Below are 57,671 nucleotides of genomic sequence, written 5' to 3'. Positions count from 1 at the left end.
TTGCGCAGTCCGGGCACCGAACGCGGGGCACCGCGCGGCACGAGCAGCCGGGTACCCGGGGCCAGCCGCGCCAGCGAGGGAAGATGCAGATGGTCGGCGTGCAGATGGGAGACCAGCGCGACGTCGGCGACCGCGGCCGGGGGAGGGGGCGGCGCCCCGCGCCTGCGCCGCAGGTGCCCGAGCCGGCGCGCGAAGAGGGGATCGGTGAGCACGCGTGTCCCGGAGTCCTCCAGCGTGCAGGTGGCGTGCCCCCACCAGGTGATCTCCACCGGCACCTCTTTGCCTCCTTCGCACGACTCCCCCCGAGCCTACGGGCAGGAGTAGGGTCTGCGGCGAAACCATGAGGTGAGGGGGACACCATGGGAGACGCACGCGGTGCCTCCGGCACGCACGCCCTCAAACGCCCGCACGAGCGCGGCGGCCCCGTGCCGCGCTCCCCGTCGCTTCGCGTCACGGCGATCGCGAGCCTGACACCTCTGGAAGAGCTCGACGAGGACCCCTTTCTCGTCGACTCCCGCAGCCAGCACGCGATGTGCGCCCGCTGGGCCGCCGAGCACGGCTACGTCGTCACCCGGGAACTTCTCGTACGCGGGCTGCGCCCGGACCACCGCAGCCTGTGGGCGGACGTCGAGGCCGGTCTCGTGGACCTGTTCGTCGCGCCCAGCCGCCGGGTGCTGGAGCGGGCCCTCGCCTCGGTCGAGGAGTTCACCGCCGAGTGCGCGCGCCGCGGTGTCCGCGTCGAGACCGTGGGCACCGCCGAACCGTCGTACGACGCCCAGATGAAGGCCAGGGTCCACCGCCGTCTGTCGATGCCGACGGCGGGCTACGACGGCCGTTGATCCCTCCCCCGCGGTGAGTCCCGGCAAAGGGGCACCCGGGGAGGCCTGCTGAGGGACTGCGCGCGGCTTTTGGGGACTTCTGGGGATCTCCGGCCGTTGTGACAGGGTGGGAGCAGGCCGCGCGGACCGGGCGGGCCGGGACGTGAGGTGGACTGGGCGTGGACAAGGGACGTTGGCGGCGCCTCGCCAGCGCGGCGGGACGCAGCATCACGGTGTGGGCCGTGTCCACGCTCACGATGCTCGTCCTCGCCGGTGCGCTGCCCGACTTCCGGCTCCAGTCGGAGAGCGGGGACAGCGCGACACGGATCGCCGTCACCGCGGCGGCCGGCGCGGGCGTCTTCGGTCTCCTGTCGGCGCTGGTGTGGCCCCTGCTCGTGCGGGCCCTGCTGCTCGTCCCCGCCCTGGTGCTGGGCCTGCTCGTCTTCTTCCTGAACGGCTCGCTGCTGCTGATCGCCCTGCGGCTCAACCCCTCCGGGCACGGCGAGGCGGCCCCCGAGACCGCCGTGGTCGTGGCCGCCGTCATGTCGGCCGTCGCCTCGGCCACCGGTGCCGCCCTCGCCGTACGGGACGACGACGCGTACCGGCGCCGCCTCTACCGGCTCGCCGACCGGCGCCGCAGACGCGCCACCGGGCGCCCCGGCCCCTCGACTCCCGGCGTGGTCCTCCTCCAGCTCGACGGCGTCGGACACGACGTGCTGCGCGAGGCGATCGGCAAGGGTCTGATGCCCACCGCCGCCCGCTGGCTCGACGGGAAGCGCCCCACCCACCGGCTCACCCCCTGGAGAACCGACTGGTCCAGCCAGACCGGCGCCAGCCAGCTCGGCATCCTGCACGGCAGCAACCACGACGTACCCGCCTTCCGCTGGTACGAGAAGGACACCCAGGAGGTCATGGTCTGCAACCGGCCGACCAGCGCCGCCGAGCTCCAGCGGCGGGCCGTCGCGCACACCGGCGACGGCGGCCTGCTCACCGCCGGCGGCGCGAGCCGGGGCAACCTCTTCAGCGGCGGCGCCGACGAGCTCGCCCTCGTGCTGTCCGTCGCCGCGCGCAGGGGACGGGACAACCGCTCGCGGGCCGGCTACTTCGCCTACTTCTCCGACCCGGCCAACGCCGTCCGTACGGCGATGTCGTTCGTGGCCGAGGTCTTCAGGGAGACGGGCCAGTCCACCCGGGCCCGCCTCCAGCGGCGACGCCCCCGCGTCAGACGCGGCGGGCTGTACCCGTTCGTCCGCGCCTTCGCGACCGTCGTCGAGCGGGACGTCGTGGTCGCCGCGGTGATCGGCGACATGCTCGCCGGGCGCAACGCGGTCTACGCGGACCTGGTGGCCTACGACGAGGTGGCGCACCACTCCGGGCCGCGGAGCCGGGACGCCGAGAGGATCCTGGAGCGGCTCGACCGGTCGCTCGCGCTCATCGAGAAGGTCGCCGAGCACGCCCCGCGGCCGTACCGGATCGTCGTGCTCTCCGACCACGGCCAGAGCCCCGGCGAGACCTTCCTGACCAGGTACGGCCTCAGCCTCGGCAATCTGGTCCGGGCCGGCTGCGGGCTGCCCGTGCCCCGCAGGGCCCGCAGGACCCACAGCGGTGCCGAGGCCCGGACCGCCGTCCGCGCCGCGCTGCGCAGACCGGTCGAGGAGCGCGAGGAGCGGCGCGGACCGGCGGGGCGCCGCTCCGAGCCCCTGGTCCTGGCCTCGGGCAATCTCGGCCTCGTCTCCTTCCCCGACGTCGCGCACCGGATGAGCCGGGAGGAGATCGACCGGCGCCACCCCGCGCTGCTGTCCACGCTCGCCAACCACCCGGGCATCGGCTTCCTCCTGGTGCGCAGCGAGGAGCACGGCGGCCTCGTGCTCGGGGCGCACGGCGCCGAGGTGCCGGTGGGCCGGCTCGACGACGAACACCCGGGCCCACTCGCCGACTTCGGTCCCGGCGCCGCCGACGCGGTGCGGCGCACACACACGTTCCCGCACACCGCCGACATCATGGTCAACTCCTGGTACGACCCCGTCGAGGGCGAAGTCCTCGCCTTCGAGGAGCAGATCGGCTCGCACGGCGGGCTCGGCGGCGCCCAGGGGCACCCGTTCCTGCTCTCTCCGCTCACCCTGTCCGCACCGGCCGGCGCGGCCGCGGAACCCGCCGGCCCGGACGCCGGACTCGTCGGCGCGGAGCGGGTGCACGACGTGCTGCGGCGCTGGCTGCGCGAGTGCGACGGCTCCCGCGTACCGCTGCCGTCCCCTCCGGACGAGCGGGCCGCCTGAGCGCCGGCTCCGCCGCGGGCGGAGAACGGCCGGCCCGTTCACCGGCCGGTCCGGTCGCGGGCACCGGAAAAAATGGGAGGCGGCGGACATCGTGCCGCGCCCACACTGGGGGCGTCGCACGCCGCGCTTTCGCGCGCGTCCCTCACCCATCGCTCGTCTCCCACCCCTCTCTCACGCCTTCAAGGAGCTCGCCTGTGCAGGCAGCCGTCACCGTCACGCCCTCCCGTGTCCCGGAGCTGCTTCTCGGTCTCGCCACCGTGCGGCCGGTTTTTCTCTGGGGCGCACCCGGCATCGGAAAGTCCTCCCTGGTCAGGGAGTTCGCCGAATCGCTCGGGCTGGAGTGCGTGAGCCTGCTGGGTACGCAGCTCGCGCCCGAGGACCTGATCGGCGTGCCGCAGATCCGTGACGGGCGTTCCGTCTTCTGCCCTCCGCAGGCCATCGCCCGCGACGAGCCGTACTGCCTGTTCCTGGACGAGCTGAACGCGGCGACGCCCGATGTGCAGAAGGCCTTCTACTCGCTGATCCTGGACCGCCGCATCGGTGACTACGAGCTGCCGAAGGGCTCCATCGTGATCGGCGCGGGCAACCGGGCGACGGACAACGCGCTGGCCCGCCCGATCGCCTCGGCGCTGGTCAACCGGCTCACCCACGTCCATCTGGAGGCCTCTCCGAAGGACTGGCTCGTCTGGGCCGCCGCGAACGACATCCACCCCTGGGTGCTCGACCACCTCACCGACCGCCCCGACCACCTGTGGTCCAAGCCGCCGAAGACCGAGGAGCCCTTCTCCACCCCGCGCTCCTGGCACATGCTCTCCGACGCGCTGGGCTCCTTCGGCGACGCGCTCGACGAGGAGACCCTGAAGGTGATCGCCCACGGCACGCTGACGCCCGCGCACGCCGTAGCGTTCTGCGGTTACGTCAAGATCGTGCGCAGTCGCTTCGGCATCGAGGCCATCCTCAAGGGTGACGCCCGCTGGCCCTCCCGCACGGAGGACCGCGATCTCCTCTACTACCTCGCGGAGTCCTTCCGCGGCCGCCTCGTCAAGGAACTCCCGGCCGGCCGGGACCACATCTCGGCGAACGCCCGGCAGACCGCGTACCGGGCCAAGTCCCTGCTCATCCAGCTCGCCGAGATATCCGTCGAGGTCGCCCAGAGCGTCATCGCCTCGGACGCCGACGGCAATCCGGTCCTGCCCGCGTGGTTCCTGGTGGAGGCGGCCCGGGACATGCCGCGCCTGGTGGAGGCGCGCCGGTGAGCCGTTCCCGCAAGGCCGGGGCCAAGGCCAAGCCCGATCCCGCGGCCGAGGCGTTCGCCGAGGGACTGCGGCTGGTCCGGGCCAATCCGGCGCTGGGCGCCGTCGGCTTCCGCGTCTGCCGGGAGGACACGTGCGCCCGGGCTCCCCGGGACGGCCTGGCGGTCGTCGACTCCAACGGGACCGTGCACGTCAACCCGACCCGTCGCGCCGAACCCGTCGCCTGGGCCTGGGCCATGGCGCACGCCGTCATCCATCTGGGCTTCGGCCATGTCCGGGCCGCGGCCGGGACACGCGAGCAGCCGGACCGTTTCGACCTCGCAGCCCGCTGCGTGGTGGTGAACCGCTTCCTGCTCGGCTTCCCGGTGGGGCTGACGCCCGAGGACCTCCCGGACTCCTACCCCGACGGTGACGAGGAGCGGCTCGCCGCGGCCTGGCGCCGCGACGGCATCCCGCCCCGGTACGAACACTGCGGCACGGCGGGCGGCGGCCCGGACCAGGCCCTCGTGTCCTGGAACGCCTGGCTCGGCAGCACTCCGACCGACTGGCAGGTGGCCTTCGCGCACGCGCTGATCAGGACCATGTCCGCCGCGATGGACGTGGCGGGCGGCAGACGCGCCTCCATGAACGAAGGCCCCACCCCGCTCCGGCCCTGGGAGCGGGCGCTGAGCTGGTTCGTCTCCTCCTATCCGCTGCTCGGCGGCCTCGCGGCGGGCATCACCCTGATCGCCGACGCCGAACTCGCCCGCGCCCACGACATCTCGGTCGCCGCCGTGGACACCGACGCGGCCGAGATCTACGTCAACCCGCTGTGCGCGTTCAGCGACGAGGAATGGCGGTTCGTCCTCGCCCACGAGATGCTGCACGCCGCCCTGCGCCACGGCGACCGCTGCGGCACCCGGGACCCCTACCTCTTCAACGTCGCCGCCGACTACGTGATCAACGGCTGGCTGTGCGAGATGCAGGTCGGCACGATGCCCGAGGGGCTGCTGCACGACCCGGAGCTGAAGGACCTGTCGGCGGAGGAGGTGTACGACCGGATCGCCGGCGATCTGCGCCGGATGCGCCGCCTCGCCACGCTGCGCGGCAGGGGAACGGGCGACATCCTGGGCGGACCGCTCGGCTCGGCGCGCGACTACGTCGACCTCGACGAGTTCTACCGCCGCGGCCTGGCCCGGGGCCTCGATCTGCACCAGCGGCAGGAGCGCGGTTTCCTGCCCGGTGGTCTGGTCGAGGAGATCCGCGCGCTCAGCCATCCGCCGCTGCCCTGGGACGCCCGGCTCGCCCGCTGGTTCGACGAGTTCGTGCCCCGGCCCGAACCGCTGCGCTCGTACGCGCGTCCCTCCCGCCGGCAGGCGGCCACCCCGGGCATCCCCCGTGCGGGCCGCTGGTTCCCGCCCGAGGAGATCGCCCGCTGCACCTTCGGCGTCGTGCTCGACACCTCCGCCTCCATGGACCGCACCCTGCTCGGCAAGGCTCTGGGCGCCATCGCCTCGTACGCCGGGTCCCGCGACGTACCGGCCGCGCGCGTCGTGTTCTGCGACGCCGCCCCGCACGACGCGGGCTATCTGCCCGTCACGGAGATCGCCGGACGGGTACGGGTGCACGGGCGCGGCGGCACCGTGCTCCAGCCGGGCGTCGATCTGCTGCACCGCGCCGACGACTTCCCGCCGGGCGCGCCCGTCCTGGTGATCACGGACGGATACTGCGACGTGCTGCGGGTACGGCGCGAGCACGCCTATCTGATCCCGCACGCCGCACGGCTCCCCTTCACCGCGCGCGGGCCGGTCTTCCGGGTGACCTGAGCCCCCGCCGCGGTGTTCCGGCGGGCTCCGCGGCACCGTCCGACGAAATCCCGGACACGCACCGGCAGGTCGCCGCCCGAACCGCGGGGTGCGCCGGGCCCAGGTGTGATCGGATGGGAGACACGGACCCCGGCAACGGGACCACTCCCGAAAGGAATCACCGTGGCAACCACGCGCACCGCACACACCGTGTGGGAAGGCAACCTGCTCGAGGGCAACGGCGTCGTCACCTTCGACTCCTCCGGCATCGGCCAGCAGCCGGTGACGTGGGCGTCGCGGGCCCAGGACGCCAACGGGAAGACCAGCCCCGAGGAACTGATCGCGGCCGCCCACTCCAGCTGCTTCTCCATGGCGCTGTCGCACGCCCTCGCGGGTGCCGGGACACCGCCCACCAAGCTCCTCACCAACGCCGACGTCACTTTCCAGCCCGGCGAGGGCATCACCGGCATCCACCTCACGGTGGAGGGCACGGTGCCGGGCCTCGACAACGACGGCTTCGTCGCGGCGGCCGAGGACGCCAAGAAGAACTGCCCGGTCAGCCAGGCCCTGACCGGTACGACGATCACGCTGTCGGCGAAGCTCGCCTGACGCTCGTACGCCGATGCCGCGTCCTCCCCGCGGGGGCGCGGCATCGGCGTGTCCGCCCGCGTGCGCCGTCCGCGCCATTGACAAGCGAGAACACAGGTTTTGTGCTTGGGGGCGGGCAGAGCCGTGGCGGAAGGGGACGGACATGGCACGTGCGGTCGGGATCGATCTGGGGACGACGAACTCGGTGGTGGCCGTCCTGGAGGGCGGTGAGGCGACGGTCGTCGCCAATGCCGAGGGAGCACGCACCACACCCTCGGTGGTGGCCTTCGCCAAGAACGGCGAGGTGCTGGTCGGCGAGGTCGCCAAACGGCAGGCCGTGACGAACGTGGAGCGCACCGCGCGGTCCGTGAAGCGGTACATGGGCGATGTGAACTGGCGGTTTCCCGGGAAGGGCAGCATCGACGGCACCCGCTACCGGGCCCAGGAGCTGTCCGCGCGGGTGCTGCAGAAACTGAAGCGGGACGCCGAGGCCTATCTGGGCCAGGACGTCACGGACGCCGTCATCACCGTGCCCGCCTACTTCGACGACGCGCAGCGCCAGGCCACCAAGGAGGCGGGCGAGATCGCGGGCCTGAAGGTCTTACGGATCATCAACGAGCCGACCGCCGCGGCCCTGGCGTACGGGCTCGACCGCGGGGAGGAGCAGACCGTCCTCGTCTTCGACCTGGGCGGCGGCACCTTCGACGTCTCGCTCCTGGAGATCGGTGACGGGGTCATCGAGGTCAAGGCGACCAACGGTGACACCCGGCTGGGCGGTGACGACTGGGACCAGCGGATCGTCGAGCACCTCGCCCAGCGCTTCAAGGCCGCGCACGGCATCGATCTCGGACACGACAAGATGGCTCTGCAACGGCTGCGCGAGGGTGCCGAGAAGGCCAAGATCGAGCTGTCCTCGTCCACCGAGACCACCGTCAACCTGCCCTACATCACCGCCACCGCCCAAGGCCCCCTGCACCTCGACGAGAAACTGACGCGCGCCCAGTTCCAGGAGCTGACGGCCGACCTGCTCGACCGCTGCAAGACCCCCTTCCACCAGGCCGTCAAGGACGCCGGTGTGAAACTGTCCGCCGTCGACCACGTCATCCTGGTCGGCGGATCCACCCGGATGCCCGCCGTCACCGGCCTGGTGAAGGAACTCACCGGCAAGGACCCGCACAAGGGCGTCAACCCGGACGAGGTCGTGGCTCTCGGCGCCGGACTCCAGGCCGGTGTGATCCGCGGAGACGTGAAGGACGTCCTGCTCCTCGACGTCACCCCGCTGTCCCTCGGCATCGAGACCAAGGGCGGCATCATGACCACGCTCATCGAGCGCAACACCACGATTCCCACGCGGCGTTCGGAGATCTTCACGACGGCCGCCGACAACCAGCCCTCGGTCGGCATCCAGGTCTACCAGGGCGAGCGCGAGATCGCCGCCTACAACAAGAAGCTCGGCGTCTTCGACCTCACCGGCCTGCCGCCCGCGCCGCGCGGTGTCCCGCAGATCGAGGTGGCCTTCGACATCGACGCCAACGGGATCACCCACGTCTCCGCGAAGGACCTGGCCACCGGGCGCGAGCAGAAGATGACCGTGACCGGCGGCTCCGCGCTGCCCAAGGACGACATCGACCGCCTGGTGCGAGAGGCCGAGCGGTACGCCGAGGAGGACCGGCGGAACCGGGAGGCGGCCGAGACCCGCAACCACGGCGAGCAACTCGTGTACCAGACCGAGAAGTTCGTCCGCGAGAACGACGAACGCATCCCCGACGACACGAAGGAAGCGGTCGCCTCGACGGCCGCCGAACTGAAACAGCTTCTGGAGGACTCCTCCACCGACACCGCCGCTCTGCGCGGCGCCATCGAGAAACTGGCCACCGTCAGCCAGCAGATGGGCCAGGCCATGTATGCCCAGGCCCAGCAGAGGTCGGCCCCGCAGGACCAGCCGCCCACCGACCAGCCGCCCACCGAGCAGGCGCAGGACGACGAGGACGTGGTGGACGCGGAGATCGTGGACGAGGACCGCGCGAGGGAAGCGGGGGACGCGGGGGGCGGCCGGGACGGGTCCCCGGGGCAGGGGCCCGCTCAGTAGCGCTCGCGGAACTCCTGGAGGATCTCCTTGGTGCGTTCGGCGGAGGCGGAGTGGGCCGACATGTGGTCCAGCACCTCCAGATGCAGGGCCACCTCCTCGCGCGCGTCGAGGTAGAGAGCGCCGGTCACGTACTCGCTGTAGACGATGTCCGGCAGCTCTCGCTCGGCGAAGCGGAACAGCGCGAAGGACGTGTACGTCCCCGGGTGCGGCCCGGCCGCGAACTCCGCGACCTGAAGCGTGACGTGATCGAGCTCGACCCATTCGAGGAGCCGGTCCATCTGGTCGCGCATGACCTCACCCCGGATGCTCACCGGACGCAGCAACGCCGTCTCGTCCATGATCACCCAGAGGTGGGGAGGGTTCTCGCGGGTGAGCAGCGCCTGCCGTTTCATGCGCAGCGCCACATGCCGGTCGATGGCCTCGGTACCCGTCTGCCCGACGGTCCCGGCCTCCAGCACGGCCCGCGCGTACTCCTCGGTCTGCAACAGCCCCGGCACGAAATGCGGTTCGTAACTGCGGATCAGCCGGGCCGCGCCCTCCAGGCTGACGTGCATGCTGAACCAGTCCGGCAGCACGTCGTGGTACCGCTGCCACCAGCCCGGCTCGTTCGCCTCCTCGGCCAGTGCCACGAAGGTGTCCGTCTCGTCCTCGGAGACACCGTACGTCGTCAGCAGAACCTGCACGTAAGGGATCTTGAGGGCGACCTCGGCCATCTCCATCCGCCGCACGGTCGCCGGCGCGACCCGCAGGACACGCGCCGCTTCCTCCCGTTTCAGGCCCGCGGCCTCGCGCAGCTCCTGGAGCCGTCGCCCCAGAACCACCTGCCCCACCGTGGGTGCCGGCCGCCGCTCACTCACGCCACGCCTCCCCACGCGCCGAAGTATGCGTGCAGTGTGCCATGTCCGTGCGGAACCATCATCGATCGGCCTCAACATGCGGACAGCCAGCGCGATCTGACGCACCGTGGGCATCCTGTCGCCCATGCCGCACCACCGTCACCGGCACCTCTTCCGTTCTCGGTGACAGATCATCACGCGTGCAGCGCGTGAAGGTACTTGCCCGTCGCGGGGTCCGCCGGGAGGAACGTCTCGATGGCCAGCTCGGCGACCGTCACGTCCATCGGGGTGTTGAACGTCGAGATGGACGAGATGAACGACAGCACCCGCCCCTCGTGCTCGATCCGCATCGGGAGCGCGAAGCGGGGCGCGGGACCGAGCGGCTCGTCGTCGTCCACCTCCGCGTCCCGGTCCGGCACCGGATACGCCGCCACCTCCTCGTACAGCGCGCGCAGCGGCTCCGAACGGCGCAGCGCGATCTGCCGGTCCATCTGGGCGAGCAGATGATCCCGCCACGTGCGCAGATTGCGGATGCGCGGTGCCAGGCCCTCCGGATGCAGGACCAGCCGCATCGCGTTCAGCGGCGGCACGAGGAGCCGGTCCGTGACACCGTCCAGCAGCAGGGCGACCCCGCGGTTCGCGGCCAGAACGTCGTACCTCGCGTCGACCACCAGCGCCGGATACGGCTCGTAGCCCTGGATCAGCCGCTCCATGCCCTCGCGCAGCGCGTCCATCGACGGGTCGTCGATCGGGGTCTCCGCGTAGCGCGGCGCGTAACCCGCCGCGAGCAGCAGCGCGTTGCGCTCGCGGACCGGCACGTCGAGGTGCTCGGCCAGCCGCAGCACCATTTCCTCGCTGGGGCGGGAACGGCCCGTCTCGACGAAGCTGATGTGCCGGGCCGAGGACCCCGCCCGCAGGGCCAGCTCCAGCTGGCTCACCCGGCGCTGCTCCCGCCAGCCGCGCAGCAGCGGCCCGACGCCGCCGTCGGCCGGGGTGCGGGGGACGGCGGGGGAACCGGACGGGACAGGGCTCATGCGAGGACGGTAGCCGAGGAGCGGCACGTGGAGGATCGCCCGGGGCGGTGACCGGCCTGCACCCGTCCGGCCGTCGCGGCGAGCCGCCGCGGCCCGTGTGCCCTGCCGAGGGGTGACGGCTGTGGCACGCTGGGCGAAGGGCTCGGCTCCGCCGCTCTTCGGGGCCGGTCCGCCCCCTGCGCCACCCCGGACCCACCGCTCCGCACGCCCGACCCGCCGTACGAAGGGATCACGTCCATGGCCGTCGAACCGCTGGAGCCCAAGGAGATCGAGGAGCGGCTGGCGGCGTTGCCCGGCTGGTCGCTGGACGGTGACCGGCTCGCCCGTACCTACCGGCTCGGCACACACTTCGCGGCGACCGCGATGGTCGTGCACATCGCCCAGGTGCAGGAGGAGCTCGGCCACCACTCCGACCTCACCCTCGGCTACAACACGATCGCCCTCACCGTGAACACGCACAGCGTCGGCGGCGCCGTCACCGTGCTCGACTTCGATCTCGCCCGCAGGGTGGAGGAACTCGCGCCGGGACACGGGGCGAGCTGACCTCCGTGCTGGACTACGACAAGGAAGCCGACCGCTACGACGCGACGCGCGGCGGCGAACCACGGGCCGCCGCTGCCGCGGCCGCCGTGCTCGCCCTGGTCCCCGACGACGCCCGCAGCCTGCTCGACGTGGCCTGCGGCACCGGCATCGTGACGAGCGGGCTCGCCGCCGGGCGGCCGGGGCTCCGGGTGACGGGGACGGACGCGGCCCACGGCATGACGCGCCGGGCGGCGGAGCGCCTCCCCGGAGCCGTCGTCCGCGCCGACGGCCGTCGACTCCCCTTCCCGGAAGGCTCGTTCGACGCGGTGTGCGCCGTCTGGCTGCTCCATCTGCTGGACGACGCGGGCCCCGTCGTCGCCGAGGCCGCGCGCGTCCTGCGCCCCGGTGGTGTGTTCGTCACCACCGTCGACAAGGCGGCGGCCCACCACGTCGGCAGCGACATCGACGCGTTGACCGCGCCCTGTCCCACCGGGCACGCCGAGGACGGGACCGCACGCGTCACGGCGTACGCCGCCGAGCACGGCCTGGTGCCGAGCGGCACGGCCCTCTTCCGCGGCCACGGCCAGGGCCGGACCCCGCGGGATGTGGCCCGGTACATCCGCAGCGGCCGGCTCTACGCGGCCGGCGGACCTCGGCTGGCCGAGCGGGTCGAGACCCTGCCGGGGCCCGATGTCCCGCGCCGCGAACCCGACTTCACCCTGCGGGCCTTCCGAAGGAACTGAACTCGTGCGAACCGGCCCGGGCCCGGGGTCAGAGGGTCTTCCTCCGGGTGAAGTCCATGGTCCAGTTCGTCAGCCAGGTGTTCTCCCCGTCCACGGAGAAGGCCTGTTCCCAGCGAGCCGTCGTCTCCGAGATCCCCGACCACACGAACCGCACCCGCACGTCCTTCCCGTCATGGGTGTCGTCGCCGTGGAACTCGCCGCGTCCGTCCGGTCCGAACCGCCCGAGCACCGGCGGGAACAGCCGGCCGCTGCGGCTGGACGACCAGTTCAGCGACCACCGCCCGGTCTCCACGTCGAAGAGCCGCAGCGTCAGGCCCGTCCATCCCTGGCTCGGCACGTCGATCTCGTCGATGTTCGCGGCGCCGCGGAACAGGTTCCAGCAGCGGCTGACCGCGGAGAACTCCTCCCAGCCGCTCTCCGGGTCGAGGAAGTCCGTACGACGGCGGTTGACGACGTCCCAGTCGCCGTGGAGGAAGTCGAAGTCGTTCAGGGCCGACACGTTGTCCCGGACGTCGTTCATGCGCGGTCCCCTGTGGTTCCTTCAGGCAGGGAGTCGGTCAAGTAGGCGGCCAGGTCGGGTACTTCGGGGGCGAGCAGATGCCGCACCCAGGCGTCCCGCTCGTGCAGGACCGGCGGCAGCTCCCAGACGCAGCCGATCCACGGGAGGTCCGTGGTGACGAAGTGCGCCGGGTCGCGGTCGGGGCAGCCCAGCACCTGCTGGCCCGCGGCGGCGCCCCGGAAGTGCAGGACGTTGTCCCACACCCAGCTGTACGCGTTGAGATAGGCACTGTCGTCGGCGCCCCGGTGCAGGACGACGAACGTGGCCGGCGGGGTGCCGTCCGGCTCGGGAAGCAGCCGCGGCAGGATCGCGTAGGCCGCCCTTTCGACCTCCGGTTCGATACCGGCGGGGTCCGCGGTCACGTGGTACCGCTTGATCCGCCGTCCCGCCATCTCGACGGGCGGCGGCACGGTCAGGAACTTTTCCCTGAAGGCCGCACGGGCCGGGGACGCGTCCGAGGCCGCGGAAGCCCCGGAGCCGCCGGAAGCCCTGGAACCGCCGGAAGCCCCGGAAGGCACGGACGCATCGGATGCCCCGGAGGGCACTGAGGCCGACACCACCGCTGGAGCGGTGGACGGTGTGGAGGAAGCTGAAGCCATGGCAGGGACGCTAGGCCCGCTTCACTGACACCATGTGTCAGTGAAGTCCAGCCGTCTCATCTCGATCCTGCTGCTGCTCCAGACCCGGGGCAGACTCACCGCCGCCCAGCTCGCCGCGGAACTGGAGGTGTCGGTCCGGACGGTGTACCGGGACGTCGAGGCACTGAGCGCGGCGGGCGTCCCGCTCTACGGCGACGCGGGGCACGAAGGCGGCTACCGCCTCCTCGACGGCTACCGCACCCGCCTCACCGGCCTCACCACCGAGGAGGCCGAGGCGCTCTTCCTCGCCGGGGTCCCCGGGCCCGCCGCCGAACTCGGACTCGGCGCGGTGCTCGCCGCGGCCCAGCTCAAGGTGCGCGCCGCCCTCCCGCGTGAACTGCGCGAGCACGCGGACCGGGTGAGCGGCCGCTTCCACCTGGACGCGCCGGGCTGGTACGCGGACGCCGACGAGACCCCGTACCTCACCGCGGTCGCCGACGCCGTATGGAACGGCCGGGTCCTCGACGTCCGCTACCGCCGCTGGCGCGAACCCACCGACGTGGACCGCCGCCTGGAACCGTACGGTCTCGTCCTGAAGGCGGGTCGCTGGTACGTCGTCGCGGGCCCGGGACCCCGCACCTACCGGGTGGACCAGATTCTCGGACTGCGCACCTCGGAAGCGGAGTTCACCCGGCCCGAGGGATTCGATCTGGCGGAGTACTGGACCGCCTACCAACGGGACTTCCACGAGCGGCTGCACCAGGCGGAGGTGGTCGTCCGGATCGCGCCCGGAACCGGCCTGGGCGGTCTCGCCGGCCGGGCGATGGCGGTCGACGGGCGTACGGACGAGCAGGGTTGGACGCGTGCCACCGTCCCCGTCGAGTCCCTGGAGCAGGCCCACGACGACTTCCTGCGGCTCGGCACGGCCGTCGAGGTCCTGGAGCCGCCCGAGCTGCGCGCCCGCATCACCGAGACGGTCGCCGAGCTGGCCCGCAGATACGCGTAGAGAGCGCTTGCCGCGAGGCGGCAACCCCCCTGCGCGCAGCGGCGACTGGGAAGCGGAAGCAGTCTGTCCTCCCAGGAGGTAATCACCGTGCAGCACCCGCAACGGCAGCACCGCAGACGTGCGATCGGCTCGGCCCTGGCGGCCGCGGCCCTCATCACCGCCGGACTCGCCGGTCTCGGCGCCGCTCCGGCCCGGGCGGCCACGGCGCGACAGGTCGAAGCCCTCGACCGGGGCGTCGTCAGCGTCCACACCGACAGCGGCAACCTGGTCACCTGGCGCTGGCTCGGCACCGACCCGAACGACGTGTCGTTCAACGTCTACCGCGCCGGGACCCTGGTCAACTCCACCCCGGTCGGCGGATCCACGAACTACTTCCACCCGGGCGCGCCCGCGCAGGCCGACTACACGGTCCGCGCGATCGTGAACGGCGTGGAGCAGGCGGACTCCGTCCACGCCGTCCAGTTCCGGGCGGGCTACAAGGACGTTCCGATCACCCCGCCCGCGGGCGGCACCACCCCCGACGGTGTCGCGTACACCTACGAGGCCAACGACGTCTCCGTCGGCGACCTCGACGGCGACGGCGCGCTCGACTTCGTCCTCAAGTGGCAGCCGACGAACGCCAAGGACAACTCCCAGTCCGGCTACACCGGCAACACGATCGTCGACGGCGTCAAGCTCGACGGCACCCGCCTGTGGCGCGTGGACCTGGGCCGGAACATCCGCTCCGGCGCCCACTACACACAGTTCCAGGTGTACGACTACGACGGTGACGGCAGGGCCGAGGTGGCCATGAAGACCGCGGACGGCACGACGGACGGCCGGGGCGCGGTGATCGGCAGTTCCTCCGCCGACCACCGCAACTCCAGCGGATACGTCCTCTCCGGGCCCGAGTACCTGACCATGTTCAACGGCCTGACCGGGGCGGCCATGGGCACCGTCGACTATGTCCCGGCGCGCGGCACGGTCTCCTCCTGGGGCGACTCCTACGGCAACCGTGTCGACCGATTCCTGGCGGGCACCGCCTACTTGGACGGTTCCCGGCCCTCCCTGATCATGGCGCGCGGCTACTACACGCGTACGGTCGTCGCGGCCTGGGACTGGCGGGGCGGCGCGTTCACCCGGCGGTGGACCTTCGACACCAACTCCTCGACCAACAGCGGCAAGGGGTACGACGGGCAGGGCAACCACCAGCTGTCCGTGGCCGATGCCGACGGCGACGGCAAGGACGAGATCGTGTACGGCTCGATGGCCGTCGACGACAACGGCTCCGGGCTGTGGACCACGAAGAACGGCCACGGCGACGCGATGCACGTCGGCGATCTCGACCCGTCCCGCGCGGGCCTGGAGGAGTTCAAGGTCGACGAGGACTCCACCAAGCCGTCCTCGTGGATGGCGGACGCGAGGACCGGCGCGATCCTCTGGTCGACGGCCGCCAACGGCGACAACGGCCGGGGCGTGTCCGGGGACGTCTGGGCGGGCAGCGCGGGAGCCGAGTCCTGGTCCTCCAAGGCCGACGGCGTCCGCGACCCGAAGGGCACGGTGGTGGCCACCCGCAAGCCGGGCAGCATCAACTTCCTGTCCTGGTGGGACGGGGACACCGTCCGCGAACTCCTCGACGACACCCACATCGACAAGTACGGCACGTCCGCCGACACCCGCCTGCTGACCGGCTCGGGTGTCCGTTCCGGCAACGGCACCAAGGCGACACCGTCCCTGTCCGGCGACATTCTCGGCGACTGGCGCGAGGAAGCCGTCTGGCCCACGACGGACAACACGGCCCTGAGGATCTACTCCACCCCCTACGAGACCACCGCGAAGATCACCACCCTGCTCCACGACGCCCAGTACCGCACAGCCCTGGCCTGGCAGAACACCGCGTACAACCAGCCCCCGCACCCGAGCTTCTTCCTCGGCAACGGCATGGCGACGGCCCCGCGACCGTCGGTGTACACGCCGTGAGCCGCTGAATCGCTGGGGCCGAGCACAGGTCGCGGCGGCTCTCCGCACCCGTCGGAGGGCCGCCGCGACCTGTATCCGCCGGGGTCCGTGCCCGCCGGGTCCACGGCGGCCGGCGCGGGCCCGTCCTCGGCGGCGGCGCCTTGTAGGCTCGTATGTGCCGGAGCCCGGCCCGACTGTGACGCGGGCCGGTCTCCGGTATCGCGCACCACACCCCCGTACGCCGGCGCGCTCGGCCCGGTGTCCGGCTTCGCGACCAGGCTTGAGCCCTGCTTTCGACCCGCCCTGAGCCCTGCCTTCGGTCCGCCCCGAGCCGGGTCACGTGTCCGGTCGCCGCCGACGGCCCTCGTGCTCGCGGCGGGTCGGCAGCAACTTCCGGCCATGGTCTATCCGGGTGGCCGATTGTGGTGCATCGTTGGGCGTGCGGGTTCCACAGCTCCCGGGCGTCGGCCTCCGCACGGGTCCTGCCTGAACCGCGGTTCCGACCGGCCCGCCGCTCCTCCCGGCTCCCCACGGGAGGTTTCGCGGCTGCCCTCGACCCGCCCGGGCCGTCCGTCGCGCCGTCTCGCGCACGACGGAGCCGGCCCGGCGGCCGTCAGGGCGGGGCCCTGGTACCGGGTGCCTACTGATCGGCGAGGCGGTACGTGGCGCTGTCCGGGTCGGTCTTCACGAGGAGGCCGGCCGTGGCGAGGTCGCGGAGTGCCTGCCGGGCCCGCTTCTCCTGCTGGATCCGGTCCCCGTCGCCGACCCCGGCGTCCCGGAGCGCGGTGACCGCCCGCTGGGTGTCCCAGGTGCCGCCGAGTGCGCGAACGGACTGCGCGAGAACCTGCTGATGCGTCATGGGGTTCCGTGTCCTCTACTGCTCGGAGTGGTACTTGCGCTTGTGGTTGGCGATGCCGGTTGACCGACGGTACCTGGTGGGCGCCGGCGCTCGGGCGGCCCGACGGGCGTGCCGGGCTGTTGTCGGTGCCGCCGGTTACGCTGGTCGCACAGGCATCCGTTCCGAACAAGTCGGGGATGCTGCTGAGGCCCCGCCCGGAGTGATGCCCGGTGCGGGGCCGGCTGCTGTCCGGGCCGCCGCGCGCTGATCCGCCAGGGATCACGGGACAGCCCATAGGCTCGCGGCCATGGCGACCGACTACTTCGAGAACGACCCCCGTACCCACCTCGAACGCATGCGGGCGGGTGACCACTACATCGCCGACGACCCCGAGATCGCCCGCCGTCAGCAGCGGGCCGTACGCCTGGCCGACCGCTACCGGGCCGCTTACGTCGAGGACGCGGACACGGCGCGGCCCGTCCTCGCCGAACTCCTCGGCTCGGTGGGCGAAGAGGTCCACGTGAGGCCGCCGCTGCACGTCGACTTCGGCGTCAACATCACCATCGGGGCGCGCACCTTCGTCAACTACGACCTCACCGCCCTGGACGTCGCCGCCATCGCGATCGGCGAGGACTGCCAGATCGGCCCCGGCGTCCAACTGCTCACTCCGACCCACCCCTTGGAGCCGCAGCCCCGCCGCGACAAGCTGGAGGCGGCCGAGCCGATCACCATCGGCGACAACGTGTGGATCGGCGGAGGCGCCATCGTCCTGCCCGGGGTGACCATCGGGAACGACTCGGTCATCGGCGCGGGCGCCGTCGTCACCAAGGACGTACCGCCGGGTGTGGTCGCCGTCGGCAACCCCGCCCGCGTCGTCCGCAGCCTCTGAGCGCGCACCCGGCGGGTGCGCGCCCTCGGTGGCCGCCGCGTCGGGGTCAACCCGCCGCGCAGTTCCGATCCCCCAGCTTGAACGCCGCCGGTTTCGTGTTCGCCCCCGTCCAGCTCCCCGTGAAGCCGAAGGCGACCGTCGAACCCGGTGCCACGTTCGCGTTCCAGCCGACGTTCTTCGCCGTCACCGCCGCGCCCGACTGGGTGTGGTCGGCGTTCCAGAGCTGCGTGATCTTCTGGCCGTCGGAGAAGGACCAGCCCAGGTTCCAGCCGCTCCAGGCGGTGGAGCCGGTGTTGGCGAGGGACACGTCGGCCTGGAAGCCGCCCTGCCACTGGCTGGTGATCCTGTACGTCACTGTGCAGGCCCCCGTCGGCGGGGGTGTCGGGTCCGTACCGCCGCCCCCGTCACCACCCCCGGTGTCCGAGGTGTCGCCGTAGACGATCCCGCGCCCGTTCGTCGCGACGTACACGCGTCCGTAGACCCGCGGGTCCCCGGTGATGGCCGCGCCGGTCCAACCCCACTGGTGGGCGTCGTCGTTGACGCGCGTCCAGCTCGCGCCCTCGTCCGTGGAGCGGAAGATCCCGCGTACGCCCCCGATCTTCGCGCTGGTGTAGAGCGTCTGGTACGAGGCCCCCGTCGCCGCCTTGCCGAAGCCGATCGTGTCGGCCTGGTCGACGTTCGACAGCTTGGTGAAGGTCGCTCCGCCGTCCGTCGAGTGCCACAGGCCGTACGCCCCGTCGCTCGCGCCGCCCGCCAGCCACACATCGCCCTTGGTGCCGGGCAGCGCCTTGAAGCGCACGCTGTCCCCGGTCGGCAGGTTGCCGGCGGCGGACGCCGTGAAGGTCGCTCCGCCGTCCGAACTGACGTAGAACTTGCCCGACTTGAAGCCGTAGAAGGTCTTCGGGTCGACCCGGTCCGACTCGACGACCGCGCCCGCGGGGATACCGCTCGACGCGGACCACGACGTACCGAACCCGGTGGTGTACTGCACCCCGGTGCCCGCCGGGCTCCACACGAAGCGGCTGCCGTCCGAGGCCGCGGCGACCGTTCCGCCGCCGGTGACGCCCGAAGGGTCGCTGCCCGCGAACCAGTTGGCGCCGTTGTCCGTCGAGAACCCGATGTGCGGCCCGGAGTCGAGGTTGCCGACCCGGACCACCGTGTTCGGGTTGGTCTCGGCGTAGTCGAGGCCGGTCGTGCTGGTGAGGTTCGGCGAGGTGTACATCATCGACGGGACCTTGGTGAGATCCGTGTGCCGGAAGCCGCCGATGTCACCGAGCGCGCTGAGCAGCGGGGCGCCCGACGAGGGAGAGGCGAGGTCGTTGACGGCCGTCTCCTCCAGTCCCTGGACCATGGGCTTGACGGTGAACTGGCTCCCGGAGTCCCAGTTGGTGAGGTTCTCGGTGCCGTAGACCGTGGCGCCGGTTCCGTACATCATCCGGGCGGAGTCGAACGGGTCGATCTCCAGCCCCTCGGTCATCCAGCCGAGTTTGGGGGTCTGTTCGGGCGGCGAGGGATTCGCGCCGAAGGTGAGCCAGGGCACGGACGAGACGTCCATCGTGTAGCGGTTCGAGCGGTTCGGGTACGACGTGTAGTCCCACGCCTTGGTCCAGGTGCCGCCGCTGTCGGTGGACCGGAAGATCTGGGTGTCCGGCCACCAGGAGCTGTACCCCGTCGCCATCACGGTTCCGGGGTGCCGGCGGTCGACGGTCAGCCCGCCGAAGCCGTAGTAGGTGTCGGCCTCCGCCACCGGGCTGATGTCCGTCCACGTCCCGGTCTTCGTCGCGTACCGCCACAACCGGCCCTTGCCGCCGTCGTACGGGCCGCCCTTGTCGCTGTAGGCGAGATAGAGGTAACCGTTCACGGCGTCGAGGACGCCCTTGTGGGCGAGGTAGCCGGTCGGCTGGCCGGCGAGCCTGGACCAGGTCGCGCCGCCGTCCGTCGAGCGGTAGACCGCGTTGTCCTTGTCGGCGACCCCCACGTAGATCGTCTGCGTGGCGCTGCCCGAGGTGCCGGTCGACTCGTCGAAGGTGACCCAGACGACGCCCTGGTTGTCGGAGGCGTAGCCGCTGGTGTCGGTCGAGTCCTGGACGTAGTTGCCCGGGTTCGGGAACGCCGTGACCTGCGACCAGGTCACTCCGGAGTCCGTGGAGCGCCACAGACCCTTGCCGCTGGGCGCGCCGAGATACAGCACGCTGTTCTTGCGGGGGTCGACGGCGAGCCGCTCGCCCATGCCCCGTCCGGGCATGTTGCCGCCCAGCTTGAAGGGCAGGTCGGTCTTCTGCCAGCTCGCGCCCCGGTCGGAGGAACGCAGCACGGCCCCGTTGGTCGGGTCCCAGTCATTGGTGTACGTGCCGACCGCCGCGTACACCTTGTCCGGGGCGACGGAGTCGGAGGCGAGGCTGACGACGCCGGTGTGCCCCCACTCGCTCCAGCCGACCGAGTCCAGCAGCGGGGTCCAGCTCTTCGTGGCCTGGACCCAGCGGTAGGCGCCGCCGATGTCCGTACGGGCGTAGGCGAGGTTCTTCTCGGAGCGGTTGAAGACGATGCCGGGGACGAAGCCGCCGCCGTCGATACGGGCGTTCTTCCAGGTGTACGTGTCGGCCGCGACCGTCGTCGTGGGGGTGCTCGCGGCGTTCGTCGTGGGGGTGTTCGCGGCCAGTGCGGGCGGGGTGCCGGCCAAGAGCCCGGCGGCGAGGGCGAGTACGGCCGTGAGGATGCGTGTTCTTCGCACGGGGGAGTCCTCTCCGGTGCGCAGGAGGAGTCGGGAAGGGACAGATGGACGGCCGGGCGGCCCTCAGCGCGGTGAGGGACCGCCCGGCCGGTGGCCCTGCCGTCAGGGACAGGACCGCGTACCCGGAGCCACAGCGGGGACTATTCGAGAAGCTCCGCGTACGAACCCATGGCGAGGGCGATGTCCGCCTGCGCCCAGAACCGGTGGTACGTGAAGGAGGGCGCGGCGCCGCCCGCCAGATAGGCCTGGATCTTCGACCAGGCCGGGTCGTTCTTGTAGAAGGACCGCAGCGAGGCGAAGGTCGAGGAGGAGTTGACCGCGTCGCCGTTCGGCATCGTGCCGGTGAAGGTGCTCGGCACGTACACGCCGTCGTCGAAGCGGTTGTAGTCGGCGCGGGTCTCCGGGACGGCGATGCCCAGACCGTCCTGGTAGTTGTTCCACATGCCGTCCAGGAGCGCCTTGGCCGTCGTCTTCGCCTGGGTGCTGCCGGACCTGGCGGCGTAGTACGACAGGGTCTTGGCGTACGCGGCGGCCACCCCGACATCGTTCGTGTAGTCGGCGACGGTGACGTGAAGTCCGCTGTTGGCGCCGGGACTCGACGCGTTCCAGGTGTCCGGTGCGCCGGACCACTGGAGGGTGGAGGGGATCTGGTAGGTGCCGTCCGGGTTGATCGTGGTCTTGGACAGCGCCCAGGTGACCCACTTGTCGAGGACCGCCTTGGCGCTCGCGTTCCCCGTCTGCTGGTAGTACTCGGCGACCCGCTCCATGGACCACGCCTGGAAGCCGAACCACTGGTTGGACGGCGGGTCGTGGTACACCGGCTGCTGGTCGTAGTACATGCCGTAGAAGGTCGGCGTCCCGGTGGGAGGTGTCGCGTAGCGGCCCGCCCAGCTGTTGGTCGCGCCGCCCGCGATGGCGCCCTCGCTCGACTGGAGCCAGCGGTAGAACTCCAGCTGCCGGGTCAGCGAGGTGGCCCAGTCCGAGGCGCCGGTCGCCGACTTGGGCTTCAGGTCGGCGTTGCTGCTGAGCGCGTAGGCGGCCAGTGGGTTCTGGTAGCCGCCGTGGGTGTGGCTGGAGCCGATGCGCCAGGCCCAGCCCGCCGAGGTGTCGTTCGCGCCGCCCCAGGCGTAGTACCAGGAGAGCAGGTAGTGCGAGGCGTCCTTGCCGGTACCCGCGGCGCAGGCCGACGGGCCGACGCAGTTGCCTATTTTCTTGAAGTACTTGTCGTACATGGCGTAGCGCAGATAGTCGCCCATCTTCGCGGCCTTGCCGACGGTCGCCGACACATCGGCGCTCTTGCCCTGGGCCTTGGCCCACAGGTCGGCCCAGTAGGCGGCCTGCACCGCACGCGCGTCGGCGTCCGGGGCGTCGGTGTACTTCCACTGCTTGGCGTACGAGGAGTCCCCGGTGAAGAGGTCCAGGTAGCCGTTCTTGCCGCCGTACTTGAAGGCGTCACAGGTCGGCTGCGGAACCGTCTCCCACACCGACTCCTGCGCGCCGCGCTGGAAGGTGTTGATGTACGACGGACCCGTGGCGGTCGGACCGGCCTCGCACTTGCCGGGTTCGTTGCCGTAGCCGTAGGTGTTGTCCACGTCCTGGAGCCAGTGCATGCCGTACACGTCGTCCGTGCCGTACGCGCTCTTCAGCTCGGAGGCGATCGGGTCCGGGCCGACCGAGACACCGGTGTCGAGCTTGGCCGGGTACTCGTTCGGGGTGTCCAGCTCCGGCGCGTAGGTGGCCGGTTTGGAGGCGTTGTAGAAGGAGTTCGTCGGCTGGTCGGCGTGCGTGGGGATCATGTACGTCTCCATGGTCGTCCACGCGGCGTTGAACTTCGACCAGTCGCCGGTGACCTTCCCGTACATCGCCTGGAGCCAGATCAGATAGCTGTACGCCTCCGACGTCGTCTCGTGTCCCTGGTCCGGGGCCTCGACGATCAGTGTCTCCACCGAGTGATAGGGAATGCCCTCGGGGGAGAAGTAGCCGTTCGCCGGGTTGGTGATCTTGCCGTAGAGGTCCAGGAAGCGCGCGTCGTACGCCTTCGACGCGGCCAGTTCCGTCACGGTGACCGTGGCCTTGGCCTGACCGGTCGCCGAGGCCGTGAAGGTCGCGGACCCGGTGCCCGAGGCGTCGGCGGTGATCGTCACCGTCTGGGCGGTGTTCCAGTTGGACGGGGTGAACGTCAGACTCGAACCGCCGGTCACCGACAGCCCGGTGTTCCCGTCCGTACGGGCCACCGCCACCGTCACGTTGGCGCTCGGCTGGGTCGAGAGCTTGACCGTGAACGTCCCCGACTTGCCCTGCTGGACGCCGAGTTGCGTCGGCGAGGCGACGATCGCCGGACCCGCGGCGACCGTGATGCCGGCCGGTACGGAATCCGCCGAGGCGCCCAGGCTGTCGTACGCCTTCGCGAGGACGGAATGACTGCCCACGGCCAGTCCGGACGCCGACAGCGTGTACGGCGAGCTGGTGTCGGTGCCGAGCAGGGTCGTGTCGTCGTAGAACTCGACCTTGGAGATGGTCGCTCCGTCGGCCGCCGCCGCGGTCGCGGCCATCGGGACGGCGTCGCCCTGGGTGTAGACGGCACCCGCCGCGGGGCTGGTCAGCACGGTGATCGGCGGCTGGTGCGCGCCGGTGCACGTGGTGCCGTTGACGGCGTAGGACGCGGGAGCGGTGTTGGTACCGCTGTAGGTGAACTGCGCGCCGGTGGTCACGGCGGTCCCGGCGCCGATCGTCCCGTTCCAGGAGGCGTTCTTCACGGTGACCGACTTGCCGGACTGGGACCAGGTGCCGTTCCAGCCGTTGGTGAGGGTCTGGTTGCCCGTGTAGGCGTAGGTCAGGGTCCAGCCGTTGATGGCGTCGGTGCCCCGGTTGGTGATCGTCAGATCAGCGGTGAAGCCGGAGCCCCAGTCGTTGGTCTTGTAGTCGACGCTGCACTGAACCGTGGCCGCGTGTGCGGGAGTCGTACCGGTCGCCAGCGTGGTGAGCGGAAGGGCGAGTGCCGCCACTACGGCGGTCCACAGCCGTCGTGACCTGCGGCGACGTCTCCATCGAGGGCTCGGATCCATGGTGCTGGTTCCTCCTTGCGGCTCGGAGAATGGGGGGAGGAGCAACAAGCCTTGAACCAGTGGGAGCGCTCCCATATTGGAGATGGGGGTGTGAGGGGTCAAGGTGCTTGAAGAGTCGAAATGATTCGACAGATCAACTGCGCAACTCCTCTGGGCAACGCGGGCACTTGGCGCTAGCTTCATCCGCACCAGTGGGAGCGGTTCCATCAGTCGACGCGTCCGTAACGGCGCGCCAGAGCTGCAAGGAGTCGCTTCATGCGTCACCCCCCGCGTTTGTCCCTTTTAGTGATCGGCGCCGCCGTCGCCCTCGTGGGCACGGTCGTCGCGCCGGTCGTCACGGCCTCGGGAGCAACTCCCGCGTGCACGGTGGAGTACTCGGTCACCGGCCAGTGGGACACCGGCTTCCAGGGCGCCGTGAGAATCACCAACAACATGGCCGCGCTGAGCGGTTGGAGCCTCGGCTTCGACTTCCCCGCCGGTCAGAAGGTCACCCAGGGCTGGAACGCCAAGTGGTCCCAGTCCGGTACGGCGGTGACCGCGTCCAACGAGAGCTGGAACGGCTCGCTGGCCACCGGCGCGAGCGTCAGCGCCGGGTTCCTCGCCTCCTGGTCGGGAAGCAACGCGGTGCCGACGGCTTTCAGGCTCAACGGCACCACCTGCAACGTGGACGCCCAGCCGACGCCCACGCCCACACCGACCGACCCGCCGCCGGCCGGCGGTGAGGCGCCGAAACTGCACGTCTCGGGCAACGAACTGGTCGACTCCACGGGAGCCACCCGCAGGATGCTCGGCGTCAACCGCTCCGGCGGCGAGTTCATGTGCGTCCAGGGCTACGGCTTCTTCGACGGTCCCGTCGACGACGCCTCCGTCAAGGCGATCGCCGACTGGAAGGTCAACACGGTCCGCATTCCGCTGAACGAGGAGTGCTGGCTGGGGCTTTCCAACATCAAACCGGAGTACGCGGGCGCCAACTACATCGCCGCGGTCAAGGACCTGGTGGCCAAGGTCGAGGCGCACGGCATGACACCGCTCGTCGAACTGCACTGGAGCTACGGCCAGTACACCGGCAACTCGGCGGGCTGCTCCGACGTGCACGCCACCTGCCAGAAACCGATGCCCGACGCGCAGTACACCCCGTCCTTCTGGACCTCGGTGGCGAACACCTTCAAGGACGACCCGGCCGTCGCGTTCGACCTGTTCAACGAGCCCTACCCGGACCGCGCGACCTCCACGACCACCCAGGCGTGGACCTGCTGGCGCGACGGCGGAACCTGCCCCGGCATCTCCTACGAGGTCGCCGGAATGCAGGACCTGGTCGACGCGGTCCGCGGCACCGGAGCCAAGAACCTGATCCTGGCCGGCGGTCTCGCGTACTCCAACGACCTGAGCCAGTGGCTGGCGTACAAGCCCAGCGATCCGACAGGCAATCTCGTCGCCGCGTACCACGTCTACAACTTCAACACCTGCGCGAGCGAGACCTGCTGGAACTCGACCCTTGCCCCGGTCGCCGCCCAAGTACCCCTGGTGGCGGGCGAGATCGGGGAGAACACCTGCTCCCACTCCTTCGTCGACACCGTCATGAAGTGGTTCGACGACCGGGGGCTCTCCTACCTCGGCTGGACCTGGAACACCTGGGACTGTTCCTCGGGTCCGTCGCTGATCTCGAACTACGACGGAACTCCGACCTCCTACGGCATCGGGCTGCGCGACCACCTGCGCGCCCTCAACGGATAAGGAACCCGCACATGAGCCGTGCAAGAACAGCCGTTCTCGGGGCGCTCGCCCTGATCGCCGCGGGGTCGGGCGGAGCCGCCGCGGCCGTCCCCGCCGACGTCGGCGCCAACGCCGTCGCCGCCATACCCTGCACCGTCGACTACAAGGTGCAGAACCAGTGGGACACCGGCTTCACAGCCGCCGTCACCGTCACCAACAACGGCGCCGCCAAGTCCTCCTGGGCGGTCAAGTGGTCGTACGCCGGGAACCAGAAGGTCACCTCCGGCTGGAACGCGAAGATCACCCAGAGCGGGACGGCCGTCACCGCGGCCAACGAGACGTACAACGGGACACTGGCGACCGGGAGTTCGGTGAGCTTCGGCTTCAACGGCTCCTACAGCGGCACCAACGCCCTGCCCACCGCCTTCACGCTCGACGGCGTCACCTGCAACGTCGATGACGGCGGCGGAGGCGGCGGGGGAGGCGGCGGCACCGGAACCCGCGTCGACAACCCGTACTCCGGCGCCAAGGTGTACGTGAACCCGGAATGGTCGGCGAAGGCCGCCGCCGAGACCGGCGGCAGCCGGATCTCCAACCAGCCCACCGGCGTCTGGCTCGACCGCATCGCCGCGATCAACGGCTCGTCCACCAGCATGGGCCTGCGCGCCCACCTCGACGCGGCGCTCGCCCAGAAGGGCAGCGGCGAAGAGGTCGTCCAGCTCGTCGTCTACGACCTGCCCGGACGTGACTGCGCCGCCCTCGCCTCCAACGGCGAACTCGGCGCCACGGAGATCGACAAGTACAAGACACAGTTCATCGATCCGATCGCGGCGATCCTCTCCGACAGCAAGTACGCCTCGCTGCGCATCGTCACGACCATCGAGATCGACTCGCTGCCGAACCTCGTCACCAACACCGGCAGCCGCGCCACCGCCACGGCCAACTGCGACACCATGCTGGCCAACGGCAACTACGTGAAGGGCGTCGGCTACGCGCTCGCCAAGCTCGGCGCGATCCCGAACGTCTACAACTACCTCGACGCCGGCCACCACGGATGGCTCGGCTGGGACGACAACTTCGCCCCCGCCGCCAACATCTTCAAGCAGGCGGCGACGGCCGAGGGCGCGACGGTCGACGACGTGGCGGGCTTCATCACCAACACGGCGAACTACAGCGCCCTCAAGGAGAACAACTTCACCATCAACGACACGGTGAACGGCACCTCGGTGCGCCAGTCCAAGTGGGTGGACTGGAACCGCTATGTCGACGAACTGTCCTTCGCGCAGGCCTTCCGCACCCAGCTCGTCTCGGTCGGCTTCAACTCCGGCATCGGCATGCTGATCGACACCTCCAGGAACGGCTGGGGCGGAACCGGGCGCCCCAGCGGCCCCGGCGCGACGACCAGCGTCGACACGTACGTCGACGGAGGGCGTTACGACCGCCGTATCCACATCGGCAACTGGTGCAACCAGTCGGGCGCGGGCCTCGGCGAGCGGCCGAAGGCGGCACCGGCGACCGGCATCGACGCCTACGTGTGGATGAAGCCTCCGGGCGAGTCCGACGGCTCCAGCTCGGCGATCGCGAACGACGAGGGCAAGGGCTTCGACCGGATGTGCGACCCGACGTACACGGGCAACGCCCGCAACGGGAACAGCCTCTCCGGCGCGCTGCCGAACGCCCCGCTCTCCGGGCACTGGTTCTCCGCGCAGTTCCAGGAGCTCATGAAGAACGCGTATCCGGCACTGTGACCGGCTGACCGCGTGCGGTCCGCCAGGGGCCGGTTCCCCTTCCCCGGCCCCTGGCGGACCGCGAACCCCACCGCCGAGCGGTCCCCGTCGGTCCGCTCCGGCTCATGGGGCACCGCCGACGGCGGTGGCCGCGCCCCGGTCCGCCGGCGGCGCGGGCCCCCTTTTTTTGCTGTTAGAGCAACACGACTGGCCGTTTCCGGGAGTGGCGGAGCAGGCTGTCCCCATCCCGAGAGAGAGGCTTGTCCCATGGCGCAGGACCACGACCACGGCAGCGGGCACGGCCCCGCGCACCACCCGGGCGGGGCGCACGATCACGGCCCGCACCACGGCTCCGCGCAGAGCCACGGGCACGGCGGCTCCCACGACCACACCCACATGGACTTCGGCCAGATGCTGCCCATGCTGGTGCAGGAGGCGGAGCTGTTCACCCCGGCCTACCTCCAGGCGGCCGAGTGGCTGCGGGAGCAGCGGCCCGATCCCGGGCTGATCGTGGACGCGGGCAGCGGCCCCGGGGTCATCTCCGGCCTGCTCGCCGAGAAGTTCCCCGGTGCGCGGGTCGTCGCCGTGGACGGCGCCGAGACCCTGCTGGCGGAGGCCCGCGCCCGTGCCGGGCGGCTCGGCTTCGCCGACCGGTTCAGCACGATCGAGGCCGAACTCTCCGAGGGCGTCGGTGATCTGGAGTACCCCGCGGACCTGTTGTGGGCCAGCAGGTCGCTGCACCATGTCGGCGACCAGCGGGCCGCCCTCACCGGCTTCGTCGGGAGCCTGGCCCCCGGCGGCACCCTCGCCCTGCTGGAGGGCGGTCTGCCGACGCGTTTCCTCCCGCGCGACACCGGCATCGGCCGGCCCGGCCTGGAGGCCCGCATCGACGCGGTGCACGACGAGTGGTTCACCCGCATGCGGGCCGAGCTGCCCGGATCGGTGGCGGAGACGGAGGACTGGCCCGCCCTGCTCAACGCCGTCGGGCTGCGCCACACGGCGACCCGCACCTTCCTGCTCGATCTGCCCGCCCCGGTCTCGGACGAGGCCCGCGCCTTCGTCGTCACCGCTCTCACCCGCAGGCGGGAGGGTCTCGCCGAGGGGCTCGACGCCGAGGACCTCGCGGCGCTCGACCGGCTCCTCGACCCGGACGACAAGGCGAGCGTGCACCACCGTTCGGACGTGTTCATCCTGACGGCGATGACGGTGTACGTGGGGGTCAAGCCGGAGTAGTCCTCGGCGGTGTCCGTCGGGGCGGGCCGGCGCGGTCCGGGTGACCGTCGTCCGCCGTGAGGGCGGTCGGCGGACCTTGACATCGAGCGCGCTCCAAGTGATGAACTCCCGGAGTCCGAAGCACGGTCGGCCCGCGCCGGGCCGGACACTCCTGGGGGTACACCATGACCGATTCGCCTGTCGCGCTCATCACCGGAGGCGGAAGCGGCATCGGAGCCGCGGTCGCCCGCCGGCTGCTCGACGCCGGGCACCGGGTGGCCGTCACCGGCCGCGGAGAGGAGCGGCTGAACGCCTTCGCCGAGGAACTCGACCGCTCCGAAAGGCTGTTGACGATCGTCGGGCACGCGGCGGAGTACGACCAGGTGAGGGCCGCGGTCGAGGCGACGCTCAAGGAGTTCGGGCGGCTCGACACCGTCGTCGCCAACGCCGGTTTCGCCACCCATGACACGGTCGCCGAGGGGGACCCCGCCGGCTGGTCCGAGATGGTGCTGACCAATGTGCTGGGGCCCGCGCTGCTCATCAGGGCGTCCATCGACGCGCTGAAGGAGTCCCGCGGCCGCATCGTCCTGATCGGCAGTGTCGCCGGGCATGTGAACACGCCCGGCAACATCTACGGCGCGACCAAGTGGGCGGTGACCGGGCTCGCCGAGAACACCAGGCGCCAGGTCACCGAGTACGGCGTGGGCGTGACCCTGGTCTCGCCCGGCCGCGTGGAGACCCCGTTCTGGGACAGCTACGGCAGCCTCCCGCCCGGGCAGCTCCTGACGGCGGACCAGCTCGCCGACTCGATCGTCTGGGCGGTCGGGCAGCCGACGGGCGTCGACGTGAACACGGTCGTCGTCCGCCCGATCGGCCAGCCCGTCTGAGCCGTGCCCGGTGGGGTGCCGCGCGCCCCACCGGGCAGGTCCTCAGTTGTTCTGGACGAACTGCCTGGCCAGCGAGTCCCCGAGCGACACGGCCGCGCTGTGGCTCTCGATGGGGGACACCTGCGAGTTCTTGAACAGGATGTACGTCACGCCCGAGTCGGTCCCGCCCGTCTCCGGGTCGGGGTCGATACCGAGCGCGCTCGCGGTGGCGTACGACGCCTCACCGATGATCTGCGTCGGACCGGTGTCGCCGACCACCGCGTACTCGACCTTGCCGTTGTAGATCACGGCGACCACGCCGCCGCCCTTGATGCCCGAACTCGTGTACTTCCAGATGCCACTGGTGCTCGGCACGACGACGTAGGGCAGCGAGTCGGCGCGCAGCGCCTGCCCGTTGGACTGGTGGAACGCCGTGTCGTCCTGGAACCAGGGGTCGGTGGAGCCGTTGCACTTGGCGGTGACCTGGCCGTCGCAGTCGATGTCCATGTCGGCCTTCCAGAACACGGCGCCGTTCTTGCCACAGACGGGGACGGTGGCCGAAGTCTCCTCGTCGGTCCTGTACTTGCCGCTCGATATCTGCGAGCAGGACGTCACCTTGGCGAGGAGAGCGGCCGCGCTGACCGAACCCTCCCGCGCCGAGCGGGGGTCGGCTGTGCCGGAGGCGCTCGCCGGGAGCGCGGCGACGGCGAGCAGCGCCGCTCCGACGGCCGCGGACAGGGTCAGTGTTCGAGTGCGCACTGTGGGGGACCCTTCTGTTAGGAAACTTTCCTTACCGGGTTGCCGTACAAAGTGGCCCTGCTTGCATGACCGCGTCAAGGCCTGTTCCCGGATCGGTCCGGTCCAAGGGCACGAAAAAAGCCGCCGGCCCGGATGCGGTGAGCATCCGGGCCGACGGCGTGCTGCCGGTCGGGCCGGTCGGCCTCCGGAGCGGGCGGGCCGGTCAGCCGATGTCGAACGTGGCCGGGTCGGGACCCAGCCGGCGGTCCTCGTTCAGTGCCGAGATCGCCGCGATGTCCTCGGTGTCCAGGGAGAAGTCGAAGACGTCGATGTTCTCCTTGATCCGGGACGGGGTCACGGACTTCGGGATCACGACGTTGCCGAGCTGGAGGTGCCAGCGCAGGACGATCTGGGCCGGGGTGCGGCCGTGCTTCTGCGCGATGGCGACGATCGCCGGGACCTCCAGGAGGCCCTTGCCCTGGCCGAGCGGCGACCAGGCCTCGGTGGCGATGCCCTGCTCGGCGTGGAACTCGCGGGCCGCGCGCTGCTGGAGGTGCGGGTGCAGCTCGATCTGGTTGACGGCCGGGATGACCGACGTCTCCTCGATGAGCTTCGCCAGGTGCTCCGGCAGGAAGTTCGACGTGCCGATGGCCTTGGCGCGGCCGTCGGCGTAGATCTTCTCGAAGGCTTTGAAGGTGTCGACGTACGTGCCCTTGGACGGCGTCGGCCAGTGGATCAGATACAGGTCGACGTAGTCCAGGCCGAGCTTGTCCAGCGAGGTGTCGAAGGCGCGCAGGGCGGAGTCGTGACCCTGGTCGCTGTTCCAGAGCTTGGTGGTGACGAAGAGCTCCTCGCGGGCGATGCCGGAGGCGTTGACGGCCTTGCCGGTGCCCTCTTCGTTGCCGTAGATCGCCGCAGTGTCGATGCTGCGGTACCCGGACTCCAGTGCGGTGGCGACCGCCCGCTCCGCCTCGTCGTCCGGCACCTGCCAGACACCGAAGCCCAGCTGCGGCATCTCGACGCCGTTGTTCAGGATGATCGGGGGGACCTTGCTCACGAGCTCTCGATCCTTCAGTCGTCGGGTGGTGTTCGTATGGTCAACGATCACGGGCCGTGATGCATTCCTGACCGGGCTCCGGGCACGGAGAATCGAAGATTGGCTGAAATAGTCCGATCAATCATGCCGGCGCTTGCGCCGGAGGCCGATGCGGGTCTCCGCGCGCCCGCCCCGCGGTCCGCCCGCGGTCCGCCCACGGTCCACCCGGGGTCACGTCCGGTAGAGCGCCTCGACCTCGGCCGTGTACGCCTTCTCGATCGCCTTGCGCTTCAGCTTCAGGGACGGCGTCAGCAGGCCGTGTTCCTCGGTGAACTGGTTGGCCAGTATCCGGAACGTGCGGATCGACTCGGCCTGCGAGACCAGCGTGTTCGCGGCGACCACGGCGCGCCGCACCTCGGTCTCCAGATCCGGGTCGCGCACCAGATCGCCGGCGGACAGCGGAGGCTTGCCGCGCATGTGGAGCCAGTGCTCGACGGCCTCGGAGTCGAGGGTGACGAGCGCGGCGATGTAGGGCCGGTCGTTGCCGACCACTATGCACTGCGCGACCAGCGGGTGGTCCCGCACCCGCTCCTCCAGCACGCCCGGCGAGACGCTCTTGCCGCCGGAGGTCACCAGGATCTCCTTCTTGCGGCCGGTGATCGTGAGGTAGCCGTCCTCGTCCAGGGAACCGAGATCGCCGGTGGCCAGCCACCCGTCGTGCAGGGTGGCGTCGGTGGCCTTGTCGTTGTTCAGGTAGCCCTGGAACACGTTGCCGCCGTTCAGCCAGATCTCGCCGTCGTCCGCGATGTGCACGGTGGTGCCGGGGATCGCCTGCCCGACGGTGCCGAACCGGGTGAGCTCGGGCGGGTTGGCGGTGGCGGCGGCGGTGGACTCGGTGAGCCCGTATCCCTCGTAGATGGTGACACCCGCGCCCGCGAAGAACAGTCCGAGCCGCCGGTCCATCGCCGAACCGCCCGACATCGCGTGCCTGACCCGGCCGCCCATCGCGGCCCGCACCTTGGAGTAGACGAGCTTGTCGAAGACCTGGTGCTGCATGCGCAGGCTCGCCGAGGGGCCCGGACCGGTGCCCCACGCCTTGGACTCGACGGCGTCCGCGTAGCGCACGGCGATGTCCACGGCCTTCTCGAAGGGGGCGGACCTGCCCTCCTTCTCGGCCTTGCGGCGCGCGGCGTTGAAGACCTTCTCGAAGATGTACGGCACGGCCAGGAAGAAGGTGGGCCGGAAGGCGGCGAGGTCCGGCAGCAGCGCGGACGCGTTGAGCTGGGGCTGGTGCCCGAACTTGACCCGCCCGCGGAACGCGGCGATCTGCACCATCCGCCCGAAGACGTGCGCGAGCGGCAGGAACAGCAGGGTGGTCGCCTCGTCGCCGCGCTTGGAGTGGAACACGGGTTCCCAGCGCTCGATGACGGTGTCCGCCTCGAACATGAAGTTCGCGTGCGAGATGACACAGCCCTTGGGGCGGCCTGTCGTGCCGGAGGTGTAGATGATCGTCGCGATGGATTCGGGGGTGACCGCGCGGCGGTGCCGGTGGACCACCTCGTCGTCGATGTGCGCGCCCGCCTCGTACAGCTCGTGCACCGCGCCCACGTCGAGCTGCCACAGCTTGTGCAGCTGGGGCAGCCGGTCGACGACCGTGGCGATGGTCATCGCGTGGTCCTCGTGCTCCACCATGACCGCCGACACCTGCGCGTCGTGCAGCATCCAGAAGACCTGCTCGGCCGAGGAGGTGGGGTAGATGGGCACGACCTGGGCGCCGATCGTCCACAGGGCGAAGTCGAAGAGGGTCCACTCGTAGCGGGTGCGGCACATGATGGCGACCCGGTCGCCGAAGCGGATGCCCTGGGACAGCATGCCCTTGGCCAGCGCCAGGACCTCGTCCCGGAACTCGGCCGAGGTGACGTCGCGCCACTGTCCCTGCTCGTCCTTGCGGCCGAGGGCGACGTGGAGCGGGTCCACCTGGGCATACTCGAACACGGCGTCGGCCAGGCCGCCCACCGGCGGCGCCGACGCCAACGGGGGGTTGGTGAACTCGCGCAATACCGCTCCTCGTGGCCTCCGCACAGCGCCGTGAAAGCTACCCCACCACGCGAGCGGACGGGAGGGGCCTCGAACCGTCGACGGGTACGGCGTCCGCACAGGTCAGCCACGGAAATGCCGCACAAGGGGAAGGGTCGGACAGAATCCCTTACGGTTCCGTAGGTTTCGAGTCCGTAATCTCCACGGAATCGCTACGTCCGGGAACGGGGGTCCGACGCCACGGAGCGTCGATTCGGAATGTCTTATTCCGGCCTGTCGGGCCGCCGGGGTCGAGCTGTCCGGGCCGCCGGGACCGGGTGGTCCGACCGCCGGGACAGGGTGATCCAGGCTCCTGGGAGCAGGGCACGTACGGGCACGCCGCACGCTCGGCTCCGCCGCACGTCGGCGCCGGAGCCCGCTTGGTGCCGGAGCCCGCCCGCGTGGGCCGTACGACCGGTGTTCCTAGTGCCGCTGCCCCCGGTGCAGCCGGTCCCCGCCCGCGAGGATCGCCGTGGCGAGCGCGTCCGCGGCGTCCTGCGCGGACGGCCGCCGCCGGCCGTGCACCAGCACGAAGTCGACCTCGCCGAGCTCCGGCAGCCCCGCCCGCTCCGGCACCCGGACCAGGCCGGGCGGCACCAGCCCCCGCGAGTGGGCCATCACGCCGAGGCCCGCGCGGGCCGCCGCGATGAGGCCGTTGAGGCTGCCGCTGGTGCAGGCGACGCGCCACGGCCGGCCCTGGCGCTCCAGCGCTTCGAGGGCGAGCGCCCGGGTGATGCCCGGGGGCGGGTAGACGATCAGCGGGACCGGGCGGTCCGGGTCGAGCCGAAGCCGCTGGGCGCCGATCCACACGAGACGGTCGTGCCAGACGAGCTCGCCACGCGGGTCCTCGGGCCGCCGCTTCGCCAGCACCAGATCGAGATGCCCGGCGGCGAGCTGTTCGTGGAGGGTGCCGGACAGTTCGACCGTCAGCTCCAGGTCCACCTCGGGGTGGTCGGTCCTGAACCCCTCCAGGATCTCCGGCAGCCGGGTCAGCACGAAGTCCTCGGACGCGCCGAAGCGCAGCCGGCCCCGCAGCCGGGTCCCGGTGAAGAACGCCGTCGCCTGTTCCTGGACCTCCAGGATCCGCCGCGCGAACCCGAGCATCGCCTCACCGTCCTCGGTGAGCTCGACGGAGTGGGTGTCGCGGGAGAAGAACTGACGTCCGGCGGCGTCCTCCAGCCGGCGCACGTGCTGGCTGACCGTGGACTGGCGCACCCCCAGCCGCCTGGCGGCCTGGGTGAAGCTCAGCGTCTGGGCCACCGCCAGGAACGTACGCAGCTGGGAAGGGTCGTACACGGCCCCACGTTATCGCGATACGTGATGACAGTCAGAGCGGTATGACGGATTCCCGATCGCGCCCCGGAAGGGGACGATGGAGAGGGCACGATCCGCCGATGACGATCACCCGCACCGAACCGAGCAACCGAGCAGTGGAGCACCGTGAAACGCCTGAAGTGGCCGAGCTGGATGCCGGTCGACCCCTACATCCTGCTGCTGCTCGGGACCGTCGGCCTCGCCGCCCTGTTCCCGGCGAGCGGCGGGGCGGCGGACGTCGCCTCGGGCGCGTCCACGGCGGCCATCGCCTTCCTCTTCTTCCTGTACGGCGCACGCCTGTCCACCCGTGAGGCGATGGACGGCCTCAAACACTGGCGGCTGCACGGTACGGTCCTGATCTGCACCTTCGTGGTGTTCCCGCTGCTCGGCCTCGCCGCCCGCGGCCTGGAGCCGGTGTTCCTGACGCACGACCTCTACACCGGCCTCCTCTTCCTCACGCTCGTCCCCTCGACCATCCAGTCCTCCATCGCCTTCACCTCGATCGCCCGTGGCAACGTGCCCGCCGCCATCTGCGCGGGCTCCTTCTCGTCGCTCGCGGGCATCGTCGTCACCCCGCTGCTCGCCGCACTCCTCCTCGGCAACAGCGGCGGCGGCTTCTCCACGGACTCGGTCGTCAGGATCGTGCTGCAACTGCTGGTGCCGTTCATGGCCGGACAACTGCTGCGCCCCTGGGTCGGCGCCTTCATCACCCGCCACAAGAAGGTCCTCGGCCACGTCGACCGCGGTTCGATCCTGCTCGTCGTCTACACCGCGTTCAGCGAGGGCATGGTGCGGGGCATCTGGAGCCAGGTCAGCGCGGTGCGGCTGGCGGGGCTCCTCGTCGTGGAGGCGCTGCTGCTCGGCGTGATGCTCCTGCTGACCTGGTACGGCGCCAAGGCCCTGCGCTTCGGCCGGGAGGACCGGATCGCCATCCAGTTCGCCGGGTCCAAGAAGTCGCTGGCCTCGGGTCTGCCCATGGCCGGCGTCCTGTTCGGCGCCCACGCCTCCCTCGCCGTGCTCCCGTTGATGCTCTTCCACCAGATGCAGCTCATGGTGTGCGCGGTGATCGCCAGACGCCGGGCCCGTGATCCCGAGGTGAGCGGCCGGCCCGGCCCGGACGGGCCGGCCGGTACCGGGGGAGCGACCGGCGCCGGAGGTACGGCCGGAGGAGCGGGCCGCGCCACCGGCTCGGCCCGCTCCTCCGCGTCCCCGCTCTCCCCGGTCGCGACGACGGGACGCTAGAGCCTGTCGGGCAGGGTGGGCAGGGGGGCCTAGGGCGCGTATCGAGTCGTGATCATCGGGTGGTCCTGGTGAGGTCTTTGATCCAGATCATCGAGGCGTGCAGGTGGAGACCGGCGAGGTAGCTGTCGGGAGTCTTGTCGTATCGGGTGTCTCACCGTCCCGGTTCCGGCCTCCTGGTACGTCACGCTCTCGGGCGGGTGAGGCACGTGGAGCCGACGTGAGCCGGCCGGTGCAGTGATGTCCGGGCGGGGACTCATGGGACATGGCCCGGCTCAGGTTCCGGGGAGGATACGGCGCGTTTCGTAGGCCCACATCGCGATCTCGACCCGGTTGCGGGCGCCGAGTTTGGCCATCAGGCTGGCCAGATGCGTCTTCACCGTGCTGAGGCTGATGTGCAGTGCATCGGCGATCTCGGTGTTGGTCAGCCCGCGAGCGACGGCGAGGAGCACCTGCTCCTCGCGGGCGGTGACGGGGGAGACCGGCTGGGCCACGGGCCGGCCGGCGGGCAGGTCCGCGAATGCCTGGAGCAGACGGACGGTGACGCTGGGCGCGATGAGCGCCTCACCGCCGGACGCCGACCGTACGGCCTGCGCCAGAAGGTCTGGTCCCGTGTCCTTGAGGAGGAATCCGCGGGCGCCGGCACGCAGCGCGCCGTAGACGTACTCGTCGAGGTCGAACGTGGTGATGACGACCACGGCCAGTGGGTCGGCGACGCCCGGGCCGGCGACCAGCCGGGTGGCCTCGAGCCCGTCGATCACGGGCATGCGGATGTCGAACAGGCAGACGTCGGGGCGCAGTTCGCGGGCCAGACGTACCGCTTCCTGTCCGTCGGCGGCCTCGCCGACCACCTCGATGCCGGGCTGGGCGTTCAGCATGATCCGCAGCCCGGTGCGGATGATGGTCTGGTCGTCAGCGACGAGGACGCGGATGGGCACCGCTCTCGGTCCTCCCTCTCGGCAGCTCGGCTTCGACATGCCAGCCCTGGTCGGCGCCGGGGCCGGCTTGTAGTGTGCCGCCGAGCAGCGTCGCGCGCTCGCGCAGTCCGGTGAGTCCGTATCCGGCACGGCCTCGGCCGGTGCGGTGGCCGTTGTCGCGCACGCTCACCCGTACCGTGTGCCGTTCCGTGGTGACCCGGACGACGACCTCGGTCGCGTTGACCGCATGGCGCATGGCGTTGGTCACCGACTCCTGCACAATGCGGTAGACGGCCGCGTCCACGGCCGGGGGCAGCGTGTCCAGTTCGCCGTCGAGACTCAGGTCGACCCTGAGGCGACCACCCGGGGTGTGCACCAGGCGCTCCAGATCCGCGACGCCGGCAGGGGGCGCCAGCTCGGCGCCGGCCCCGCGGTCGCGCAGCGCGGCGACCATGGCGCGCATCTCCTCCAGCGTGCGCGCCCCTTCCTCCTCGACCCCCTCCAGCGCCTCGACGGCGGCGGACGGGTCGGTGCCCGCGAGCACCCGGCCCGCCTGGGCGCTGATCACCATGGCCGAAACGTGGTGGGCCACAGTGTCGTGCAGTTCCCGGGCGAGCTGCTCACGCTCGCGGGAGCGTACCTGCTCCAACTGCCGCTCGCGAGCGGTCCCCCAGAACCGCACGGCGGCCCCGATCAAGCCGGGCAACGACAGGAAGACGAAGCCCCCGACCTGTTCGGCGGCCGGAGTGTCGTCCGCGATGACCCCCAGCGCGAAGGCCGTGAGGATCACCGCGCTGCCCAGCACGATCTCCCGTCCCGATCCCCACCGGGGCAGCGCATACACCAGCACGAGCACGACCACACTGGTGTCCAGGCCGACGGGCTCGCGCGGTGCGGCGACCAGCGAGGCCAGCTGGAGCAGGATCACCGAGCCGAACGCCAGCGTGACCATCGCCAGTGGGCGGGTCCGGCGCCACAGGGGCAGCAGGCACAGCCATACGGCGAACACCACCGCCACCGGCCGCCACACGACGTTCTCGCGCAGGGTGGCCTCCAGCACCACAGCGCCCAGGCTCGCGGCGAGCAGCGCCCAGTCCCGCCACACCCGGGCGGGCGCGTCGGGCGGCCGGGGTTCGGTCCACAGGGTTCGCAGGTCGTCTCGCAGCACGGTTCTCAGCCTAGGGGCCGCGCCGTGCCGCGCATCGGCCGAAAGGACGGGTCGTCACTCCGCCCCGGGGCCGACGGATCCGTGGCCCGCGAGCCGATGCCGCGGAGCGCCGTGGCGACGAGCCTCGGTATCGGCGGCCGTACAAGGACGGCCGACGAGGTGGTTGGAGGACCCGATGCTCTCGAAAGCCCTGTTGCGCCTGGGCGCAAGCGCCGCCCGCCATCCCTGGCGGGTGATCGCGGCATGGCTGATCGCCGCCACGCTCGCCGTCCTCGCCGCCGTCGCCTTCGGCGGGCGGACCGCGGACTCGATGACCGCTCCGGGGCTGGACTCCCAGCGGGCCGCGGAACTGATCGAGCGGGCCGGCACCGGCCAGGAGGGGATGACCGCCCAAGTGGTCGTCACCCCCCTCGACGGCGGTGCGACGTTCTTCGACCACGGCAGCGCGCGCACCGCTCTCACGCGGCTGCAGACTGAGGTGAAGCGGCTGCCGCACGTGCTCGGCACGAGCGACCCGGCGGGGGCACTCGACGCGGGCGGGGACACCGCCGTGCGCGGCGGCCTCGTTTCGGCCGACGGGCGGATCGCGGTCGTCCGGGTGCAGTACCCCGACCAGAGCCGGCTGTCGGCCGAAGACCTCGACGCCCTCGTCGATCTCGGCGACCGGCTGCGCGCCGAGCTGCCGCTGCGCATCGAGATGGGCGGGAACCTCTTCTACGTCTTCTCCGACCCCGACGGCGGCGCGAGCGAGCTGATCGGCCTCCTCGCCGCGGCCGCGATCCTGTTCCTGGCGTTCGGTTCGCTCGTCGCCGCCGCGCTGCCGATCGGCATGGCGGTCTTCGGGCTGACCGTCGGGGTCGCCACGATGACGGTACTGGCGGCGGTGACGGACGTCCCGACCTTCGCCCCTGTCCTGGGCAGCATGGTCGGGCTCGGAGTGGGCATCGACTACGCGCTGTTCGTGCTCGCCAGGCACCGGGAGTACCTCGCGTGCGGGCTCGATCCGCAGGCGGCGGCCGGACGAGCGGTGGCAACGGCGGGGCGGCCGGTGGTCTTCGCCGGCGGCACCGTCGTCGTGTCGATCCTCGGCCTGGCGGTCGCGAACGTGCCGTTCATGACGGTGGGTGGGGTTGCCGTCTCGATCGTCGTCCTGACGATGGTGCTCGCGTCGGTGACGCTGCTGCCGGCCTTCCTCGGCGCGGCGGGCCCGCGGCTGGGCCGGGCCGGCCGGATCGGCCGGATCGGCCGGGCACTTCGGGCCGGGAGGTCGGGCCGCCTCGGCCGACGGCGGGACACTGCGGCGGGCGCCGCCCACGCCGCCGGGTGGCGTCGCTGGATCGGGCACGTCAGCCGGCACCCGGTGCCGTACGCGGTCGGCGCGGCGGGGCTGCTGCTGACCGCGACGCTGCCCGTGCTCGGCCTGCGCGTCGGCCTGCCCGACGACGGCTCACTGCCCCACAGCCGTACCGAGCGCCGGGCCTACGACCTCGTCGCCGAGGGGTTCGGCCCGGGCACCAACGGTCCCCTCGTCATCGCCGCGGACCCCACCGGTGATCCGGGAGTGCTGGACCGACTCGTCGCAACGGTCGCGGCGGATCCGGGCATCGCATCCGTCGCTCCGGCGCGCATCGACCGGGCCACCGGCATCGCGACCCTCGTGGTGTTCCCGACCACCAGCCCTCAGGACAAGGCCACGGCCGACACCATCGCCCGGCTGCGCACCGACGTGCTGCCCACGGCGATCGGGCACGGCCCGGCCAGGGCCCACGTCGGCGGCGCCGCCGCGAGCCTGTCCGATGTGGGCCAACGCACCAGCCAACGCCTGCCGGTGTTCGTCGCCGCCGTGCTGGCGATGTCGTTCCTGCTGCTGATGCTGGTCTTCCGCTCGGTCGTCGTACCGCTCAAGGCGGTACTGCTGAATCTGCTGAGCATCGGCGCGGCCTACGGCATCATGGTCGCGGTCTTCCAGTGGGGCTGGGGAGGCGCACTCATCGGGCTGGAAGCGACGGTTCCGATCGTGTCGTTCATCCCGATGTTCCTCTTCGCCATCCTGTTCGGCCTGTCGATGGACTACGAGGTGTTCCTCCTCTCCCGCGTACGCGAGGAGTACCTGCGCACCGGCGACAACGGCACGGCGATCGTTGAGGGCGTCTCGCGCACCGCCCGGATCATCACCTCGGCCGCCCTCATCATGGTGGCGGTCTTCCTGTCCTTCGCCGTCGCCGAGGACCCCTCCACCAAGATGTTCGGGCTCGGCCTGGCCACCGCGATCTTCATCGACGCCACGGTCGTACGCATGGTGCTGGTACCGGCGACCATGACACTCCTCGGCCGGACCAACTGGTGGCTGCCGAAGTGGCTGGACCGGATGCTTCCCCGCGGCCCGGTCGGCACCGACGACACCGACGCGGAATCCACGGGTGAGGCCCCGCGTCCACGGCTGGTCGACCGTTGACTCAACTCCTGCCCGCCCTTGGCGTCCGGCACCTCAGCGCTTCACCCAGGGGCATATCGAGTCGTGTTCATCGGGTGGTCCTGGTGAGGTCCTTGATCCAGATCATCGAGGCGCGCAGGTGGAGACCGGCGAGGTAGCTGTCGGGAGTCTTGTCGTATCGGGTGGCGATGCCTCGCCATGCTTTGAGCTTGTTGATCAGGCGTTCGACGGTGTTCCGCTCCTTGTAGAGACCGGCGTCGTGGCTGACGGGTCGGCCACCTCTGGAGCCCTTCTTCTTCCGGTTGGCGGCCTGGTCCTTCTTCTCCGGGATGACCGCCTTGATACGGCGTTTGCGCAGGTGGGCGCGGTTTCCGTGAGACGAGTACGCCTTGTCCCCGGCGACCGCGTCCGGCCGGATGCGGGGTCGGCCGACGGGCCCGCGTACCCGTACCTTCTTCAGGACGGGGATGAACTGTGGGCTGTCCGCTGCCTGGCCTGTGGTCAGGATGAACGCCGGCGGGCGGCACTTGCGATCGGCGGCGAGGTGGACCTTGCTGGTCTGCCCGCCTCTGGAACGTCCGAGGAGGGCGGCCTTCAGCCGGATTTTCTGCCGACGCCGGATGCGTCGTCGTTCTTCCAGCGCGGGATCACTTTCGATCTCTTGCCCGTTTTGCTCTTCGAGGTCGCCCCCTTTGACCTGGCCTTCTCCTCCTCGGCTGCGGCTTTCTCCAGGGCGGTAACGACGTCCTCGTCGAGGTGCATCCCGGCCGCGTCGTGGTGGGCTCGGGCGGTGGTGGAGTCGATGACGACCAGGGACAGGTCCATCTCACCCCGCTTCGTGGCTTCCGTGATCAGGCCCTCCAGCAGGGCCTCGAAGACGCCGGCGTCACGCCACTGCCGGAAGCGGTTGTGGACGGTCGACCAGGCGCCGAACTCCGTCGGCATCTCCCGCCACTGCCCGCCCGGCTCGAACCGCCAGATCACGCCCTCGAACTGCTGCCGCAATCGCTCGGGGTACGGGCCGTACTCGCCGATCGGCAGGTACGGCTCGATGAACTCCCAATCCGGATCGGTCAGTTGCACTCGCGTCACGTAAGACTGTCTATCGGACCGGACCATGCCACGAAGGCACATCCCGCAATGATCACGACTCGATGCGCGCCCTAGTGGTCCCCGCTCACCCGGTCCAGGGGGAGCCACAGGACGGTGTCCCGGGTCACCTTCCGCGAGGGCGGCGCCGACAGTTCCTCATCGCTCAACGCGCGGTCGTGGACCCGCACCTCGTCGATCGCCCCGGTGAAGTAGGCCCGGCTGTCCATCCGCTGGCCGATGTGCACGCCGAACGGCGAGTTCCGGCTCACCGATCCGGGCACGTCCGCCGTACTGACGGTCGTCCCGTCGATGAACAGGCTGAGCTGTCCCCCGCCGCGGCGCAGCGCCAGATGGTGCCACCCGCCGTCGTTGAAGGCGCCCGCAGTGCGGACGAACGCCGTGGCCGGGGGCGACGCGCCGTTCCTGGTGGTGATGAGCCCGGTGATCCGGTTGGACGCGGGCTCCCCGCGCAGCCACACCTGCGGCTGGCTCGTACCGATCCCGCCCATCCACAGCAGTGGCTGTTCACCGCTGGTGGCCGTGTAGCGGAACCACAGGGACGCGGTGAAGTCCTTCGTCCCCAACGGCAGCCGGTCCTGATACGGCAGTCGTACGGCGTCGTCGGTTCCGTCGAACTCCAGCCCGCCCCCGAGCACGCCGGCGGTCTCGCTCGGGCCGCCGAGGACCGCCGCCCGCCGGGTGAGCGGAGCGAGGTCGGCCGTCGTCGGGTCGGGGCCCCGGCGCGGCCGGAGCCAGTCCTCGGTGAAGCGGGCGAAGCGGATCTCGTCGCGCGCGTCGACCGCGCCGCCCTCGTACATCAGGCCCACGGTGTCGCCGTCGATATCCACCAGGTCGGAGTAGCCGGACCAGTCGGTGGTGACGACCGTTCCGCGGTCCACGCTGTCCCAGGTGCGTCCGCCGTCGTAGGAGGAGCGGACCGTCATGGTGCGGCGGCGGTCCGGGTCGGCCGGGCAGGAGAGCAGGATCCGGTCCCCGAAGCGCAGCGTCGAGCCCTGCACCTGGGGCGCGTAGAGGTCCGGGACGTCACGGAAGGGGGACACGAAGCTGTCGCCGCCGTCCCGGCTGACCGCCTGGGTACGGTGGCCGAGGTCGGTCCCGTCCTGCTCGCGGCCGCTGATCAGGAGCGATCCGTCGGCGCGCTCGGTGAGGGTCATCTCGGACGGCTTCTGCCGGAAGGTGCCGTCGGCCGCGATCGGCCAGGAGTCGCTCGCCCCGATGTCCCAGTGGTCGCCGCCGTCGTCGCTGGTGATGAGGGCGGCGTTGTTGGCGGTCACCCGTCCGCCGTCCCAGGTCTCGGTGTTGACGGCGAACACGAGCCGTCCCGCGTGCCGGCCGCGGGTGAGCTGGACGCCGTGCACCGGACCGGTGGCGTACCAGGAGTTCCAGTTCGGGGGCAGGATCTCGGAGCTGAGATCGCGCGGCTGCGACCAGCTCAGGCCGTCGTCGTCGCTGTACTGGAGATGCGGGGTGCGGTCGCAGGGCACCGAGCAGCCCGCGCTGTCCGTACGGCCCGTGTTGTAGGTCTCCGCCAGCACGATCCGGCCGGTCTCGTGGTCCACGATCGGTGTGGGGTTGCCGTGGGTGTCCCCGTTCCCCTCGTTGACGACCTGGAGCGGGCTCCAGGTACGGCCGCCGTCGGTGGAGCGCTTCACGACGATGTCGATGTCGGCCGCGTCACCGCAGTTCAGGACGCGCCCCTCGGCGAACGCCAGCAGCGTTCCCTCGGTCGTCCGGACGACCGAGGGGATACGGAAGCAGGCGTAGCCCGGATCCTGGGAGGCCTTGAACAGCACCTGCTGCTCGAACTCGCCTCCCGCGGCGGCTGGTTCCGCCCGTGCCGTGCCCGGGAGCACGACCAGGGCGGCGACGCTGAAGGCGGAGGTCAGGGCGGCTGTGAGGCGGGCCCGGGAACGGGGTCCGGACCCGGCGCCCAAGGAGGGCCGGGTGCGGGTACGCGGGCCGGGGCCCGGCCGGGTGGAGGGGGCGGGGAGCGGACGCGTGCGGGAGCGGCGTCCGGGGAGGGCCCCGAGGACGGATCTCAGACGGGTGGCGAGGCGTGACGGCATGGTGCGACCTGCCCTTCGTACGGCGGCTGGGCAATCCGGATTCTAAGGACATCCCACGTCCAACGTTCGCGCCGCAGAGGCTACTTGGGCCCTCATGCACCCCACAAGGAGCAGGTACCGGTCGTGTTCACGCCAGAATTTGCGTGCCTGCGCGTCCGCTCGGCGAGGAGTAGTTCACGGGCTTGTCGACCCGGATTTCCGGTACGGACGGCTGATGCGGGCTAACGTTCCGTCATGACCGCACCCGAAACCGAACCCCGCCTCGCCCTCGACCCGGCGCGCACCGCACTCGTGCTCGTCGATCTGATGGAGCGCATCGTGGCGTTGCCCCTGGAGCCGCACAAGGGGAGCGAAGTTCTCGCCACCGCCGAGGAGTTGGCGGAAACCTTCCGGAAGGCGGGCGCGCTCGTCGTGCTCATCCGGGTCGAGCGGTCCGGAGTCGCGGAGCAGCCGCCCGGGAGCGGACTGGTCGCCGGACTCGTCGCGGAGGGTGACCTGGAGATCGTGAAGCGGACCATCGGCGGGTTCCAGGGCACCGGCCTCGACGAGCGTCTGCGCGAACACGGCGTCTCCACCCTGGTGTTCGGCGGGATCGCCACCAACCTCGGGGTCGAGTCGACCGCGCGCGCCGCCGGGGATCTCGGCTACGACCTCGTCTTCGTCGAGGACGCGATGGCCGCGTTCACCGCCTCCGAGCACGACGCCTCCGTCCGTCTGGACTTCCCGCGCCTCGGCACGGTCGTGACCGCCGGTGAGGTGCGCTTCTCGGCCCGGTGAACCCCGGGCGGGTGAGACCCGTCGCGTACGGCGGGTGGCGGGTGGCGGGTGGCGGGTGGCGGCGGTGGTGGTCCGGGCCGAGGCGGGGCCCCTCCGGCGCAGGGGGCGCTCCCCGCCGTCCGGGGCCCCGCCGCCGTGCCGCGGGGAGGCGGTGTCAGCCCTGGCCGGCCGCGGCCCGCAGGGCGACGCGGTGCTCGCCCGCGTACACGTTCATGTCGGCGCCGCGCAGGAAGCCGATCAGCGTCAGGCCGGTCTCCGCCGCCAGGTCGACGGCCAGGGACGACGGAGCGGAGACGGCCGCCAGCACCGGGATGCCCGCCATCACCGCCTTCTGCGCCAGCTCGAAGGACGCCCGGCCGGAGACCAGCAGGACCGTCCGGGTGAGCGGGAGCGTGCCGTTCTGCAGGGCGCGGCCGACCAGCTTGTCGACCGCGTTGTGCCGGCCCACGTCCTCGCGGATGTCGACCAGCTCGCCGTCCTCGGTGAACAGCGCCGCCGCGTGCAGGCCCCCGGTCCGGTCGAAGACCCGCTGGGCCGCGCGCAGCCGGTCGGGGAGGCTCGCGAGCAGGTCGGGCTCCAGCCGCACCGGGGGAGTCGTGCCGCCCGCCGTGTCGTCGATGGCCCAGCGGGCTGTCGTACGGACCGCGTCCAGGCTCGCCTTGCCGCACAGGCCGCACGAGGACGTCGTGTACACATTGCGTTCGAGGGTGATGTCGGGGACGACGACACCGGGCGCCGTCCGCACGTCGACGACGTTGTACGTGTTGGAGCCGTCCTCCGTGGCTCCCGCGCAGTACACGATGTTCTGGAGCTCGTCGGCCCGGCCCAGCACCCCTTCGCTGACCAGGAAGCCCGCGGCCAGCGCGAAGTCGTCGCCCGGAGTGCGCATGGTGATGGCCAGGGGCTTTCCGTTGAGCCGGATCTCCAGCGGCTCCTCCGCGACGAGCGTGTCCGGGCGGGAGCTCACGGCTCCGTTCCGGACGCGGATCACCTTGCGTCGTTCCGTGACTCGTCCCATGTCCTGATCAGTCCCGCTTCCGTACGTGCGGCCGGCCGGATCGGCTGTCGCGATCGCCGGTTGGAGTTCGGGTCGTCCGGGGCGTGCCGTAAGGGCGACCTTCACGTTCTCATTGTCCTGCACCCGCGGAGCGGGCCGCGGGGTGCCTTGCCGGGCGGGCGGCCCGCTCCGCGCTCACGCCGCGGTCCGCAGCGCGAGCAGATCCGAGATGGCGTGCACGGTGCGCAGGGTCGGGACCGGCACCCCGGTGATCTCCGCCAGTTCCACGACGGCCGCGAGCAGCACGTCGAGTTCCAGCGGCTTGCCGCGTTCCAGGTCCTGGAGCGTGGAGGTGCGGTGGTCGCCGACCCGCTCGGCACCCGCCAGGCGCCGCTCGATGGACACCCCCACCTCGCAGCCGAGTGCCCGGGCGACGGTCAGCGTCTCGGTCATCATGATCTCGATGACCCTGCGCGTCCCGCCGTGCAGGCACATCTGCCGCATCGTGGCGCGGGCCAGCGCGCTGATCGGGTTGAAGGAGATGTTGCCGAGCAGCTTGAGCCAGATGTCGTTGCGCAGGTCCGGTTCGACCGGGCATTTCAGCCCGCCCTCCCGCACGGCGTCGCTGAACGACCGGCAGCGCGCCGAGACGGACCGGTCCGGTTCCCCGAGAGAGAACCGGGTGCCTTCGAGGTGGCGGACGACGCCCGGTCCCGCCAGTTCGGTCGCGGCGTACACGACGCACCCGACGGCCCGCTCCGGGGCCAGCACCGCGCTGACCGCGCCGCCCGGGTCCACGCTCTCCACCCGGTGGCCGTCGTGGGGTCCGCCGTGCCGGTGGAAGTACCACCAGGGAATGCCGTTCTGGGCGGCGACGACCGCCGTGGTGTCGTGCAGCAGGGGCTCGATCAGCGGCCCGCACGCCGCGTACGAGTTGGCCTTCAGGCCGAGGAAGACGTAGTCGACCGGACCGATCTCGGCCGGATCGTCGGTGGCGTGGGCGTGTGCGGTGAAGTCACCGCGTGGACTGAGGACCTGGACGCCGTGCTGCCTCATGGCCGCGAGATGCGGTCCACGGGCGACGAGATGCACGTCGGCGCCCGCGCGGTGCAGGGCGGCGCCGACGTAGGCGCCGATCGCACCGGCGCCGAGAACTGCGACTCTCACTGTGTGGCGCTCCGTTCGGTCGAGGGTACCGAGGAACTGCCGAACTCTGTCGACGAAATATTGTCTACAGGATGGGATGAAGGGCGACAAGGGGCCGGACCGTACGGACCCGGCGCCCCCGTGGCCGTCGTGGCCGCCGCGGGTGGAGCGGCGGGGTGAGACGGGCGGGCGGCCGGGGTGGCGCGGGCGGGCGGGTGAGGCGGGCGGAACGCCGGGGCGATGCGGCCGGGCTGCGAGGCGGTACAGGCGGACCGGCGGGCGGTAGGGGCGGACCGGTGGGGTGGCCGCCGCCGGACAGGCCCGGGTGATCGCCGGCGCCCGGTCGGATGACCGTTCGTCGCGTCAGGGATACCGCTCATCGCATACGGTCGACGGGTTTCGGTCGGGTCGCTTCACAGCCGGGCGACCGCTTTCTATCGTCCCGGATCATGAGCCCTCCTGTCGCACCCCCCGGTTGGAGCCGCTGGCTCGTCCCGCCGGCCGCCCTGTCGGTCCATCTCTCCATAGGCCAGGCCTACGCCTGGAGCGTCTTCAAGCCGCCGCTCGAATCCGCGCTCGGTCTCAGCGGAACCCAGAGCGCCCTGCCCTTCCAGCTCGCCATCGTGATGCTCGGCCTGTCGGCCGCGTTCGGCGGCACCCTCGTCGAGCGCAACGGTCCGCGCTGGGCCATGACCGTCGCCCTCGTCTGCTTCTCCTCCGGCTTCCTCATATCCGCGCTCGGCGCGGCCACCGAGCAGTACTGGCTGATCGTCCTCGGCTACGGCTTCGTCGGCGGCACCGGCCTCGGCATCGGCTACATCTCACCCGTCTCCACCCTGATCAAGTGGTTCCCGGACAGGCCCGGCATGGCCACCGGCATCGCGATCATGGGCTTCGGCGGCGGCGCGCTGATCGCCTCGCCCTGGTCCGCCCAGATGCTGAAGTCGTTCGGCTCCGACTCCTCCGGGATCGCGGTCGCCTTCCTCGTCCACGGGCTGGCGTATGCCGTGTTCATGAGCCTCGGCGTGCTGCTGGTGCGCGTGCCGCGCGGCGAGAAGCCGTCCCCGTCCGCTCCGAGCGCGCTCGACGGGGTCCAGGTCTCGGCCCGCAACGCCGTCCGCACCCCGCAGTTCTGGTGCCTGTGGGTCGTCCTGTGCATGAACGTCACCGCCGGCATCGGCATCCTGGAGAAGGCCGCCCCGATGATCACGGACTTCTTCGCGGACACCTCCACCCCGGTCACCGTCTCCGCCGCCGCCGGGTTCGTCGCCCTGCTCTCCGCCGCCAACATGGCCGGCCGGATCGGCTGGTCCTCGACCTCCGACCTGATCGGACGCAAGAACATCTACCGGGTCTACCTCGGGGTCGGCGCCCTGATGTACGCGCTCATCGCCTGGTTCGGAGACTCCTCGAAACCGCTGTTCGTCCTGAGCGCGCTGGTGATCCTCTCCTTCTACGGCGGAGGCTTCGCCACGGTGCCCGCGTATCTGAAGGACCTGTTCGGCCCCTACCAGGTCGGCGCCATCCACGGCAGACTGCTCACCGCCTGGTCCACCGCCGGTGTCCTCGGACCGCTGATCGTGAACCGGATCGCCGACCACCAGGAGGCGGCGGGCAGACACGGCTCGTCCCTGTACGGAATGTCGTTCCTGATCATGATCGGGCTGCTCGCCGTCGGCTTCGTCGCCAACGAGCTCGTACGCCCCGTGGACGCCCGCCACCACATCCCCGCACCGAGGGAGGCCGCCGATGTCGCACGACAGCAGCCCGAGTCCGCCTGACCGGCGGGCCCTGACCGCCTTCGCCTGGCTGTGGGTGGGCGCGCCCCTGTGCTACGGCGTCTACGAGCTCGTGCAGAAGGCCACCCAACTGTTCTCGGGGTAGGTGTTCGGGCGTCCCAAGGTCTGACAGAAGCCGACAAGCCTGGCGCCGCAATCCTGTGGCTTCACCTGCCGCCGTACTCGTGAGTCATTGATCAGACTGGTGGATCCCGTTACACGAAGCACGAGGGGGACTACGCATGAACGGCTCACGGATCGCCGCCGTCGGTCATTATCAGCCCGCCAAGGTACTCACCAACGAGGACCTGGCGGGCATGGTCGACACCAGTGACGAGTGGATCCGGAGCCGTGTCGGCATCCGGACCCGCCATGTCGCCGGGCCCGACGAACCGGTCGACGAGCTGGCCGCGCACGCCGCCGCCAAGGCGCTCGCCTCCGCCGGTCTGACGTCCGGCGACATCGACCTCGTCCTCGTCGCCACCTCCACGGCCGTCGACCGTTCCCCGAACATGGCCGCGCGCGTCGCCGCCCGCCTCGGTATCCCCTCGCCGGCCGCGATGGACGTCAACGTGGTCTGCGCCGGGTTCACCCACGCCCTCGCCACCGCCGACCACGCCGTGCGCGCCGGTGCCGCGACCCGGGCGCTCGTCATCGGCGCCGACAAGATGACCGACGTGGCGGACTGGACCGACCGCACCACGTGCGTCCTCGTCGGGGACGGCGCGGGGGCCGCCGTGGTCGAGGCCTGTCCCGCGGGCGAGGAGCCCGGCATCGGGCCGGTGCTCTGGGGCTCGGTGCCCGAGATGGGGCACGCGGTGCGCATCGAGGGCACCCCCTCGCGGTTCGCGCAGGAGGGGCAGAGCGTCTACCGCTGGGCCACCACGCAGCTCCCGCCGCTCGCCCGCAAGGCCTGCGAGCGGGCCGGCCTCGTGCCCGAGGACCTCGCCGGGGTCGTCCTGCACCAGGCCAACCTGCGCATCATCGAGCCGCTCGCCCTGAAGATCGGCGCGGTCAACGCCGTCGTCGCGCGCGATGTCGTCGACTCCGGGAACACCTCCGCCGCGAGCATCCCGCTCGCCTTCTCCAAGCTCGTCGAGCGCGGAGAGATCCCCACCGGCGCCCCGGTCCTGCTGTTCGGCTTCGGTGGCAACCTCTCCTACGCGGGGCAGGTCGTCCGCTGCCCGTGAGGCGGCCCGGGCTGTCCCGAGGTGGCCCGAGTCGTCCGTGAGGTGGCACGAGCTGCCCGTGAGGTGGCACGAGCTGTCCGTCCGTCCCCCGCTTCCCCGGGTGTGACAAGCCCAACTCCCGTGCCTGTGACGGGTTTGTGCGCCGTAGACTGTAGGCGAAAGACAATCAGGAATCGACTTTCCTACCGCGGCGACGACGCTGCCCAGGGAGGGACCGTGATGTTGTCGACAGGCCTGCCTCAGGGAGCGGTACCCAAGCTCGAGCGGCCCGGCCCGCTCCGTGACCGCGTCTACGAGGCGCTGCTCGAACTCATCACCACCCGCGCCCTCCAGCCGGGCCAGCACCTGGTCGAGAGCGAACTCGCCGGTCATCTCGGAGTCTCCCGGCAGCCGGTGCGGGAGGCTCTGCAGCGGCTGAGCACCGAGGGCTGGGTCGATCTGCGGCCCGCCCAGGGCGCGTTCGTGCACGAGCCGACCGAGGCGGAGGCCGACCAGCTCCTCACGGTCCGTACGCTCCTGGAGGCCGAGGCGGCGCGGCTCGCCGCCGCCAACGCGGACCCCGCCGCCATCGGCGCGCTCGAGGACCTGTGCACCGAGGGCGAACGCGCGGTCGCCGAGGACGACGTCGACGCCGCGGTCGCGACGAACGCGCGGCTGCACGCCAAGGTCATGGAACTCGCCGGCAACACCGTTCTCGCCGAGCTCGCCGCACAGGTCGACCGCCGGGTCCGCTGGTACTACACACCGGTGGCCCGGCAGCGCGGGCGGCAGTCCTGGATCGAGCACCGCGAACTGATCGCCGCGATGGCGGAGCGCGACGGACAGCGGGCCACCGCGGTCATGCGGGCGCACACGGAGCACACGCGGCAGATGTACCACGACCGCGAGAAGTAGTCGGCCCGCGGCCGCCGTCCCGGCCCTGCGTACGGGACGGGCGGATGACCGGCGGGCGCCACCCTCCTTTGTCCTGTGAGTGGAGAAAGTCTGCTGCAATCCCCGCACGACTTCTTCCCACTCCCGGCGGCCACTGCTACGTTCCCCTCGAAAGCACGACCGGTGACGGTGGCCGGAACCTGCCGACGCAGGTGCCGACCGAGGCGGGGAGGGGTTCGTGAGACGTATGACGGCGCGACCCGCGAACGCCCATCAGGCCCGGCTGCTGAGGCTGTTGCGTGACGGCGGCCCCAACTCCCGTGCCCAGCTCGGAGATCACATCGACCTCTCCCGGTCGAAGCTGGCCGTCGAAGTGGACCGGCTGCTGGAGACCGGCCTCGTGGTGGCCGACGGACTCGCCGCCTCGCGGGGCGGCCGTCGCTCCCACAACATCCGGCTCGCACCGGCGCTGCGGTTCCTGGGCGTCGACATCGGCGCCACCTCGGTCGACGTGGCTGTCACCAACGCGGAGCTGGAGATCCTCGGACACATCAACCAGCCCATGGACGTACGCGAGGGCCCGGTCGCGGTGTCGGAGCAAGTGCTGTCCATGGCCGCCAAGTTGAGGGCTTCGGGGATCGCGGAGGGATTCGACGGGGCGGGGATCGGCGTTCCCGGTCCCGTCCGCTTCCCCGAGGGTGTTCCGGTCGCCCCGCCGATCATGCCGGGCTGGGACGGCTTCCCGGTCCGCGAGGCGCTCAGCCAGGAACTCGGCTGTCCGGTCATGGTCGACAACGACGTGAACCTGATGGCCATGGGGGAGCAGCACGCGGGCGTCGCCCGCTCCGTGGGCGACTTCCTCTGCGTCAAGATCGGCACCGGCATCGGCTGCGGCATCGTCGTCGGCGGAGAGGTCCACCGCGGTGCGACGGGCAGCGCCGGCGACATCGGGCACATCCAGGCCGTGCCCGACGGGCGCCCCTGCGCCTGCGGCAACCGGGGCTGCCTGGAGGCCCACTTCAGCGGTGCCGCGCTCGCGCGCGACGCCGTCGAGGCGGCCCAGCAGGGCCGCTCGGCCGAACTCGCCACGCGGCTGGCGGCGAACGGCGCGCTGAGCGCCGTCGACGTGGCCGCGGCCGCCGCGGCGGGCGACGCCACCGCGCTCGATCTGATCCGCGAGGGCGGCAACCGAACCGGCCAGGTCATCGCGGCCCTCGTCAGCTTCTTCAATCCCGCCCTGGTGGTGATCGGCGGCGGGGTGACCGGGCTCGGCCACACCCTGCTCGCCGCGATCCGTACCCAGGTCTACCGCCAGTCGCTCCCCCTCGCGACCGGCAACCTGCCCATCGTCCTCGGGGAACTGGGCCCGACCGCCGGAGTCATCGGCGGGGCCCGGCTGATCAGCGACCACCTGTTCTCGACCGCGTAGACCACCTCCGGGAATCGGACCACCGGCGCAGGGTCGTGCTCCGCCGTACCCGAAATCCCCTGCCCCGTATCCAAAATCCCCTGCCCCGTATCCAAAATCCCCTGCCTGTACCCGAACTCCCCTGCTCCGTAACCGAACCCCCCGCCCGTACGCGCACCGCCCGGCAACCGGCCCGCACGCCTGTCCGAGGGAACCGTCATGGCACCAGAACCACCGCTGCTCACCATGTCCGGCATCACCAAGTCGTTCCCCGGAGTCCGGGCCCTCGACGGCGTCGACCTCGACGTCCAGGCCGGCGAGGTGCACTGTCTGCTCGGCCAGAACGGCGCCGGGAAGTCCACGCTCATCAAGGTCCTCTCCGGCGCCCACCAGCCCGACACCGGCACCATCGTCTGGCGCGGCGAGCCGGTCACCCTCAGGTCCCCGATCGCCGCCATGCGCCTGGGCATCGCCACCATTTACCAGGAACTCGACCTGGTGGAGGGGCTGTCGGTCGCCGAGAACGTCCACCTCGGACACGAACCCACCACCGCGGGGTTCGTCGTCAGGGGCAGAGCCGCCAGGACGGCGACCGCCCTGCTGCTCAAGCGGCTCGGACATCCCGAGATCGACCCGGCCCGGCTCGTCGGTGAACTCTCCTCCGCCCAGCGGCAGATCGTCTCCATGGCGCGGGCGCTGTCCCACGACGTGCGGCTCATCGTCATGGACGAGCCGTCCGCCGCCCTCGACCCCGACGAGGTCGGCAACCTCTTCCGGATCGTCGGCGATCTCACCGCGGAAGGCGTTGCCGTCGTCTACATCTCGCACCGCCTGGAGGAGATCCGCCGCATCGGCGACCGCGTCACCGTGCTGAAGGACGGGCGCGCGGTGGCGGGCGGACTGCCCGCCAGGTCGACCCCGACGCGCGACGTGGTGGCACTCATGACGGGGCGCAGCGTCGAGTACGTCTTCCCGGACCGGCCCCGGGCACGGCCACCGGGCGAACCGGTGCTCTCGGTCCGGGGACTCTCCCGCCAGGGGGAGTTCGCCCCGCTCGACCTCGACGTGCGCCCGGGTGAGATCGTCGGCCTGGCCGGGCTGGTGGGCTCCGGCCGCTCCGAGATCCTGGAGACGATCTACGGGGCCCGGGGACCGACGACCGGCCGGGTCAGCGTGAACGGGAAGCCGCTGCGCACCGGCAGCGTCCGTGCCGCGGTGCGCGCCGGACTCGGACTGGCCCCCGAGGAGCGCAAGGCACAGGCCCTGCTGATGCTGGAGTCGGTCACCCGCAACGTCTCCCTCTCCTCCATGTCCCGCTACGCGCACGGGGGCTGGATCGACCGGCGGGCCGAACGCGGGGCGGCCCGGGCGGCCACCCGTGAACTCTCCCTGCGCCCCGACGATCCCGCCCTCCCGGTCAGGACCCTGTCCGGCGGCAACCAGCAGAAGGCCGTGCTGGCGCGCTGGCTGCTGCGCGGCTGCCGTGTCCTGCTCCTCGACGAGCCGACGCGCGGTGTCGACGTCGGGGCGCGCGCCGAGTTGTACGCGGTGATCCGCCGGCTCGCCGACGAGGGGCTGGCCGTCCTGCTGGTCTCCAGCGAGGTCCCCGAGGTGCTCGGGCTCGCCGACCGTGTCCTGGTGCTCCGCGAAGGGCGGGTCGTGCACACGGCGCCCGCCCACGAACTCGACGAACACCGCGTCCTCGACCTCGTGCTGGAAGGAGGCCCCGTGGCCAGTGAAGGGAGTCCGGCGTCATGACGCAGCACGTGTCCCCGCCCCGGGACGGCACCGGCAAGGTGCCCGCCACGGGTGAACTCCCCGCGTGGCGAGCCGTGGTGGCCCACGCCGACGTCCGCACGCTCTCGCTCCTCGGCGTTCTCGCGGCCCTCGTCGTCATCGGCGGCGTCACCCGGCCCGACGAGTTCCTCGACACCCGCAACCTCCAACTCGTCCTCACCCAGGCCTCGGTGATCGGCGTCGTGACCGTCGGCATGACGTTCGTCATCACCTCCGGAGGCATCGATCTGTCGGTGGGCGCGATCGTCGCGCTCTCCTCGGTCTGGGCGACCACGGTCGCGACCCAGGAGTACGGCTTCACGGGCATCCTCGTCACCGCGGTGCTCGTCGGTCTCGGCTGTGGCCTGGTCAACGGACTGCTCGTCGCGTACGGCGGGCTGGTCCCCTTCATCGCGACGCTCGCCATGCTCGCCTCGGCCCGCGGCCTGGCCCTCCAGATCACCGACGGCCGGACCCAGATCGTCACCGTGGACGGCATCCTGAAGCTCGGCGAACGCGACTCCTACGTCCTCGGCGTCCCCCCGCTCGTCCTGGTCTTCGCCGTCGTCACCCTCATCGGCTGGCTGGTGCTGAACCGCACCACCTTCGGCCGGCGCACGGTCGCCGTCGGAGGCAACGCGGAAGCGGCCCGGCTCGCCGGCATCGACGTACGACGTCAGCGGCTCTACCTCTATCTGCTCTCCGGACTGTGCTGCGGCATCGCCGCGTTCCTGCTGGTCATCCTGTCCGGCTCCGGCCAGAACACCAACGGCAACCTCTACGAACTCGACGCCATCGCGGCGGCGATCATCGGCGGCACCCTGCTCAGCGGGGGCCGCGGCACCATCACCGGCTCGGTGCTCGGCGTACTGATCTTCACGACGATCACCGACATCTTCGCGCTGAACAACCTCCAGAGCGACGTCCAGCAGATCGCCAAGGGCGCGATCATCGTCGCCGCGGTCCTGGTCCAGCGGCGCACAGCCAGCACGACCTGACACGGGAAGGGTCCACCGCCATGCCAGAACCCATGAGCCTGACCAGTCGCAGAGGACTGCTCCTCGGGACCGCCGCCGTCTCGGCCGGCGCCCTCCTCACCGGCTGCACCAGCAACGACACCAAGGACGCGAACCCGGCGGCGAACTCCGGGCCGGCCGCCGACGACAAGCCCGGCAAGCACGTCACGATCGGCTTCGCCGGCCCCCAGGCCGACCACGGCTGGCTCAACGCCATCAACGACAACGCCAAGAGCCGGGCCGGGAAGTACAAGGACGTCACCCTGGAGATCACCGAGGGCTCCAACGACACGGCCGCGCAGATCGGCCAGATCGAGACCCTGATCAACAAGAAGGTCGACGTCCTGGTCGTGCTGCCCGCCGACGGCAAGGCCCTGACCCAGGTCGGTCTCAAGGCCATGCGCGCGGGCATCCCGGTCATCAACCTCGACCGCGTCTTCAACTCGCCCCAGGCGTACCGGTGCTGGATCGGCGGCGACAACTACGGCATGGGCCTCAGCGCCGGCCACTACATCGGCGAGAAACTCAAGGGCAGGAAGAACGCCAAGGTCATCGAGCTCGCGGGGCTCGACAACCTGGAACTCACCAAACAGCGCACCCAGGGCTTCGACGCCGCCCTGAAGAACTACCCGAACATCACGAAGGTCGCCCGCCAGGCGGCCGAGTTCACCGTCGAGACCGGCCAGGCCAAGATGTCCCAGCTCCTCCAGGCCCAGCCGAGGTTCGACGCGCTGTGGAACCACGACGACGACCAGGGCGTGGGAGCGCTGCGGGCCATCGAGCAGGCCGGCCGCGACGGCTTCCTCATGGTCGGCGGGGCCGGAGCGCTCTCCGCCTTCCAGGCCATCGACGCCGACGACAGCGTCCTGAAGGCCACCGTCCTGTACCCGCCGACCATGGCCGCGTCCGCGATCGACCTCGCCCGCACCCTCGGTCAGGGCAAGGGCATCAGCGGGCTCGCCGAGTTCGAGATCCCCGCGTCGCTCACCCTCTACTCGGCCGTCGTCGACAAGGACAACGTCCAGCAGTACATGGCCACCGGCTTCAAGTGATGCGCACCGCCGACACCGGGGCCCGGTCCGGCGGGACCGGGCCCCACCCCCACCGCGCCACGACGACGAGGAGGACCCCCGTATGGGACAGCCGGACCAGGGCGACGAGGCCGCGAAACCGCCCTTGGGCGTGGGCATGGTCGGTTACGCGTTCATGGGCGCCGCCCACTCACAGGGCTGGCGCACCGTGGGCCGTGTCTTCGACCTGCCGCGCCGCCCGGTCCTCGCCGCCGTGTGCGGCCGCGACGAACCGGCCCTGCGCGCGATGGCCGGCCGGCACGGCTGGGGAGCCGCCGAGACCGACTGGCGCGCGCTGATCGCCCGGGACGACGTCGACGTCGTCGACATCTGCACCCCCGGCGACAGCCACGCCGAGATCGCCGTCGCCGCGCTGGCCGCGGGCAAGCACGTGCTGTGCGAGAAGCCGCTCGCGAACACCGTCGAGGAGGCCGAGGCGATGGCGGCGGCCGCGGCCGAAGCCGCCGCACGCGGCCAGATCTCCATGGTGGGCTTCAACTACCGCCGCCTCCCCGCGGCGGCGCTCGCCCGCTCCATGGTGGCCGAGGGCCGCCTCGGAACCCTGCGGCACGTGCGGGTGACGTACCTTCAGGACTGGCTGACCGACCCGGAGTTCCCGCTCACCTGGAGACTCCGCAAGGAGAAGGCGGGCTCCGGCGCCCTCGGCGACCTCGGGGCCCACATCGTCGACCTCGCGCAGCACCTGGCGGGCGAGCCGCTCGACGGGGTCTCCGCGCTCACCGAGACGTTCGTCCGCCGACGGCCCCTGCCCGCACGGGCGTCCGGCGGACTGTCCGCCTCCGGGCCCGCACCGGGCTCCCCTTCGGGCACCGTCACCGTCGACGACGCCGCCCTGTTCACCGCCCGCTTCGCCTCCGGAGCCCTCGCCTCCTTCGAGGCCTCCCGCTTCGCCGCCGGGCGCAAGAACTCCCTGCGCATCGAACTCAACGGCGAGCGCGGCTCGTTGGCCTTCGACCTGGAGCGGCTCAACGAACTCGCGTACCACGACCACACCGAGCCGGCCGCCCACGCGGGTTTCCGGCGCATCCTCGTCACCGAACCCGACCACCCCTACCTCGACGCCTGGTGGCCGCCGGGACACGGCCTCGGCTACGAACACACCTTCGTGCACCAGGCCCGCGACCTCGTCCAGGCCATCTCGGAGGGGAGGCCTCCCGCACCGTCCTTCGCCGACGGACTCCAGGTCCAGCGCGTCCTCGCCGCGGTCGAGGAGAGCGCCGGGAAGAACTCCACGTACACCCCCGTAGCGGTCTGAGGAGGCCCCGAAATGCCGCGCGAATTCACTCTCTTCACCGGCCAGTGGGCCGACCTGCCGCTCGAGGAGGTCTGCCGGCTCGCCCGCGACTTTGGCTACGACGGCCTCGAACTCGCCTGCTGGGGCGACCACTTCGAGGTCGACAAGGCGCTCGGGGATCCCGCCTACGTGGAGTCCCGGCGCACGCTGCTCGACAAGTACGGTCTCAAGTGCCGGGCCGTCTCCAACCATCTGGTCGGCCAGGCCGTCTGCGACGCCATCATCGACGAACGTCACAAGGCGATCCTGCCCGCCCGCATCTGGGGCGACGGGGAGGCGGAGGGCGTACGGAGGCGGGCCGCCACCGAGATGGCCGACACCGCCCGCGCGGCGGCCGCCCTCGGTGTCGACACCGTCGTCGGCTTCACCGGCTCGGCGATCTGGCACCTCGTCGCCATGTTCCCGCCCGTCCCCGAATCGATGATCGAGCGCGGCTACGAGGACTTCGCCACCCGCTGGAACCCGGTCCTCGACGTCTTCGACGCCGAGGGCGTCCGGTTCGCGCACGAGGTCCATCCGAGCGAGATCGCCTACGACTACTGGACAACGCACAGGGCCCTGGAGGCAGTCGGCCACCGGCCGGCCTTCGGCCTCAACTTCGACCCCTCCCACTTCGTCTGGCAGGACCTCGACCCCGTCGGATTCCTCTACGACTTCCGCGACCGCATCTACCACGTCGACTGCAAGGAGGCCCGCAAACGCCTCGACGGACGCAACGGCCGGCTCGGCTCCCACCTGCCCTGGGGAGACCCGCGCCGCGGCTGGGACTTCGTCTCCGCGGGCCACGGCGACGTCCCCTGGGAGGACGTCTTCCGCATGCTGCGCTCCATCGGCTACGCCGGGCCCGTCTCGGTCGAGTGGGAGGACGCCGGCATGGACCGGCTCCAGGGCGCGCCCGAGGCCCTGACCCGCCTCAAGGCCTACGACTTCGAGCCGCCGTCCGCGTCGTTCGACGCGGCGTTCTCAGGCAACGGGTAGCCGGGGTCGGGGGACAGGGGACGGGGGGCGGGGCCCGGGACGGGGGTCCGGGCCCCGTACACGGAAGCGGGGGGGGGGGGGGGGGGGGGGGGGGGGGGGGCGCGGGGCGCGGGGGGGGGGGGCGGGCGCCGCCCCCCCCCCCCCCCGCCCCCCCCCCGCCGCGGGGGGGCCCCCCCCCGCC

The 57,671-nt window shown here is 71.3% G+C and carries 45 protein-coding genes and 1 pseudogene (1 of these 46 running past the window's edge); 28 read left to right on the top strand and 18 right to left on the bottom strand.

What is annotated here, in order from left to right; all coding sequences use genetic code 11:
- Window positions 1-275: the 5' portion of an MBL fold metallo-hydrolase gene (locus ACFYW9_RS28930; protein ID WP_351862262.1), read on the bottom strand. Its footprint begins 499 nt before the window's first position; only the first 275 of its 774 coding nucleotides appear in the window; its start codon is at window positions 273-275; its stop codon lies beyond the left edge, outside the window.
- Between the two features lie 84 nt (window positions 276-359).
- Between ACFYW9_RS28930 and ACFYW9_RS28925 the strand changes: the two genes are divergently transcribed.
- From ACFYW9_RS28925 to dnaK, 6 genes are all read left to right on the top strand, one after another.
- Window positions 360-839 (top strand): hypothetical protein, encoded by a 480-nt coding sequence (locus ACFYW9_RS28925; RefSeq protein ID WP_389156171.1) that lies wholly within the window; start codon window positions 360-362, stop codon window positions 837-839.
- 236 nt (window positions 840-1,075) lie between these two features.
- Window positions 1,076-3,094, top strand: coding sequence for an alkaline phosphatase family protein (locus ACFYW9_RS28920; protein ID WP_389156276.1), 2,019 nt, complete (start codon window positions 1,076-1,078; stop codon window positions 3,092-3,094).
- Window positions 3,095-3,288: 194 nt separating this feature from the next.
- The gene (locus ACFYW9_RS28915; RefSeq protein WP_351862264.1) at window positions 3,289-4,350 is read left to right on the top strand and encodes a MoxR family ATPase; all 1,062 of its coding nucleotides are present in this window, start codon (window positions 3,289-3,291) and stop codon (window positions 4,348-4,350) included.
- Window positions 4,347-6,152, top strand: coding sequence for a hypothetical protein (locus tag ACFYW9_RS28910; protein ID WP_389156167.1), 1,806 nt, complete (start codon window positions 4,347-4,349; stop codon window positions 6,150-6,152). Before ACFYW9_RS28915 ends, ACFYW9_RS28910 begins: the two co-directional genes overlap by 4 nt.
- Window positions 6,153-6,314: 162 nt before the next feature.
- Window positions 6,315-6,740 (top strand): OsmC family protein, encoded by a 426-nt coding sequence (locus ACFYW9_RS28905; protein ID WP_261705012.1) that lies wholly within the window; start codon window positions 6,315-6,317, stop codon window positions 6,738-6,740.
- A gap of 142 nt (window positions 6,741-6,882) precedes the next feature.
- Entirely contained in the window at window positions 6,883-8,808 is a 1,926-nt protein-coding gene (dnaK, locus tag ACFYW9_RS28900) for a molecular chaperone DnaK (protein ID WP_389156163.1), read from the top strand.
- On the opposite strand, the gene ACFYW9_RS28895 is transcribed toward dnaK, so the two are convergent.
- Both ACFYW9_RS28895 and ACFYW9_RS28890 read right to left on the bottom strand, forming a co-directional pair.
- Complete coding sequence (locus ACFYW9_RS28895; protein WP_351862267.1) at window positions 8,802-9,665, bottom strand: helix-turn-helix transcriptional regulator; 864 nt, start codon at window positions 9,663-9,665, stop codon at window positions 8,802-8,804. The two genes, dnaK and ACFYW9_RS28895, sit on opposite strands and share 7 nt — an antisense overlap.
- A 173-nt stretch (window positions 9,666-9,838) precedes the next feature.
- Window positions 9,839-10,678, bottom strand: coding sequence for a helix-turn-helix transcriptional regulator (locus ACFYW9_RS28890; protein ID WP_351862268.1), 840 nt, complete (start codon window positions 10,676-10,678; stop codon window positions 9,839-9,841).
- A 237-nt stretch (window positions 10,679-10,915) separates the two neighbouring features.
- Between ACFYW9_RS28890 and ACFYW9_RS28885 the strand changes: the two genes are divergently transcribed.
- Together ACFYW9_RS28885 and ACFYW9_RS28880 are read left to right on the top strand one after the other, a co-directional pair.
- The gene (locus ACFYW9_RS28885; RefSeq protein ID WP_389156158.1) at window positions 10,916-11,221 is read left to right on the top strand and encodes a 4a-hydroxytetrahydrobiopterin dehydratase; all 306 of its coding nucleotides are present in this window, start codon (window positions 10,916-10,918) and stop codon (window positions 11,219-11,221) included.
- Window positions 11,222-11,226: 5 nt separating this feature from the next.
- The gene (locus ACFYW9_RS28880; protein ID WP_389156155.1) at window positions 11,227-11,943 is read left to right on the top strand and encodes a class I SAM-dependent methyltransferase; all 717 of its coding nucleotides are present in this window, start codon (window positions 11,227-11,229) and stop codon (window positions 11,941-11,943) included.
- Window positions 11,944-11,971: 28 nt separating this feature from the next.
- Here ACFYW9_RS28880 and ACFYW9_RS28875 read toward each other — a convergent pair whose 3' ends face one another.
- On the bottom strand, window positions 11,972-12,442 hold the full coding sequence (locus ACFYW9_RS28875) for a hypothetical protein (RefSeq protein WP_389156274.1): 471 nt from the start codon (window positions 12,440-12,442) through the stop codon (window positions 11,972-11,974).
- A gap of 17 nt (window positions 12,443-12,459) precedes the next feature.
- Window positions 12,460-12,894, bottom strand: a complete 435-nt coding sequence (locus ACFYW9_RS28870; protein WP_389156271.1) for a hypothetical protein — start codon at window positions 12,892-12,894, stop codon at window positions 12,460-12,462.
- Between the two features lie 247 nt (window positions 12,895-13,141).
- On the opposite strand from ACFYW9_RS28870, the gene ACFYW9_RS28865 reads away from it, so the two are divergent.
- Both ACFYW9_RS28865 and ACFYW9_RS28860 read left to right on the top strand, forming a co-directional pair.
- Window positions 13,142-14,086 carry a helix-turn-helix transcriptional regulator gene (locus tag ACFYW9_RS28865; protein WP_389156152.1) on the top strand — a complete coding sequence of 315 codons (945 nt, stop codon included), beginning with the start codon at window positions 13,142-13,144 and terminating at the stop codon, window positions 14,084-14,086.
- Window positions 14,087-14,167: 81 nt separating this feature from the next.
- A complete protein-coding gene (locus ACFYW9_RS28860; protein WP_389156268.1) occupies window positions 14,168-16,045 on the top strand; it encodes a rhamnogalacturonan lyase in 1,878 nt (625 codons plus the stop codon).
- A 619-nt stretch (window positions 16,046-16,664) separates the two neighbouring features.
- Here the strand turns inward: ACFYW9_RS28860 and ACFYW9_RS28855 are convergent.
- On the bottom strand, window positions 16,665-16,883 hold the full coding sequence (locus ACFYW9_RS28855) for a hypothetical protein (protein ID WP_389156149.1): 219 nt from the start codon (window positions 16,881-16,883) through the stop codon (window positions 16,665-16,667).
- Between the two features lie 286 nt (window positions 16,884-17,169).
- Between ACFYW9_RS28855 and ACFYW9_RS28850 the strand changes: the two genes are divergently transcribed.
- A complete protein-coding gene (locus tag ACFYW9_RS28850; RefSeq protein WP_389156146.1) occupies window positions 17,170-17,751 on the top strand; it encodes a sugar O-acetyltransferase in 582 nt (193 codons plus the stop codon).
- A 46-nt stretch (window positions 17,752-17,797) separates the two neighbouring features.
- Here ACFYW9_RS28850 and ACFYW9_RS28845 read toward each other — a convergent pair whose 3' ends face one another.
- Entirely contained in the window at window positions 17,798-20,482 is a 2,685-nt protein-coding gene (locus ACFYW9_RS28845) for a cellulose binding domain-containing protein (RefSeq protein WP_389156143.1), read from the bottom strand.
- 140 nt (window positions 20,483-20,622) lie between these two features.
- Entirely contained in the window at window positions 20,623-23,547 is a 2,925-nt protein-coding gene (locus tag ACFYW9_RS28840) for a glycoside hydrolase family 48 protein (protein WP_389156140.1), read from the bottom strand.
- A 255-nt stretch (window positions 23,548-23,802) separates the two neighbouring features.
- Between ACFYW9_RS28840 and ACFYW9_RS28835 the strand changes: the two genes are divergently transcribed.
- The 4 genes from ACFYW9_RS28835 (at window position 23,803) to ACFYW9_RS28820 (ending at window position 29,086) form a co-directional block, all read left to right on the top strand.
- A complete protein-coding gene (locus ACFYW9_RS28835; RefSeq protein ID WP_389156137.1) occupies window positions 23,803-25,281 on the top strand; it encodes a cellulase family glycosylhydrolase in 1,479 nt (492 codons plus the stop codon).
- A gap of 11 nt (window positions 25,282-25,292) precedes the next feature.
- Entirely contained in the window at window positions 25,293-27,008 is a 1,716-nt protein-coding gene (locus ACFYW9_RS28830) for a glycoside hydrolase family 6 protein (protein ID WP_389156134.1), read from the top strand.
- A gap of 246 nt (window positions 27,009-27,254) precedes the next feature.
- Window positions 27,255-28,220, top strand: coding sequence for a class I SAM-dependent methyltransferase (locus ACFYW9_RS28825; RefSeq protein WP_389156131.1), 966 nt, complete (start codon window positions 27,255-27,257; stop codon window positions 28,218-28,220).
- A 164-nt stretch (window positions 28,221-28,384) separates the two neighbouring features.
- Complete coding sequence (locus ACFYW9_RS28820) at window positions 28,385-29,086, top strand: SDR family oxidoreductase (RefSeq protein WP_389156127.1); 702 nt, start codon at window positions 28,385-28,387, stop codon at window positions 29,084-29,086.
- Between the two features lie 42 nt (window positions 29,087-29,128).
- On the opposite strand, the gene ACFYW9_RS28815 is transcribed toward ACFYW9_RS28820, so the two are convergent.
- The 4 genes from ACFYW9_RS28815 to ACFYW9_RS28800 form a co-directional block, all read right to left on the bottom strand.
- Window positions 29,129-29,824 carry a glycoside hydrolase family 75 protein gene (locus tag ACFYW9_RS28815; RefSeq protein WP_389156124.1) on the bottom strand — a complete coding sequence of 232 codons (696 nt, stop codon included), beginning with the start codon at window positions 29,822-29,824 and terminating at the stop codon, window positions 29,129-29,131.
- 202 nt (window positions 29,825-30,026) lie between these two features.
- Entirely contained in the window at window positions 30,027-30,818 is a 792-nt protein-coding gene (locus ACFYW9_RS28810) for an aldo/keto reductase (protein ID WP_351862370.1), read from the bottom strand.
- Between the two features lie 252 nt (window positions 30,819-31,070).
- Window positions 31,071-32,897: an AMP-dependent synthetase/ligase gene (locus ACFYW9_RS28805; RefSeq protein ID WP_328672490.1), complete on the bottom strand. Its 1,827-nt coding sequence runs from the start codon at window positions 32,895-32,897 to the stop codon at window positions 31,071-31,073.
- Between the two features lie 441 nt (window positions 32,898-33,338).
- Entirely contained in the window at window positions 33,339-34,211 is an 873-nt protein-coding gene (locus ACFYW9_RS28800; RefSeq protein WP_351862283.1) for a LysR substrate-binding domain-containing protein, read from the bottom strand.
- Between the two features lie 171 nt (window positions 34,212-34,382).
- Here ACFYW9_RS28800 and ACFYW9_RS28795 point away from each other — a divergent pair, with 171 nt between their 5' ends.
- Window positions 34,383-35,471: a bile acid:sodium symporter family protein gene (locus tag ACFYW9_RS28795; RefSeq protein WP_389156264.1), complete on the top strand. Its 1,089-nt coding sequence runs from the start codon at window positions 34,383-34,385 to the stop codon at window positions 35,469-35,471.
- 272 nt (window positions 35,472-35,743) lie between these two features.
- Here the strand turns inward: ACFYW9_RS28795 and ACFYW9_RS28790 are convergent, their stop codons facing one another.
- Together ACFYW9_RS28790 and ACFYW9_RS28785 are read right to left on the bottom strand one after the other, a co-directional pair.
- Window positions 35,744-36,406: a response regulator transcription factor gene (locus ACFYW9_RS28790; protein WP_189717500.1), complete on the bottom strand. Its 663-nt coding sequence runs from the start codon at window positions 36,404-36,406 to the stop codon at window positions 35,744-35,746.
- Window positions 36,381-37,553 carry a sensor histidine kinase gene (locus ACFYW9_RS28785; protein WP_389156118.1) on the bottom strand — a complete coding sequence of 391 codons (1,173 nt, stop codon included), beginning with the start codon at window positions 37,551-37,553 and terminating at the stop codon, window positions 36,381-36,383. Before ACFYW9_RS28785 ends, ACFYW9_RS28790 begins: the two co-directional genes overlap by 26 nt.
- Window positions 37,554-37,728: 175 nt before the next feature.
- Between ACFYW9_RS28785 and ACFYW9_RS28780 the strand changes: the two genes are divergently transcribed.
- Entirely contained in the window at window positions 37,729-40,008 is a 2,280-nt protein-coding gene (locus ACFYW9_RS28780) for an MMPL family transporter (protein ID WP_389156115.1), read from the top strand.
- A gap of 67 nt (window positions 40,009-40,075) precedes the next feature.
- Here ACFYW9_RS28780 and ACFYW9_RS28775 read toward each other — a convergent pair.
- Together ACFYW9_RS28775 and ACFYW9_RS28770 are read right to left on the bottom strand one after the other, a co-directional pair.
- Window positions 40,076-41,079, bottom strand: a pseudogene (locus tag ACFYW9_RS28775) (IS5 family transposase).
- 71 nt (window positions 41,080-41,150) lie between these two features.
- Window positions 41,151-43,166: an exo-alpha-sialidase gene (locus tag ACFYW9_RS28770; RefSeq protein WP_389156112.1), complete on the bottom strand. Its 2,016-nt coding sequence runs from the start codon at window positions 43,164-43,166 to the stop codon at window positions 41,151-41,153.
- Between the two features lie 234 nt (window positions 43,167-43,400).
- On the opposite strand from ACFYW9_RS28770, the gene ACFYW9_RS28765 reads away from it, so the two are divergent.
- Complete coding sequence (locus ACFYW9_RS28765; protein WP_389156109.1) at window positions 43,401-43,943, top strand: isochorismatase family protein; 543 nt, start codon at window positions 43,401-43,403, stop codon at window positions 43,941-43,943.
- Between the two features lie 154 nt (window positions 43,944-44,097).
- Here the strand turns inward: ACFYW9_RS28765 and fdhD are convergent, their stop codons facing one another.
- A complete protein-coding gene (fdhD, locus tag ACFYW9_RS28760; RefSeq protein WP_389156106.1) occupies window positions 44,098-44,961 on the bottom strand; it encodes a formate dehydrogenase accessory sulfurtransferase FdhD in 864 nt (287 codons plus the stop codon).
- 174 nt (window positions 44,962-45,135) lie between these two features.
- A complete protein-coding gene (locus ACFYW9_RS28755) occupies window positions 45,136-46,107 on the bottom strand; it encodes a 2-dehydropantoate 2-reductase (RefSeq protein WP_389156103.1) in 972 nt (323 codons plus the stop codon).
- 428 nt (window positions 46,108-46,535) lie between these two features.
- Between ACFYW9_RS28755 and ACFYW9_RS28750 the strand changes: the two genes are divergently transcribed.
- The 10 genes from ACFYW9_RS28750 (at window position 46,536) to ACFYW9_RS28705 (ending at window position 57,490) form a co-directional block, all read left to right on the top strand.
- The gene (locus ACFYW9_RS28750; RefSeq protein WP_389156100.1) at window positions 46,536-47,867 is read left to right on the top strand and encodes an OFA family MFS transporter; all 1,332 of its coding nucleotides are present in this window, start codon (window positions 46,536-46,538) and stop codon (window positions 47,865-47,867) included.
- Window positions 47,836-47,970 carry a hypothetical protein gene (locus tag ACFYW9_RS28745; RefSeq protein ID WP_326784583.1) on the top strand — a complete coding sequence of 45 codons (135 nt, stop codon included), beginning with the start codon at window positions 47,836-47,838 and terminating at the stop codon, window positions 47,968-47,970. Before ACFYW9_RS28750 ends, ACFYW9_RS28745 begins: the two co-directional genes overlap by 32 nt.
- Window positions 47,971-48,106: 136 nt before the next feature.
- Window positions 48,107-49,054 carry a beta-ketoacyl-ACP synthase III gene (locus tag ACFYW9_RS28740; RefSeq protein ID WP_351862289.1) on the top strand — a complete coding sequence of 316 codons (948 nt, stop codon included), beginning with the start codon at window positions 48,107-48,109 and terminating at the stop codon, window positions 49,052-49,054.
- Window positions 49,055-49,273: 219 nt separating this feature from the next.
- Complete coding sequence (locus tag ACFYW9_RS28735; RefSeq protein ID WP_389156261.1) at window positions 49,274-49,948, top strand: GntR family transcriptional regulator; 675 nt, start codon at window positions 49,274-49,276, stop codon at window positions 49,946-49,948.
- Window positions 49,949-50,174: 226 nt separating this feature from the next.
- Window positions 50,175-51,356 carry an ROK family transcriptional regulator gene (locus tag ACFYW9_RS28730; RefSeq protein ID WP_329304329.1) on the top strand — a complete coding sequence of 394 codons (1,182 nt, stop codon included), beginning with the start codon at window positions 50,175-50,177 and terminating at the stop codon, window positions 51,354-51,356.
- Between the two features lie 198 nt (window positions 51,357-51,554).
- Complete coding sequence (locus ACFYW9_RS28725; protein WP_351862290.1) at window positions 51,555-53,093, top strand: sugar ABC transporter ATP-binding protein; 1,539 nt, start codon at window positions 51,555-51,557, stop codon at window positions 53,091-53,093.
- Window positions 53,090-54,109 (top strand): ABC transporter permease, encoded by a 1,020-nt coding sequence (locus ACFYW9_RS28720; RefSeq protein WP_389156094.1) that lies wholly within the window; start codon window positions 53,090-53,092, stop codon window positions 54,107-54,109. The genes ACFYW9_RS28725 and ACFYW9_RS28720 overlap by 4 nt, the downstream gene beginning before the upstream one ends.
- 20 nt (window positions 54,110-54,129) lie before the next feature.
- The gene (locus tag ACFYW9_RS28715; RefSeq protein WP_389156091.1) at window positions 54,130-55,179 is read left to right on the top strand and encodes a substrate-binding domain-containing protein; all 1,050 of its coding nucleotides are present in this window, start codon (window positions 54,130-54,132) and stop codon (window positions 55,177-55,179) included.
- An 82-nt stretch (window positions 55,180-55,261) separates the two neighbouring features.
- Window positions 55,262-56,473 carry a Gfo/Idh/MocA family protein gene (locus ACFYW9_RS28710; protein WP_389156088.1) on the top strand — a complete coding sequence of 404 codons (1,212 nt, stop codon included), beginning with the start codon at window positions 55,262-55,264 and terminating at the stop codon, window positions 56,471-56,473.
- A gap of 12 nt (window positions 56,474-56,485) precedes the next feature.
- On the top strand, window positions 56,486-57,490 hold the full coding sequence (locus ACFYW9_RS28705; RefSeq protein WP_389156084.1) for a sugar phosphate isomerase/epimerase family protein: 1,005 nt from the start codon (window positions 56,486-56,488) through the stop codon (window positions 57,488-57,490).
- Window positions 57,491-57,671: the final 181 nt, after the last annotated feature.

Origin of the sequence: Streptomyces sp. NPDC002698 (genome assembly GCF_042888945.1) — a bacterium.
GTDB lineage: Bacteria > Actinomycetota > Actinomycetes > Streptomycetales > Streptomycetaceae > Streptomyces.
The sequence above is the reverse complement of the archived record's forward strand: the minus strand, read 5'-3'. Positions and strand labels throughout refer to the sequence as shown.

Bases quoted from the DNA above. Each gene is read 5' to 3' on its own strand.
- ACFYW9_RS28925 (WP_389156171.1), top strand. From the start codon at position 360: ATGGGAGACGCACGCGGTGCCTCCGGCACGCACGCCCTCAAACGCCCG.
- ACFYW9_RS28920 (WP_389156276.1), top strand. From the start codon at position 1,076: ATGCTCGTCCTCGCCGGTGCGCTGCCCGACTTCCGGCTCCAGTCGGAG.
- dnaK (WP_389156163.1), top strand. From the start codon at position 6,883: ATGGCACGTGCGGTCGGGATCGATCTGGGGACGACGAACTCGGTGGTG.
- ACFYW9_RS28890 (WP_351862268.1), bottom strand. From the start codon at position 10,678: ATGAGCCCTGTCCCGTCCGGTTCCCCCGCCGTCCCCCGCACCCCGGCC.
- ACFYW9_RS28885 (WP_389156158.1), top strand. From the start codon at position 10,916: ATGGCCGTCGAACCGCTGGAGCCCAAGGAGATCGAGGAGCGGCTGGCG.
- ACFYW9_RS28870 (WP_389156271.1), bottom strand. From the start codon at position 12,894: ATGGCGGGACGGCGGATCAAGCGGTACCACGTGACCGCGGACCCCGCC.
- ACFYW9_RS28855 (WP_389156149.1), bottom strand. From the start codon at position 16,883: ATGACGCATCAGCAGGTTCTCGCGCAGTCCGTTCGCGCACTCGGCGGC.
- ACFYW9_RS28850 (WP_389156146.1), top strand. From the start codon at position 17,170: ATGGCGACCGACTACTTCGAGAACGACCCCCGTACCCACCTCGAACGC.
- ACFYW9_RS28840 (WP_389156140.1), bottom strand. From the start codon at position 23,547: ATGGATCCGAGCCCTCGATGGAGACGTCGCCGCAGGTCACGACGGCTG.
- ACFYW9_RS28835 (WP_389156137.1), top strand. From the start codon at position 23,803: ATGCGTCACCCCCCGCGTTTGTCCCTTTTAGTGATCGGCGCCGCCGTC.
- ACFYW9_RS28830 (WP_389156134.1), top strand. From the start codon at position 25,293: ATGAGCCGTGCAAGAACAGCCGTTCTCGGGGCGCTCGCCCTGATCGCC.
- ACFYW9_RS28825 (WP_389156131.1), top strand. From the start codon at position 27,255: ATGGCGCAGGACCACGACCACGGCAGCGGGCACGGCCCCGCGCACCAC.
- ACFYW9_RS28820 (WP_389156127.1), top strand. From the start codon at position 28,385: ATGACCGATTCGCCTGTCGCGCTCATCACCGGAGGCGGAAGCGGCATC.
- ACFYW9_RS28810 (WP_351862370.1), bottom strand. From the start codon at position 30,818: ATGCCGCAGCTGGGCTTCGGTGTCTGGCAGGTGCCGGACGACGAGGCG.
- ACFYW9_RS28795 (WP_389156264.1), top strand. From the start codon at position 34,383: ATGCCGGTCGACCCCTACATCCTGCTGCTGCTCGGGACCGTCGGCCTC.
- ACFYW9_RS28780 (WP_389156115.1), top strand. From the start codon at position 37,729: ATGCTCTCGAAAGCCCTGTTGCGCCTGGGCGCAAGCGCCGCCCGCCAT.
- ACFYW9_RS28770 (WP_389156112.1), bottom strand. From the start codon at position 43,166: ATGCCGTCACGCCTCGCCACCCGTCTGAGATCCGTCCTCGGGGCCCTC.
- ACFYW9_RS28765 (WP_389156109.1), top strand. From the start codon at position 43,401: ATGACCGCACCCGAAACCGAACCCCGCCTCGCCCTCGACCCGGCGCGC.
- fdhD (WP_389156106.1), bottom strand. From the start codon at position 44,961: ATGGGACGAGTCACGGAACGACGCAAGGTGATCCGCGTCCGGAACGGA.
- ACFYW9_RS28750 (WP_389156100.1), top strand. From the start codon at position 46,536: ATGAGCCCTCCTGTCGCACCCCCCGGTTGGAGCCGCTGGCTCGTCCCG.
- ACFYW9_RS28745 (WP_326784583.1), top strand. From the start codon at position 47,836: ATGTCGCACGACAGCAGCCCGAGTCCGCCTGACCGGCGGGCCCTGACC.
- ACFYW9_RS28740 (WP_351862289.1), top strand. From the start codon at position 48,107: ATGAACGGCTCACGGATCGCCGCCGTCGGTCATTATCAGCCCGCCAAG.
- ACFYW9_RS28735 (WP_389156261.1), top strand. From the start codon at position 49,274: ATGTTGTCGACAGGCCTGCCTCAGGGAGCGGTACCCAAGCTCGAGCGG.
- ACFYW9_RS28730 (WP_329304329.1), top strand. From the start codon at position 50,175: ATGACGGCGCGACCCGCGAACGCCCATCAGGCCCGGCTGCTGAGGCTG.
- ACFYW9_RS28725 (WP_351862290.1), top strand. From the start codon at position 51,555: ATGGCACCAGAACCACCGCTGCTCACCATGTCCGGCATCACCAAGTCG.
- ACFYW9_RS28720 (WP_389156094.1), top strand. From the start codon at position 53,090: ATGACGCAGCACGTGTCCCCGCCCCGGGACGGCACCGGCAAGGTGCCC.
- ACFYW9_RS28715 (WP_389156091.1), top strand. From the start codon at position 54,130: ATGCCAGAACCCATGAGCCTGACCAGTCGCAGAGGACTGCTCCTCGGG.
- ACFYW9_RS28710 (WP_389156088.1), top strand. From the start codon at position 55,262: ATGGGACAGCCGGACCAGGGCGACGAGGCCGCGAAACCGCCCTTGGGC.
- ACFYW9_RS28705 (WP_389156084.1), top strand. From the start codon at position 56,486: ATGCCGCGCGAATTCACTCTCTTCACCGGCCAGTGGGCCGACCTGCCG.